The sequence below is a fragment of the Actimicrobium sp. CCI2.3 genome (genome assembly GCF_035019065.1).
Lineage (GTDB): Bacteria > Pseudomonadota > Gammaproteobacteria > Burkholderiales > Burkholderiaceae_D > Actimicrobium.
In genome coordinates this window covers 1-57,671 of the sequence record NZ_JASJWR010000011.1, presented here as the reverse complement: position 1 = coordinate 57,671, position 57,671 = coordinate 1, and the positions used below count along the sequence as shown (strand labels likewise).

General features: G+C 55.1%; 48 protein-coding genes and 1 pseudogene (1 of these 49 running past the window's edge). 15 read left to right on the top strand and 34 right to left on the bottom strand.

Features of this window, described 5'->3' with window-relative positions:
- From mlaD to ssb, 15 genes and pseudogenes are all read right to left on the bottom strand, one after another.
- Positions 1–354: the 5' portion of an outer membrane lipid asymmetry maintenance protein MlaD gene (gene mlaD, locus QN370_RS08190; RefSeq protein WP_322126101.1), read on the bottom strand. 120 nt of this gene lie to the left of the window's left edge; 354 of the gene's 474 nt are visible here — the first part of the coding sequence; it begins with the start codon at positions 352–354; its stop codon lies beyond the left edge, outside the window.
- 79 nt (positions 355–433) lie between these two features.
- Positions 434–1,210: a lipid asymmetry maintenance ABC transporter permease subunit MlaE gene (gene mlaE / locus QN370_RS08185; protein WP_416172127.1), complete on the bottom strand. Its 777-nt coding sequence runs from the start codon at positions 1,208–1,210 to the stop codon at positions 434–436.
- Positions 1,210–2,010, bottom strand: coding sequence for an ABC transporter ATP-binding protein (locus QN370_RS08180; RefSeq protein ID WP_322126099.1), 801 nt, complete (start codon positions 2,008–2,010; stop codon positions 1,210–1,212). The genes mlaE and QN370_RS08180 overlap by 1 nt, the downstream gene beginning before the upstream one ends.
- Positions 2,011–2,147: 137 nt before the next feature.
- Positions 2,148–3,611, bottom strand: a complete 1,464-nt coding sequence (locus tag QN370_RS08175; protein ID WP_322126098.1) for a glutamate synthase subunit beta — start codon at positions 3,609–3,611, stop codon at positions 2,148–2,150.
- 121 nt (positions 3,612–3,732) lie between these two features.
- A complete protein-coding gene (locus QN370_RS08170; protein WP_322126097.1) occupies positions 3,733–8,421 on the bottom strand; it encodes a glutamate synthase-related protein in 4,689 nt (1,562 codons plus the stop codon).
- Positions 8,422–8,599: 178 nt separating this feature from the next.
- A complete protein-coding gene (locus tag QN370_RS08165) occupies positions 8,600–9,316 on the bottom strand; it encodes a transposase (RefSeq protein WP_322126096.1) in 717 nt (238 codons plus the stop codon).
- Positions 9,317–9,433: 117 nt separating this feature from the next.
- Entirely contained in the window at positions 9,434–10,438 is a 1,005-nt protein-coding gene (locus QN370_RS08160) for a glycosyltransferase (protein ID WP_322126095.1), read from the bottom strand.
- The gene (locus QN370_RS08155) at positions 10,426–10,974 is read right to left on the bottom strand and encodes a GNAT family protein (RefSeq protein ID WP_322126094.1); all 549 of its coding nucleotides are present in this window, start codon (positions 10,972–10,974) and stop codon (positions 10,426–10,428) included. Before QN370_RS08155 ends, QN370_RS08160 begins: the two co-directional genes overlap by 13 nt.
- Before the next feature lie 72 nt (positions 10,975–11,046).
- Positions 11,047–12,561, bottom strand: coding sequence for an HDOD domain-containing protein (locus QN370_RS08150; RefSeq protein WP_322126093.1), 1,515 nt, complete (start codon positions 12,559–12,561; stop codon positions 11,047–11,049).
- Entirely contained in the window at positions 12,558–14,225 is a 1,668-nt protein-coding gene (locus tag QN370_RS08145) for a putative bifunctional diguanylate cyclase/phosphodiesterase (protein ID WP_322126092.1), read from the bottom strand. Before QN370_RS08145 ends, QN370_RS08150 begins: the two co-directional genes overlap by 4 nt.
- Positions 14,226–14,823: 598 nt before the next feature.
- Positions 14,824–15,511: pseudogene (locus QN370_RS08140) on the bottom strand (type I restriction-modification enzyme R subunit C-terminal domain-containing protein); the annotation flags it as partial.
- Positions 15,480–15,725, bottom strand: a complete 246-nt coding sequence (locus QN370_RS08135) for a hypothetical protein (RefSeq protein WP_322126091.1) — start codon at positions 15,723–15,725, stop codon at positions 15,480–15,482. The gene QN370_RS08135 and the pseudogene QN370_RS08140, both read right to left, overlap by 32 nt.
- A gap of 164 nt (positions 15,726–15,889) precedes the next feature.
- A complete protein-coding gene (locus tag QN370_RS08130) occupies positions 15,890–16,180 on the bottom strand; it encodes a nucleotidyltransferase family protein (RefSeq protein WP_322126090.1) in 291 nt (96 codons plus the stop codon).
- Between the two features lie 147 nt (positions 16,181–16,327).
- Positions 16,328–16,597, bottom strand: a complete 270-nt coding sequence (locus QN370_RS08125; protein WP_322126089.1) for a hypothetical protein — start codon at positions 16,595–16,597, stop codon at positions 16,328–16,330.
- 160 nt (positions 16,598–16,757) lie between these two features.
- Positions 16,758–17,258 carry a single-stranded DNA-binding protein gene (gene ssb, locus QN370_RS08120; RefSeq protein ID WP_322126088.1) on the bottom strand — a complete coding sequence of 167 codons (501 nt, stop codon included), beginning with the start codon at positions 17,256–17,258 and terminating at the stop codon, positions 16,758–16,760.
- A 317-nt stretch (positions 17,259–17,575) separates the two neighbouring features.
- Here ssb and uvrA point away from each other — a divergent pair, with 317 nt between their 5' ends.
- Complete coding sequence (uvrA, locus tag QN370_RS08115) at positions 17,576–20,434, top strand: excinuclease ABC subunit UvrA (protein ID WP_322126087.1); 2,859 nt, start codon at positions 17,576–17,578, stop codon at positions 20,432–20,434.
- 36 nt (positions 20,435–20,470) lie between these two features.
- Here the strand turns inward: uvrA and QN370_RS08110 are convergent, their stop codons facing one another.
- Positions 20,471–21,364: an alpha/beta hydrolase gene (locus tag QN370_RS08110; protein WP_322126086.1), complete on the bottom strand. Its 894-nt coding sequence runs from the start codon at positions 21,362–21,364 to the stop codon at positions 20,471–20,473.
- 91 nt (positions 21,365–21,455) lie between these two features.
- Complete coding sequence (locus tag QN370_RS08105) at positions 21,456–23,444, bottom strand: cation:proton antiporter (protein ID WP_323581707.1); 1,989 nt, start codon at positions 23,442–23,444, stop codon at positions 21,456–21,458.
- A gap of 93 nt (positions 23,445–23,537) precedes the next feature.
- Between QN370_RS08105 and QN370_RS08100 the strand changes: the two genes are divergently transcribed.
- The 8 genes from QN370_RS08100 (at position 23,538) to QN370_RS08065 (ending at position 30,266) form a co-directional block, all read left to right on the top strand.
- Positions 23,538–24,575: a KpsF/GutQ family sugar-phosphate isomerase gene (locus QN370_RS08100; RefSeq protein ID WP_322126085.1), complete on the top strand. Its 1,038-nt coding sequence runs from the start codon at positions 23,538–23,540 to the stop codon at positions 24,573–24,575.
- A complete protein-coding gene (locus tag QN370_RS08095) occupies positions 24,575–25,111 on the top strand; it encodes an HAD family hydrolase (RefSeq protein ID WP_322126084.1) in 537 nt (178 codons plus the stop codon). The genes QN370_RS08100 and QN370_RS08095 overlap by 1 nt, the downstream gene beginning before the upstream one ends.
- Positions 25,108–25,704, top strand: a complete 597-nt coding sequence (lptC, locus tag QN370_RS08090) for an LPS export ABC transporter periplasmic protein LptC (RefSeq protein WP_322126083.1) — start codon at positions 25,108–25,110, stop codon at positions 25,702–25,704. The genes QN370_RS08095 and lptC overlap by 4 nt, the downstream gene beginning before the upstream one ends.
- Before the next feature lie 43 nt (positions 25,705–25,747).
- The gene (gene lptA, locus QN370_RS08085; RefSeq protein ID WP_322126082.1) at positions 25,748–26,311 is read left to right on the top strand and encodes a lipopolysaccharide transport periplasmic protein LptA; all 564 of its coding nucleotides are present in this window, start codon (positions 25,748–25,750) and stop codon (positions 26,309–26,311) included.
- Complete coding sequence (gene lptB, locus QN370_RS08080) at positions 26,308–27,093, top strand: LPS export ABC transporter ATP-binding protein (protein WP_322126081.1); 786 nt, start codon at positions 26,308–26,310, stop codon at positions 27,091–27,093. Before lptA ends, lptB begins: the two co-directional genes overlap by 4 nt.
- A gap of 12 nt (positions 27,094–27,105) precedes the next feature.
- Entirely contained in the window at positions 27,106–28,587 is a 1,482-nt protein-coding gene (locus tag QN370_RS08075) for an RNA polymerase factor sigma-54 (RefSeq protein WP_322126080.1), read from the top strand.
- Positions 28,588–28,703: 116 nt separating this feature from the next.
- A complete protein-coding gene (gene hpf, locus QN370_RS08070; protein WP_322126079.1) occupies positions 28,704–29,060 on the top strand; it encodes a ribosome hibernation-promoting factor, HPF/YfiA family in 357 nt (118 codons plus the stop codon).
- Positions 29,061–29,168: 108 nt separating this feature from the next.
- A complete protein-coding gene (locus QN370_RS08065) occupies positions 29,169–30,266 on the top strand; it encodes an enoyl-CoA hydratase/isomerase family protein (protein WP_322126078.1) in 1,098 nt (365 codons plus the stop codon).
- A gap of 27 nt (positions 30,267–30,293) precedes the next feature.
- Here the strand turns inward: QN370_RS08065 and QN370_RS08060 are convergent, their stop codons facing one another.
- Genes QN370_RS08060 through QN370_RS08025 form a run of 8 tightly spaced genes read right to left on the bottom strand, consistent with a single transcriptional unit; the run spans position 30,294 to position 40,439 of the window.
- On the bottom strand, positions 30,294–31,430 hold the full coding sequence (locus tag QN370_RS08060) for a deoxyguanosinetriphosphate triphosphohydrolase (protein WP_322126077.1): 1,137 nt from the start codon (positions 31,428–31,430) through the stop codon (positions 30,294–30,296).
- A gap of 19 nt (positions 31,431–31,449) precedes the next feature.
- Entirely contained in the window at positions 31,450–33,120 is a 1,671-nt protein-coding gene (gene aroKB, locus QN370_RS08055) for a bifunctional shikimate kinase/3-dehydroquinate synthase AroKB (RefSeq protein ID WP_416172126.1), read from the bottom strand.
- A 29-nt stretch (positions 33,121–33,149) separates the two neighbouring features.
- Positions 33,150–35,282, bottom strand: coding sequence for an Ig-like domain-containing protein (locus tag QN370_RS08050; RefSeq protein WP_322126075.1), 2,133 nt, complete (start codon positions 35,280–35,282; stop codon positions 33,150–33,152).
- 58 nt (positions 35,283–35,340) lie between these two features.
- A complete protein-coding gene (pilQ, locus tag QN370_RS08045) occupies positions 35,341–37,515 on the bottom strand; it encodes a type IV pilus secretin PilQ (RefSeq protein ID WP_322126074.1) in 2,175 nt (724 codons plus the stop codon).
- Complete coding sequence (locus QN370_RS08040; protein ID WP_322126073.1) at positions 37,512–38,054, bottom strand: pilus assembly protein PilP; 543 nt, start codon at positions 38,052–38,054, stop codon at positions 37,512–37,514. Before QN370_RS08040 ends, pilQ begins: the two co-directional genes overlap by 4 nt.
- The gene (locus tag QN370_RS08035; protein WP_322126072.1) at positions 38,051–38,707 is read right to left on the bottom strand and encodes a type 4a pilus biogenesis protein PilO; all 657 of its coding nucleotides are present in this window, start codon (positions 38,705–38,707) and stop codon (positions 38,051–38,053) included. Before QN370_RS08035 ends, QN370_RS08040 begins: the two co-directional genes overlap by 4 nt.
- Positions 38,708–38,721: 14 nt before the next feature.
- Positions 38,722–39,360 (bottom strand): PilN domain-containing protein, encoded by a 639-nt coding sequence (locus tag QN370_RS08030; protein ID WP_322126071.1) that lies wholly within the window; start codon positions 39,358–39,360, stop codon positions 38,722–38,724.
- Positions 39,360–40,439 (bottom strand): pilus assembly protein PilM, encoded by a 1,080-nt coding sequence (locus QN370_RS08025; protein WP_416172105.1) that lies wholly within the window; start codon positions 40,437–40,439, stop codon positions 39,360–39,362. Before QN370_RS08025 ends, QN370_RS08030 begins: the two co-directional genes overlap by 1 nt.
- A 317-nt stretch (positions 40,440–40,756) precedes the next feature.
- On the opposite strand from QN370_RS08025, the gene QN370_RS08020 reads away from it, so the two are divergent.
- Positions 40,757–43,117 (top strand): penicillin-binding protein 1A, encoded by a 2,361-nt coding sequence (locus QN370_RS08020; protein WP_322126070.1) that lies wholly within the window; start codon positions 40,757–40,759, stop codon positions 43,115–43,117.
- Here the strand turns inward: QN370_RS08020 and cyaY are convergent.
- Entirely contained in the window at positions 43,114–43,455 is a 342-nt protein-coding gene (gene cyaY, locus QN370_RS08015; protein ID WP_322126069.1) for an iron donor protein CyaY, read from the bottom strand. The genes QN370_RS08020 and cyaY overlap by 4 nt on opposite strands.
- A 38-nt stretch (positions 43,456–43,493) precedes the next feature.
- On the opposite strand from cyaY, the gene lptM reads away from it, so the two are divergent.
- Both lptM and lysA read left to right on the top strand, forming a co-directional pair.
- Positions 43,494–43,688 (top strand): LPS translocon maturation chaperone LptM, encoded by a 195-nt coding sequence (gene lptM / locus QN370_RS08010; RefSeq protein ID WP_322126068.1) that lies wholly within the window; start codon positions 43,494–43,496, stop codon positions 43,686–43,688.
- An 11-nt stretch (positions 43,689–43,699) separates the two neighbouring features.
- Positions 43,700–44,983 (top strand): diaminopimelate decarboxylase, encoded by a 1,284-nt coding sequence (gene lysA / locus QN370_RS08005; protein WP_322126067.1) that lies wholly within the window; start codon positions 43,700–43,702, stop codon positions 44,981–44,983.
- A gap of 44 nt (positions 44,984–45,027) precedes the next feature.
- On the opposite strand, the gene QN370_RS08000 is transcribed toward lysA, so the two are convergent.
- From QN370_RS08000 to QN370_RS07980, 5 genes are all read right to left on the bottom strand, one after another.
- Complete coding sequence (locus tag QN370_RS08000; RefSeq protein WP_416172104.1) at positions 45,028–45,639, bottom strand: sulfite oxidase heme-binding subunit YedZ; 612 nt, start codon at positions 45,637–45,639, stop codon at positions 45,028–45,030.
- Positions 45,640–45,641: 2 nt separating this feature from the next.
- Complete coding sequence (msrP, locus tag QN370_RS07995; RefSeq protein WP_322126065.1) at positions 45,642–46,622, bottom strand: protein-methionine-sulfoxide reductase catalytic subunit MsrP; 981 nt, start codon at positions 46,620–46,622, stop codon at positions 45,642–45,644.
- Between the two features lie 76 nt (positions 46,623–46,698).
- Positions 46,699–47,850, bottom strand: coding sequence for a c-type cytochrome biogenesis protein CcsB (gene ccsB / locus QN370_RS07990; RefSeq protein WP_322126064.1), 1,152 nt, complete (start codon positions 47,848–47,850; stop codon positions 46,699–46,701).
- Positions 47,851–47,899: 49 nt separating this feature from the next.
- On the bottom strand, positions 47,900–49,993 hold the full coding sequence (locus QN370_RS07985) for a cytochrome c biogenesis protein ResB (RefSeq protein ID WP_322126063.1): 2,094 nt from the start codon (positions 49,991–49,993) through the stop codon (positions 47,900–47,902).
- 69 nt (positions 49,994–50,062) lie between these two features.
- Positions 50,063–50,722 (bottom strand): c-type cytochrome, encoded by a 660-nt coding sequence (locus tag QN370_RS07980; protein ID WP_322126062.1) that lies wholly within the window; start codon positions 50,720–50,722, stop codon positions 50,063–50,065.
- Between the two features lie 163 nt (positions 50,723–50,885).
- Between QN370_RS07980 and yihA the strand changes: the two genes are divergently transcribed.
- The 3 genes from yihA (at position 50,886) to QN370_RS07965 (ending at position 53,940) form a co-directional block, all read left to right on the top strand.
- Positions 50,886–51,605, top strand: a complete 720-nt coding sequence (gene yihA / locus QN370_RS07975; RefSeq protein WP_322126061.1) for a ribosome biogenesis GTP-binding protein YihA/YsxC — start codon at positions 50,886–50,888, stop codon at positions 51,603–51,605.
- Between the two features lie 220 nt (positions 51,606–51,825).
- Positions 51,826–52,839, top strand: a complete 1,014-nt coding sequence (gene hemB, locus QN370_RS07970; protein ID WP_322127185.1) for a porphobilinogen synthase — start codon at positions 51,826–51,828, stop codon at positions 52,837–52,839.
- 9 nt (positions 52,840–52,848) lie between these two features.
- Positions 52,849–53,940 carry a magnesium transporter CorA family protein gene (locus tag QN370_RS07965; protein ID WP_322126060.1) on the top strand — a complete coding sequence of 364 codons (1,092 nt, stop codon included), beginning with the start codon at positions 52,849–52,851 and terminating at the stop codon, positions 53,938–53,940.
- 25 nt (positions 53,941–53,965) lie between these two features.
- On the opposite strand, the gene QN370_RS07960 is transcribed toward QN370_RS07965, so the two are convergent.
- From QN370_RS07960 to QN370_RS07950, 3 genes are all read right to left on the bottom strand, one after another.
- Positions 53,966–54,604, bottom strand: coding sequence for a peroxiredoxin (locus QN370_RS07960; RefSeq protein ID WP_322126059.1), 639 nt, complete (start codon positions 54,602–54,604; stop codon positions 53,966–53,968).
- A gap of 99 nt (positions 54,605–54,703) precedes the next feature.
- Positions 54,704–56,485, bottom strand: a complete 1,782-nt coding sequence (dsbD, locus tag QN370_RS07955) for a protein-disulfide reductase DsbD (protein WP_322126058.1) — start codon at positions 56,483–56,485, stop codon at positions 54,704–54,706.
- Positions 56,486–56,691: 206 nt separating this feature from the next.
- Complete coding sequence (locus QN370_RS07950; RefSeq protein WP_322126057.1) at positions 56,692–56,961, bottom strand: IS66 family transposase zinc-finger binding domain-containing protein; 270 nt, start codon at positions 56,959–56,961, stop codon at positions 56,692–56,694.
- Between the last annotated feature and the right edge of the window lie 710 nt (positions 56,962–57,671).

Here is a 57,671-nt window from a genome sequence, read left to right as displayed (position 1 = left end):
ATCGCCGCCTGGTTCAAGGCCTATGTACTGCTCTCCCAGCAAACCCGAAGTCAGGATTTTTGCCGAGCTATCTTTTGGAAATTTGTACCGTGCTTCCATGTCAATACTGACCGATGCCTGGAAACGATTATCGTCAAACGAAATATTGGCAACACGACCCACCACCACACCGGCACTCTTGACAGGCGCACGCGCCTTGAGCCCGCCGATATTATCGAAGCGCATCGTGACCGGATACGTTTGTGCGAACGACAGCGAGCTCAGGTTGCCAGCCTTCATCGCCAAAAAAAACAACGCTGCCGCACCCAGCAGCACAAACAGGCCTACCCATAGATCCAGTGATTTTCGTTGCATGAGCCTGTACCTTAACTAGTGATTAATTGCGCGTTGCATTGCGCGTGATTTAATTGTGCGTCCATTTATCGACCAGCCCTCAGTTGAACATCAAAGCCGTCATCAGGAAATCCAGCCACAACACCGTCAGTGAACCAATGACCACCGTGCGCGTGGTGGCGCGCGCTACCCCTTCGGGTGTCGGCTGCGCTTCATAGCCCTGAAACAGCGCGATGAATGTGACAGCAATACCGAACACGAAACTCTTCAGCACGCCATTGGCAATATCCTGCCAGACATCCACGCCACCCTGCATCTGCGACCAGAACGCACCTTCGTCGATACCAATCATCTTCACACCGACCACGTAACCGCCGATGATACCGACCGCACTGAATATCGCCGCCAGCACCGGCATCGCAATCACGCCCGCCCAGAAACGCGGTGCCAGTACCCGCTGAATCGGATCGACCGCCATCATCTCCATCGCCGACAATTGCTCGCCGGCTTTCATCAGGCCAATTTCCGCCGTCAACGAGGTACCGGCCCGACCGGCAAACAGCAATGCGGTCACGACTGGCCCGAGTTCACGCACCAGCGACAAGGCCACCAGCAAACCCAGCGCCTGTTCGGAACCGTAGCGATTGAGCGTGTAATAGCCCTGCAGCCCGAGCACAAAACCGACAAACAAACCGGAGACGGCGATGATGACCAGCGAATAATTACCGACGAAATGAATCTGGTCGGTGATCAGTCGTGGCCTGCGCCAGAGCCCCGCAGAAGCTCGCAGAATTGCCATGAAAGCGCGTGCCGCATAGCCAATTTGCAGCAGGAAACCGGTGACCCAACCACCCAGCGCCGTGATCCAGTCCAGCATCATGCGCCCTCCAGACCGAGGTCCGCTGCCAGCGACTTGCCAGGATAATGAAACGGCACAGGACCGTCGGCTTGCGCATGAACGAACTGCCGGACATACGGGTCATCCGACTCGCGCATCTCCGCAGGCGTTCCTTCGGCGACGATCTTGCCCGCCGAGAGGAAATAAACGTAATCGGCAATCAGGAAGGATTCATTGACATCATGCGACACCAGAATCGAGGTCGAACCGAGCACGTCATTGAGCTGACGAATCAGATTGGCGGTGACGCCCATCGATATCGGATCGAGACCCGCGAACGGCTCGTCGTACATGATCAATTCCGGGTCCAGCGCAATGGCGCGGGCCAGCGCGACGCGCCTGGCCATACCGCCAGAGACTTCGGATGGCTTGAGTTGCGCCGCGTTGCGCAACCCCACCGCCTGCAATTTCAGCAGCACCAGGTCCCGCAGCAGCGTTTCCGGCAAATCGGTGTGCTCGCGCAGCGGGAAGGCGACATTCTCAAAAACAGTCAGGTCCGTGAACAGCGCGCCGTGTTGAAACAGCATGCCCATTTTGCGACGCAGCGCCATCAGTGCAGGACCGGGCAAATCGTGTACCACCGCACCGTTGACGGTCACCGAACCCGCACGCGGCACCAGTTGGCCGCCAATCAAACGCAATACCGTGGTTTTTCCGGAGCCGGATCCGCCCATGACAGCGATAACCTTGCCACGTGGAAAATCCATCTGGACACCCGATAGAATCGGACGTTCTCCATAGGCAAAATGCAGATCGCGAATTTGAACTAGATTGGGCACGGCATGGCCAGATGATTGCAAAGGCGTGATTGTAATTCAGATCGGCACGATGCTATGTGCGCTGCACAACAAACTACGGAATGGCTACGTCAAAAAAGCCATTCCGTTGCTTGCCAATTGAAAATTAACGAGGAAAGTTAGCGAGGCAGGACCGACTCGCCCATCAGGAATTCGTCGACGGCGCGTGCGCACTGACGACCTTCACGAATCGCCCAGACGACCAGCGACTGACCGCGTCGCATATCACCGGCAGCAAACACCTTGGGTACCGAGGTTTGATAACAACCGGCACCGTCGGTAGTCGCCTTGACGTTACCGCGACTGTCTTTTTCGACACCGAAGGCTTCCAGGACTTGGGCTACTGGCGAAACGAAACCCATGGCCAGGAAGACCAGGTCGGCTTTCAGTTCAAACTCCGAGTTCGGCACTTCCTGCATGCGGCCGTCTTTCCATTCGACGCGTGCGGCGATGAGCTTGTCGACCTTGCCGTTCTTGCCCTCGAGACGCTTGGTCGCGACAGCCCAATCGCGATCACAACCTTCTTCGTGCGACGACGAGGTACGCAGCTTGGTCGGCCAGTACGGCCACACCATCGGCTTGTTTTCTTCTTCCGGCGGCTGCGGCATCAGCTCGAACTGGGCGACCGACGTCGCGCCCTGACGGTTGGACGTACCAACGCAATCCGAACCGGTATCACCGCCACCGATGACGATGACGTGCTTGCCGCTGGCGAGAATCTGATCCTTGACCTTGTCGCCGGCATAGCTCTTGTTTTGCAGCGGCAGGAAATCCATGGCGAAGTGCACGCCCTTGAGCTCGCGCCCGGGGACGGGCAAATCACGTGGTTGCTCTGCGCCACCGGCGACGATGATGGCGTCAAAATCTTTTTCGAGCTGCTCGGGGAAGATGGTTTCCTTGGCCCAGTTATTGACGTTCGACGGGAAGTCCTTGCCGATCAGAACACTCGTACGGAAGGTCACGCCTTCGGCCTGCATTTGCTCGACGCGTCGGTCAATGTGGATTTTTTCCATCTTGAAGTCCGGGATACCGTAGCGCAGCAAGCCGCCAACACGGTCACTTTTTTCAAACACGGTGACGTCATGGCCGACCCGCGCCAATTGCTGTGCAGCAGCCATGCCGGCAGGACCGGAACCAACAATGGCGATCTTCTTGCCGGTTTTTGTGGCTGACGGTTGTGGTGTGACCCAGCCATTTTCCCAGCCCTTGTCGATGATGAAATGCTCGATCGATTTGATGCCGACGGCGTCGCTGTTGATACCCAGCGTGCACGCGCTCTCGCACGGTGCCGGACAAATGCGGCCAGTGAACTCGGGGAAGTTGTTGGTCGAGTGCAGGGTCTCCAGGGCTTCGCGATAACTGCCGCGATACACCATGTCATTCCAGTCAGGAATGATGTTGTTGACCGGGCAGCCGGTATTACAAAACGGGATACCGCAGTCCATGCAGCGCGCGCCTTGTATTTTGGCTTCCGCGTCAGTCAGGTGCAGCGTGAATTCCTTGTAATGCTTGGTACGTAGTTGTGGTGCTTCGCTCGCCTCTTTCAGGCGCTGAAACTCCATGAAGCCGGTTGCTTTTCCCATGATCTATCCAGGTTGTAAAACTTTTTTTGTTGATGCGGGTGGGGGGCTATCGCGCCGCGGCACGTGTTGTGCGACGGTCACGCGTGGACACGAACCAGCCGTGCCCACCCTACCGGTTAATTTATGCAGGCGTCTTTTCCTTGTCGGTCCTGGCTTTGCGGGTCGCGTCCATCTCACCCAGTGCACGCTTGTACTCGGTCGGGAAGACCTTGACGAACTTGCCGCGCGCGGTGCTCCAGTCATCGAGCAAATTACGCGCACGCGTACTGCCGGTGTATTTGAAGTGACGCTCAATCAGGCTCTTGAGAATCGCTTCGTCGGTCTCGCCATCACCGTTGCGTTGCAGGCTATGCCAGCACGCTTTGTCGCCAATGGCTTCCTGCTCGGCGCGGGGCACGACTGCATCGAGAGCAACCATCGCCATGTTGCAGCGTGTTTCGAAGTCTCCTTCCGGATCGTAGACATAAGCGATCCCGCCTGACATGCCGGCCGCAAAGTTACGTCCGGTTTCGCCGAGCACGACCACGGTACCGCCGGTCATGTACTCGCAGCCATGGTCACCCGTGCCTTCGACCACTGCCGTCGCACCGGAATTGCGTACCGCAAAACGCTCGCCGACCACGCCATTGAGGAACGCCTCACCGGCGATGGCACCGTACAACACGGTATTGCCAGCAATGATGTTGTCGACTGCGCGACCGCGGAACTCGATGTTTGGCCGCACGACGATGCGTCCGCCCGACAAACCCTTGCCAACGTAGTCGTTGCCTTCGCCAACCAGATCGATGGTGATGCCATGCGCCAGGAAGGCGGCAGCCGACTGGCCTGCCGTGCCTTGCAGCTGAATGTGGATGGTGTCATCCGGCAAGCCTTCATGGCCATACTTCTTGGCCACTTCGCCTGACAGCATGGTGCCGACAGTACGATTACGGTTGCGCACCGGTGAGATGAACGACACCCGCTCGCCTTTTTCGAGCGCTGCCTTGGCTTGGGCAATGAGCTTGTGATCGAGCGCATTGGCCAGGCCATGATCCTGCTCTTCGACGTGATAGCGCGCTTCGTCGGCAGGCATGTCCGGCAGATGGAAAATCCGGCTGAAGTCCAGACCCTTGGCTTTCCAGTGGGTCACGGCTTTCGACTTGTCGAGCAGGTCGGCACGACCGATCAGTTCGTTGAACGTTGCGATACCGAGCTGGGCCATGATCTGACGCGCTTCTTCGGCAACAAAGAAAAAGAAGTTGACGACATGTTCCGGCTTGCCCGAAAACTTTTCGCGCAGCACAGGATCTTGTGTCGCGACGCCAACCGGGCAGGTATTCAAATGACATTTGCGCATCATGATGCAGCCTTCGACCACCAGCGGCGCGGTTGCGAAACCGACTTCGTCGGCGCCCAGCAAAGCGGCAATGACAACGTCGCGACCAGTCTTGATCTGGCCATCGGCCTGCACGCGGATACGGCTGCGCAACCGGTTCAGCACCAGCGTTTGCTGCGTCTCGGCCAGACCCAGCTCCCACGGCGAACCCGCATGCTTGATCGATGACAGCGGCGACGCGCCGGTACCGCCGTCATGACCGGCGATGACGATGTGATCCGACTTGGCCTTGGCGACACCGGCAGCAATCGTGCCGACACCTACTTCGGACACCAGCTTGACCGAGATCGAGGCCTTTGGATTGACGTTCTTGAGATCGTGAATCAACTGCGCCAGATCTTCGATCGAGTAAATATCGTGATGCGGCGGTGGTGAAATCAGACCCACGCCAGGCACCGAGAAGCGCAGCTTGGCGATGTATTCCGAGACTTTATGACCGGGCAACTGACCGCCCTCGCCCGGCTTCGCGCCCTGCGCCATCTTGATCTGGATCTGTTCGGCCGAGCACAGGTATTCGGCGGTGACACCAAAGCGTCCGGAGGCGACCTGCTTGATCTTCGAGCGCAATGAATCGCCAGCCATCAGCGGGATATCGACGACGACGTTTTCGGCACCAATGATCGAGGCCATCGAATCGCCCTGCTTGATCGGAATACCCTTCAGTTCTTGACGATACCGTTGCGCATCTTCTCCACCTTCGCCGGTATTGGATTTGCCGCCGATGCGGTTCATCGCAATGGCCAGCGTGGCATGGGCTTCGGTCGAAATCGACCCGAGCGACATGGCGCCGGTCGCGAAACGCTTGACGATTTCCTTGGCTGGTTCCACCTGGTCGAGCGGGATGGCCTTGCTCGGATCGATCTTGAACTCGAACAGGCCGCGCAAGGTCATGTGGCGTTGCGACTGATCATTGATGATCTGCGCGTATTCCTTGTACGTATTGAAGTTGTTGGCACGGGTCGAGTGCTGCAATTTCGCAATCGCATCCGGCGTCCACATGTGGTCTTCGCCACGCACGCGGAACGCGTATTCGCCACCGGCTTCGAGTGCATTGGTCAGTACCGGGTCCTTGCTAAACGCTGCGCGATGCAGACGCAAGGCTTCTTCGGCCACTTCAAACACGCCAATGCCTTCGACGTTCGACGCGGTGCCCTTGAAGTACTTGTTGACCAAGCCCTTGTTCAGACCGATCGCCTCGAAAATCTGCGCGCCGCAGTACGACATGTAAGTTGAGATACCCATCTTCGACATGACTTTCAGCAAGCCCTTGCCGATGGCTTTCTGATAGTTGTAAATGGCTTTTTCCGGCGACAACTCGCCCGGCAAACCAGCGGCCATGTCGGCCAGCGTATCCATTGCGAGATACGGATGGATGGCTTCGGCACCGTATCCTGCCAGCAAGGCAAAGTGATGGGTCTCACGCGCCGAGCCGGTTTCGACGACGATACCGGTCGACGTGCGCAAGCCCTTGCTCACCAGATGCAAGTGGATGGCCGATGTCGCCAGCAAGGCTGGAATCGCGACCTGCTCATCATCGACCTTGCGGTCTGAAATGATCAGGATGTTGTGACCCGAGTGCACGGCATCGACGGCCTTCGCACACAGCGATGCCAGACGTGCCTCGATGCCTTCCTTGCCCCAGGCGACCGGGTAGCAGATGTTGAGTTCATGCGACTTGAACTTGCCGCCGGTATGCGCGCTGATATTGCGCAGCTTGACGATGTCGCTGTAATCGAGCACCGGCTGCGTGACTTCGAGGCGCATCGGCGGGTTGATGTTGTTGGTATCGAGCAGGTTTGGCTTCGGACCAATGAACGAGACCAGTGACATCACCATCGCTTCACGGATCGGATCGATCGGCGGGTTGGTCACTTGCGCGAACAATTGCTTGAAGTAGTGATACAGCGTCTTGTTCTTGTTGGACATGACGGCCAGCGGTGAGTCATTGCCCATCGAGCCGGTCGGCTCTTCGCCATTGGCAGCCATCGGCGACATCAGGAACTTCAGATCTTCCTGGGTGTAGCCGAACAGTTGCTGGCGGTCGATCAGCGGCAGCATCGAGGCTGGCTCGACTGGCTCGGCCTTGAGTGCATTGAGACGGATACGCACCGACGCAATCCATTGCTTGTACGGCTTGGCATTGGCGTAGGTATCTTTCAATTCCTTGTCGCCAATGATGCGACCGGCATCCAGGTCGATCAGGAACATCTTGCCCGGCTGCAAACGCCATTTCTGGATGATCTTTGACTCGGGGATCGGCAACACGCCGGACTCCGACGCCATCACCACCAGGTCGTCATCGGTGACGATGTAGCGCGCAGGACGCAAACCATTGCGGTCCAGCGTACCGCCGATGTGACGACCATCGGTGAAGGCCATCGCGGCCGGACCGTCCCATGGCTCCATCATTGCGGCGTGATATTCGTAGAAGGCACGACGATTGTCGTCCATCGTGGCGTGGTTTTCCCAGGCTTCCGGGATCATCATCATCATCGCTTGCGCGATCGGATAACCGGCCATGATCAGCAGTTCGAGCGCATTGTCAAAGCTGGCGGTATCGGACTGGCCTTCGTAAATCAGCGGGAACAATTTCTTGAGGTCATCGCCCAGCACGGAGGACTTCATCACGCCTTCGCGGGCGCGCATCCAGTTGAAGTTACCCTTGACGGTATTGATCTCACCATTGTGTGCGATCAGGCGATACGGATGGGCCAGCGGCCATTCCGGGAAGGTGTTGGTCGAGAAACGCTGATGCACCAGCGCCAGCGCAGACACGCAGCGCGGGTCTTGCAAGTCCTTGTAATAGACACCGACCTGGTCTGCCAGCAGCAAACCCTTGTAGACCACGGTCCGGGCCGACATCGACGGCACGAAAAACTCCTGGCCATGCAGCAGGTTCAGCGCACGGATCGCGTGACCCGACGACTTGCGGATCACGTACAGTTTGCGTTCAAGCGCATCGGTAACCATGATGTCCGGACCGCGTCCGATGAAAATCTGGCGAATTACCGGTTCCTTGTCACGCACTGTCGGCGACATCGGCATCGTGATATCAACCGGCACATCGCGCCAGCCGAGGACGACCTGCCCTTCGGCAATGGCCGAGCGCTCGATTTCCTGCTCGCAGGCGATACGCGACGCATTTTCTTTCGGCAAAAACACCATGCCGACGCCGTACTCACCGGGAGGCGGCAACTCGACACCGAGCAACGCCATTTCTTCACGGTAGTACTGGTCCGGCACCTGAATCAGGATACCCGCGCCATCGCCCATCAACTTGTCGGCCCCGACCGCACCCCGGTGATCCAGATTCTTCAGGATCAGCAGGCCTTGCTCGACGATCGAGTGACTCTTGTTACCCTTGATATGGGCGATAAAGCCGACGCCACAGGCATCGTGCTCATTGGATGGGTCGTACAGACCTTGCGCTTGCATAATGATTCTCCCTACCCGACGAAATTGATCGCCAAGCATAGTGCAGCGCAAAACGGTTGGCAACACCTTTAATTAGGGTCAGAGTCAATTAAAATTCGGCACCTGCTCTTATTTTTTTAAATGGGGACAGAGTCAATGCATGCTCTGCACCTCATTAGCGCAGCACGCTCTGTTCCGGTCATGAATCCGGCACGGAATCGGCAACGGGAACGGGCTTGAACGGCCGCCCGCGCCGCGCCGGCCCGACGCGGCGCTGGACGGTTTTTTCCAGCGATGCGCGAAACTGGTTCGAGCCGAGCGCCCATCCCTTTAATGTGGAATCGGTCAGCGTCGTCACTTCCTCTGAACTCAGCCCTTGCCGCACCAGTTCCCGATAAGCGATTTCACGCTCAAAAGGCGTATTGCCCAGCGACCAGTACAACGCATGATCGCTGATCAGCGGGTTGGGCAAGGTGCCAACATGGTGGTTATAGCTTGACCAGGGGAAATCAGCCGGATCTGCCACGAGTGCCGCGCGCACCGGATTGAGTTCGATATAGCGGCAACACGTCATCAGATAGCGCTCGGAGTCAATCACGGTAGCCTTGAAGCGCCCCTGATACAGCGTACCGACGCGCTCGTACTTGCGATTGAAATACGGTACGTAATGCCGACCTACCCATTGCATCATGCGGCTCAAGCCGTCCTTGTCGGCCGGTGAGGCCAGCAGGTGCAGGTGATTTGGCATCAACACGTAGGCGTGGATGGCGACCGTGAACTGGCGGGCAGCATCGGCCAGCCACGCTAGAAAAATGCGGCGATCATCATCGTCGCAAAAGATCACCCGCCTATCGTTACCGCGCTGAATGATGTGATGTGGCTGGTCGGGGACGACGAGACGGGGAAGTCGAGCCATGGCAAATAAGAAAAGTGATCGGAGTAGCGATTTTAAGGGCATTCAAACGAATTAATTCAACTCTGACCCTAATTAAAAGCATGCTTGATGCAGATTAAATTGACTCTGACCCTAATTTCAACGGCGAAAGAATGTCATGCGCGCCTGGAGTGCTTGCGGGCTGAACAAGTCTTCCACCGTGCGCCGGGCATGGGTGCCGATGCGCGAACGCAGCGCCGGATTCTGCTGGAGCTGGCGCAGGATGGTGGCGGCTTGTTCGGTGGTGTCGAACAGGAAGCCGTTTTCACCATGGCGGATGTGTTCGGCGTAACCACCGTGACGGTGGCAGACAACGGGCAAGCCGCACGCCATTGCTTCAAAAACCACGCGACCGAAGGTTTCGACATGCACACCGGTTCGGTAATAGAACACGTCTAGCCCTTGCAGGAAATCAACCGCATCGATGAGCCCTTCAGGGGTCAGTTGCAAGGCCGGGTCAACCGGCAAATGCGCCTGCAGGATGGTCGCGCCTTGCAGGCGAAGCTGCCAGCCATCGCTGAGCAAGGCGCGATACAAGTCGAGGTCTTGCGGGGCATGCTTGTCTGCCGTGTCGCGACTGAGTCGACCGACTACCAGCGCACGGCCCGCGTCTGTCGAACGGTCAGAGGATGAGGTACGCGGTCGAAAGCGCGAAATATCGATCGGCGATGGCTGGACCTCGCCCTCGATACCCAGCAGTTTTTTCTGGAATGCGGAGATCAGGACGTACTCGGTAGCGGGCCAGCGACGCCAGGCCGGACCGCGTGCGGTCAGCGCCAGCACTTTCGGGTGAAAGGTGTTGAAGACGTAGATCAACCGGCGCGGCGGCGTCACCAGCGATGGCCACAGCCGGTTGCGCCAGTGCGCCCCGAAAAAGACATAGTTACCGCCATCCGGCACCTGCCCCCGCCAAGGCGCGATGCGGGTAATCGGATAGCGTGCCAGCAGTGCCGGCGCGGCTCTGGACGAGGTTGCCCATAACTTGACGGGGCCACTTTGCGAGAGCAGTTCAAAGACGGCCAGCGTTTCCAGTTCGCTGCCACCAAACGGATTGCCAAAGCCGTTGAACAGGTGAATCGGGACGACGCCGGTCATGTCTGCCATTCGTGCTGCAGCAAGGAATAGCAATTGAGATCATGGAACTGGCCCGCCCAGTGTGCTTGCTGACGATGCACGCCTTCAAAGCTGAATCCAAGACGGGTGAGTAAGCCGATCGAGGCGGCGTTGTCGGCATGACTTTCGGCCTGGATGCGGTGCAGGTTCATGTGGGTAAATCCGTAATCGAGGATGGCACTGACGGCTTCGCGCATGTAACCGTGGCGCTGCATCGCTGCCGATAATTCAAAACCCAGCATGCAGTTATGCCAGCTTTTGTTCCAGCGAAATAATCCGCCAGTGCCGATCAAGGTATCGTCCTCGTTGCGCACGATGCCCCAGCGCACACCGGTACCGGCCAGAAACCAGCCGGCAAACATGGCTGCCATCTGGTTGGCCTGGCTGCGCTCGGTTAGCGCATCAATGCCGAACCAGCGCATCGTCTGGGCATCCGAGTGAATCAGGAACAAGGCGTCCGCATCACCCGGTACGATCTCGCGCAGGGTCAGTCGCTCTGTCTGCAGGATGGGGAAAATGGGCGGCATGGGACGGAGATCTGTCTTTCGGTTGTCGGGAATTCACGATAGCGGAATCGGCGTAATCGATCAATGCCAGGACTATTTACGATTCCAGGTCGGATCAGCTGGACGCTGCGGCTGCAATACGCTGACCAGCAAGGCCCGCAATTCATTCATTGGCACCACCTCAGCCGCCTCGACTTTCGATGGGGTGACGCTGAGGTCCCAGTCGCCATACAGAAACCCGATCGGCGAGCGGTTGATGGTCAGCGGCATGACGACGAAGCTGCGGGTGGTCGGCAGCGCATCTTTCCACCAGCGCGGCAACTTGTTGATAAACGCCGGATCGCGCGCATTTTCGACAAAAATCATCTTGTCGTTCGCCAACGCGGCGTGAAAGACATCCGGCTGATACGCATCCTCAAAAGTTAGCCGCGACGCCATGTCTTGCAATTTACCGCCAAGACACATGCGTGCCTGGTAACGACCGTCTTTCGGTATGCGCTGGAAGAGCGCGCCGTGACTGAAACCAAGGCTCTTGAACAGTACTTCCAGCGCCAGGATCATCAATTGTGCGTTGGTCGACGTCAGGCTCAGTTCGCGCAGTTCGGCCACTCCCCGCGCCAGCAATTGCGCCGCATCAACTGGCTTGCCGGTGGCAGCCGCCGCAGCAAGGACCGGCACCGGAGTGGCACCTCGCTTCACAAGTCTGACCACCGACCCCTCTTCATAGGCGCCGAGCCGGGCGGTTTCTATCGCTACTAGCAACTGACTCGCATCGACCCCGAGCATGCCGGCGTAGCCATCCGCAATGTTCGATAGTGCGACCGCCACCTCCGCACTATCGAATGTCTCTGCTAACAGGACGTCGGCACAGCTTAACGACATCGTTGCTACAGCGGCGAGCCAGCCGTTGTGATCCAGTGGTTCATCAAGTGTGCTCGGGTGCAAGTCCTTCAAGGTATCGACCAGCGTATTCGGCAAGCCCCACTGTAGCGCCACCATTCGGCCGATCTGGTCAAGCCCGAGCCCGAGCACCTGGCGCGCACGCTGATCTTGTCGACGCTCTTTTGGCACATCGCCGACGTCATGGTCAGCGATGATCTGCTGCCACATTTCGGGCAGATAAAACGCCACCATCATCCGGCCCAGAGCGTGCAGCATGGAACACACCACTGCCTCTTCGGCATCGCGGGTGCTGGCACCAGCGGCGATCTGGCGCCCTATATGGCCGGACAAGATGGCTTTTTCCATTTCGCAGCGGGTCAATGCCGAATCGGTTGAGGCAACCGACAAACCATCAATGAGCTTCACCCCCAGCGCCAGATGTCCGATTGCATCAGTGCCCAGCACCACGACGGCTTTCGAGACGGTATTAATATCGCGACCGAACACGGCGTACATCGGACTGTTTGCCAGACGCAATACTTTTTGCGTCAGCCCCGGGTCCGACAGTACCGTCCGGGCCATGTTGAAATCGCGATCATCTTCGCCGCGCATGGCGGCAAGAATGGAACTGACCACCTTTGAAAATCCCGGCAGGTCGCCGCGCTGGCGCACGCGCGTCCACAGCAATTGCAGCGTCTGTTCGGAATCGGCCACCTTGTCACTCATGATGAAGGCACCTGTTTCAGAGGTGGCGAGGCCGCTGCGGCGGCTTGCAAAAGCGCTATCGCCGCATCAGGCAACATGGGTCGCCCTGTGAAGTAACCTTGAATCAGTGTGCATCCCTGGCGGGCAAGGAATTCCAGCTGCGCCGCATTTTCGACGCCTTCGGCGACGGTCGATAAATTCAGATGGCTGGCCAGACTCAGTACGACGTTGCAGATCGCCGCATCCTTGACCGATTCGGGCAAGTCCATCACGAAGGCTCTGTCGATCTTCAATGTCGAAATCGGAAAGCGCTTCAGATAAGCCAGTGACGAATAGCCGGTACCAAAGTCATCAATGGCGATTTTCACGCCACGCGCGCTGATCTGGTTGAGCATCGCTTCGGCATGTTCGGGATCCGACATCAGGATACCTTCGGTAATTTCAAGCAGCAGCTCCGAGCCGGCCAGGCCGGCCATGCTCAGTGCGTTATCCATGGCACCGAGAAACTGGTCGTTGCGGAACTGGCGCGGACTGACGTTGACCGATACATACAGGGGCCGACCGGCAACCTCCTGAAAGCGCTTGATCTGCATGCAGGCCGACCGCAAGGCCCACGCTCCCAGCAAATTGATCAGGCCATTACTTTCTGCCATCGGGATGAATTGCGAGGGCGATACCGGACCCGACTCGGGACGCATCCAGCGCATCAGCGCTTCGTAGCCCATCACCTGACAGGTAACGGCATCGACGATGGGCTGGTAGTGCAAGCTGAATTCGCCATTGCGTACCGCGTCGAACATCGCGGCTTCCATCGAGACGTCGTATTCCTGCTGATTGAATTTTTGCGGATTGTAGACCACGCAGCGTGCCTTGCCGGTTTCCTTGGCATGGCACATGGCGGTGTCGGCATGACTGAGCAACTTCACGTCATCGTCGCCATGATCCGGATATGTGGCCGCACCAATCGAGGCACCGACGTAGAGCGTGTGACCCTGTATTTCAAAGGGGACTTGCATGTTTGAAATCATGCGCCGCGCGACAGTCTGTATCTCGGCTTCGGTGACAGCACCCGGCAAAACGGCCACGAACTCATCTCCACCAACGCGCGACAGCGTATCAACATTGCGCAAGGTTTCACGCAAGCGTTCGCCGGCCACCCGCAGCAGGGTGTCACCGACCACGTGTCCGAGCGCATCGTTGACTTTCTTGAAGCGATCAAGGTCCAGTGCCAGCACCGAAAACCCGCGACCGGTGCGCTTGGCCTGAGCAATCGCCATCTGTAGCCGGTCCGACAGCAACGAGCGATTCGGCAAACCGGTGAGCGCGTCATGGGTCGCCATGTGACGCAGGCGTTCCTCGGTGTCTTGCTGGATCGAGATATCGCGCCCCACCACCAACAGGGCGGTTGCGCCGTCAGGCGTCGCGTAATTAGTCAGTTGCAACTCGAACCACATGGCCGACTTGCGTGTATTGATGCGGGTATTGATCTTGCCCGAGCGGCCAGATTCGAGTGCCTGGGTAACGGCCAGGCTGATGATCAGTCGGTCACTCAGCGGTGCCAGTTCGGATAGAAACCAGCCGACAATGCTCCCGCCCGTGCCGACAAATTCAAGCGCGCGCTGACTGGCATACAGAATCTTGCCTTTTCCATCCAGGCAAAACACCGCATCACCTGCAGCCTCCATGAGGCTGCTCAACGTTCCGTCAGCACCGGCATCCAAGAATTTTTTTCCTGCTAAGGTTGGTGTGACGATGTTTGTCAGTATTCTATGCACGACAAAGCTCAGGATAGCAGTTATGTGGAAGCAGACTGGTACCCAACAGAGCCAAATAGACGTGCATTACAAAATAGCGTTTCACTGAAGCCTTCCTGATCCCCGGCAAGGTGCCCTGCTGCTGCGATGCGTTCTCGCTGTTAATGTGACTTCTTAAGTTTCTTTACAAATACAACCGTGGAAGTTATCAAGAAAATCACCAGAAGTACATCCAAAGAGGAAAATATAAGGAACATTGGCCCGGGCAAGGCCAATTACCGGTAAAAATTCCTGATTCTCTCCTACCGTTGAGCCTCCTGGCCTTCCCACAGGCAAACAAACCAGGACGCTGCCAACTCGGACCGACCGGTTGGAATGGCCAGCAGACAGGTGGGAAAACCGGCGATATATCTCGACACGCTAGCGCAATCTGGAGGTGGCAAAGCCGTGCAACCCGTCACGGCACGATGCCGCCACTGCGATATGCAGCCCTTGTTGCCCAGAGCCAGCGCCAGGTTAGCGACCGGCGTCACCCGACTGCACGCAGCCGGATTTCCGACAGTACCCGGATAATCTGATCCACCCGCGCCGACGGAAAAATGCCATCGGGTCCCTGCGGGCTGAGGTCGATGAACGGCGTCTGGTACAACCGGTCGGCCTCCATCACCCCGTTCTGGGTCAGCTCCTGCACGACAAGGTCGATGAACTCGATCTGGTTCGGTGTCGCCGTACTGCCATTGATGAAGTCATTGAAGGCCAATAGTGCGGCTTCGCGCTCTAGCCCGACCAGCGACCAGATTCTGGCAATAGTCGAAGACATTGAAAAACTGCTTGTCCTGCCCCGGTCGATACAAGTCCTGGCACAGCCGCGTGCCGCGACCGATCATTTGCCAGAACTTGGTCTTGGAGCGGATGACCTTGAAGAACACGAGGTTGACCACCTCCGGCACGTCGATCCCGGTCTCGAGCATGTCGACCGAAATGGCGATATACGGCATGCCCTCCTTGATCGAAAACTCATCGATCAGACTTTGCGCGTACTCGGTTTTGTAGGTCACGACGCGCGCGAAAGCACCCTTGTAATGCGGGTAGTTACGATTGAAACGCTCCGCAATGTAGTCGGCATGGGCATTGTTCTTGGCAAAGATAATGGTCTTGCCGAGGCGATCATCTGCGGCCACTTTCTCACCCTGGGTCATCAGGTAACCCAGCACCCTGTACGGAGCGGAAATTAAAGACTATCAAGACGATGGTTTTGTTACCCTCATCAATGAGGGTAACATCCACTAATCCCCTGAATTCTTTTAGCTTTTTCCCTCGCAACAGCTTATGGCCGTTTGCCTTGAGTTCGTCATCATGACTGGCGATGTAGCGCTCTACCGCCGCATCACTGAAATCAATGAGGGCTGTCACTTGCTGCTTGGTGAACACCGTTTCATCTTGATAGACTACCCCGCCAAGCCCAAGATGCTGATCCGCAGTTTGTAAGGCGCAGCGGTTGTTCAGGATGTTTTGCCGCTAATGCGGCGACGTGGTCAGGTCATTCCTTCAAAGTTCTCCTCGGGAGGCTTGGCGTTGGAAGAGAGAGAAATTACTTATACAGTCTGCGCCTCAGCAATCACCCGTCCGCGAAATCTGACAGGAAGACTATTGGGCGTCAGCACATCCACCGCAACTGGTAGCAGTTGCGAAAGCACCAGCTGAATTCTTGCAATGTCCATCATCGTGGTGTCCTCGGTGGGATCGACCAACAGGTCCAGATCACTACCCTCCTTGTCATCGCCATGCACGACCGAGCCGAACACGCGCACGTTGGTAACGCGGTTGCTGAGCGCGATGCGACGTATTGCTTCGCGGTGGGTTTGTAGGGCGATGGATGGCAACATTCAAAGTTCTCCTGAAAAGGCACGGTGTTAAAGGTGAGCAAAGAGGCTATCCAACTCGGCCGCCGCGTCAATACCAGCCGATTTAGTTTTTTGCAGCGCTCCTAAACGTGCTGCAAATTCATCGGCACCACAGGCACCGGCATTGCCTTAATGATCCTCATATTCAGGCCGCCCATGACCGCACCTTTTTCCGTTTGCGCCAACTACTTGCAAGCCATCGGGTGCAGTAAAAAATACCTGTGCAAAAAGCTGGGCAGGCACTTCCGGTGCATCAAGCGTAATGCAACAAAGATGTTTGGTATTGATGGCGACAGAAATATCAGCCAGAACGATACCTTTTTCGTAAGTCCCGATCATGGTTATTCGAACATCACCAGGTAGGACTGTATAACGCTTTAATTCCTGATATTTTTGCAATGAGATGAATCTGCGTTCCCCCCATCGAAATTCATTGCAGACAGCGTTATCTATTCCCGATCTAGTGGGCCATCAATAAAAACGCAAAAATGCCAGACAAATCGGAGACTTGCCTGGCATCGTTCAAGGATTCAACCTGCCGGGAATCACAAGGTATCGATCAAAATGGAATATCGTCATCCATGTCCGAAAAATTCGGTGCCGGACGCGATGCCGGTGCCTGGCGAGGGGCACTCGCCGCCTGGGCCGGTTGCGCGCTCTGGCGCGGTGCCGGGGCGCTGCCGTAGTCATCGTCCATTCCGCCGCCCGCACCGCCACCCATGCCTTGCCGGCTGCCCAGCATTTGCATCGTGTCGGCAATGATTTCGGTCGTGAAGCGTTCGACGTTTTCCTTGTCGGTCCATTTACGGGTTTGCAGCTTGCCTTCAATGTAGACCTGCGAGCCTTTTTTCAGGTACTGGCCGGCGATCTCGGCGAGCTTGCGATAAAACGTGATGCGATGCCATTCGGTCAGTTCTTTTTTCTCACCGCTGGTCTTGTCTTTCCAGCTTTCGGTGGTGGCTACGGCGATGTTGGTGACGGCGTCGCCGTTGGTCATGTAACGGGTTTCAGGATCGCGGCCGAGGTTGCCGATGATGATGACTTTATTGATCGATGCCATGGTATTTTCTCCTGAATGGTCTGAGTCGGGGCAGTCGACTGCGCTGCGGCTGGTTCGTCGAATTGGCCACAATTATAAGCTAGCTGGCGTGCGTCTCCGACGCAAAGACAGGCTGCGCCATTGCCGGTCGCCACGGCAGACCAAACTGTGTGCACGCTGTCGTACGGCGCCGACAACCGGCACCGCCACGCCATTTCCGGCGTCGTGCCGGCCCGCGGCTCCTGCCGGCGAAACCCGTTATAGTGTCGGGTTGATTCGTACCACGGTCGCCGGCCCATCGTTTTCAGGGCAGCGCCACACCACGCAGAAAGCAGTTCATGGAACAGATACGCATCCGCGGCGCCCGCACGCACAACCTCAAGAATATCAATCTGGACTTACCTCGCAACCAGCTCATCGTCATCACCGGCTTGTCCGGTTCCGGCAAATCATCGCTGGCTTTCGATACGCTGTATGCGGAAGGCCAGCGTCGCTATGTCGAATCGCTGTCGTCGTACGCCCGCCAGTTCCTGCAACTGATGGAAAAGCCGGACGTCGATTTGATTGAAGGCTTGTCGCCCGCCATTTCGATCGAGCAAAAAGCCACCTCGCACAATCCGCGTTCGACCGTCGGCACGGTCACCGAAATCCATGATTACCTGCGTCTGCTGTATGCCCGTGTCGGCACGCCGTATTGTCCCGACCATCCCGAAAATCCGCTCGCGGCGCAATCGGTGTCACAGATGGTGGATGCCGTCCTGGCCATGCCGGAAGACACCAAGCTGATGATCATGGCACCGGTGGTATCGAACCGCAAAGGCGAGCATGTCGACCTGTTCGAGCAGATGCAGGCGCAAGGCTTCGTGCGCTTCCGGGTCCAGAGCGGCGTCCATCCGGCGAAGATTGTTGAAGTCGACGACCTGCCGAAACTGAAGAAAACCGAGAAGCACACGATCGATGTCGTAATCGACCGGATCAAGGTCAAGGCCGACATCAAACAGCGTCTGGCCGAGAGTTTCGAGACCGCCTTGCGGCTCGCCGATGGCCGGGCTCTGGTGCTCGACATGGATAGCGCAGTCGAGCATATCTACTCGAACAAATTCGCCTGCCCGGCATGTGGGTACTCGCTGCAGGAACTCGAACCACGGCTGTTCTCGTTCAACAATCCGATGGGTGCCTGCCCGGAATGCGATGGTCTCGGCCACATCGAGTTTTTCGATCCGAAGCGCATTGTCGCGTTCCCCAATCTGTCGCTGGCCAGCGGGGCGGTCAAGGGCTGGGACCGCCGCAACCAGTTCTATTTCCAGATGTTGACGAACCTGGCCGAGTTCTATGAATTCGACCTCGATACGCCATTTGAAAAACTGGCCGGTACAGCGCAGCAAGCCGTGCTGTACGGCTCCGGCAAGCAGGTCATTCCTTTCACGTACATCAACGAGCGCGGTCGTGCGGTGGTACGCGAGCATGCGTTCGAGGGCGTGGTCAACAACCTGCAGCGGCGCTATCGCGAAACCGACTCGAATGCGGTCAAGGAAGAACTGGCCAAGTTCATCAACGGCAAGCAATGTCCGTCGTGCCAAGGTGCCCGCCTGCGCGTCGAAGCGCGCTTCGTGAAGGTCGGCAATGGCAGCCAGCAACGCGCAATTTATGAAGTCGCTGCCACACCGTTGCGCGAGACGCTGGAGTTTTTCGAGACGCTGGTGCTGACCGGCGCGAAGAAGGAAATCGCCGATCGCATTACGAAGGAAATCATTTCGCGCCTGCGTTTTCTGAACAATGTCGGGCTTGATTACCTGTCACTGGAACGCAGTGCCGACACGCTGTCGGGCGGTGAAGCGCAACGCATCCGGCTGGCCTCGCAAATCGGTTCCGGCCTGACCGGCGTGATGTATGTGCTCGATGAGCCATCAATCGGTTTGCACCAGCGCGACAACGACCGGCTCATTGCAACGCTGCGTCATTTGCGGGATATCGGCAACAGCGTGCTGGTCGTCGAGCATGACGAAGACGCGATCCGCTGCGCCGATTACGTGGTTGACATGGGTCCGGGTGCAGGCGTACACGGCGGCGAAATCATTGCCGAAGGCACGCTGGAAGAGATCCTCAAGAACACCAATTCGCTCACCGCCAAATACCTCAACGGCACGCTCGAAATCGCCGTGCCGGAGAAGCGTCGTGCGCCGGATCCGAAGCGCCAGTTTGTCATCACCGGCGCATCCGGTAACAACCTCAAGAACGTCACGCTGGAATTGCCGGTCGGCTTGCTGACCTGCGTGACGGGCGTTTCGGGTTCGGGCAAATCAACGCTGATTAACGAAACCCTGTACCACGCTGCCTCGCGCCATTTGTACGGTTCGCAAGCGGAACCGGCCGAGCATGAAAGCATTAGTGGCTTTGAACATTTCGACAAGGTGATCTCGGTCGACCAGGGTCCGATCGGGCGCACGCCGCGCTCGAATCCGGCCACGTACACCGGCCTGTTCACGCCGATCCGCGACCTGTTCGCGACCGTCAATGCGGCCAAGGAGCGCGGCTACAGCGCCGGTCGTTTTTCCTTCAACGTCAAGGGTGGTCGCTGCGAAGCCTGTCAGGGCGATGGCGTCATCAAGGTCGAGATGCACTTCCTGCCGGACGTCTACGTGCCGTGCGATGTCTGCCACGGCAAGCGCTACAACCGCGAAACCCTTGAGGTGCTGTACAAGGGCAAAAACATCACCGAGGTGCTCGGCATGACGGTCGAGGAAGCCCATGTGTTCTTCCTGCCGGTGCCGGTGATCGCGCGCAAATTGCATACGCTACTTGATGTCGGCCTTGGCTATATCCGGCTCGGCCAAAGCGCCACGACCCTGTCGGGCGGTGAAGCGCAACGCGTCAAACTGTCACTCGAACTGTCCAAACGCGATACCGGGCGCACGCTGTACATCCTTGATGAGCCGACCACCGGTCTGCATTTCCATGACATTGATTTGCTGCTGAAGGTGATCCATCGCCTGCGGGACCAGGGCAATACGCTGGTCATCATCGAGCACAATCTTGACGTGATCAAAACAGCCGACTGGGTCATCGACCTCGGCCCCGAAGGTGGCGCGGGCGGCGGCCAGATCATTGCGACGGGGACACCGGAACAAGTGGCAATGAATCCGGCCAGCTTTACGGGTCACTATCTCGGACCGCTACTGAAGAAAAAAAAGGCCTGACACGCACCCAGTCAGACCCCGGATAGCGCGCTGTTTTTAGCGCGCTATTTTTACGTCACGTCCGCCGTCGCTGTCGACAAACTCCACGACCTTGTCGAGTACCGGAGCCAACCCGCGCAGCGGCCATGCAAACGCACCGATCAGACTGGCGTGGCTGGTGCTGTCGAAATACACTTCTTCGACAGGCACCTTCGCGGCGCGCAGGCTATCGGCCAGGCCGCCGGTATTGCGCGTGGCATTGACGATCTTGTCGGCGTGCGAGGCAACCAGCAGTGCCGGCGACGCAGCCGGCGTGACGTGTCGGGCGGGCTGTGACTGCGGCGGTGAATCGGGATAAAAAAATACCGGCCGCACATCCGGATTCTCGATCGGTAGAAAATCGTACGGGCCGGCCAGTCCGATCCAGCCGCGCAAAGCGGTCGGCGACGCACCCTGCGCGATCAGCCAGCGTCCGTCCAATGCCACCATCGCGGCGTTGTAGGCACCGGCACTATGCCCCATCACAAAGACTTTTTTCTGGTCGCCACCAAAGCGCTGGATATTTTTGAAGGTCCAGGCGACTGCCTCGGCAGAATCCTCGACAAAGGCCGGATAACGGACTTGCGGGTACAGCCGGTAATCGGCCAGCACCGCGACGATGCCGCGCTGCGCCAAGGCCTCGCCCACGAAGGCGTAATCCTCACGCGAGCCCGAATTCCAGCTACCGCCATAAAAAAACACCACGACTGGTGCCGCGCCGTTGCCATCGCGTGGCCGGTAAATATCAAGCCGGTTGCGCGGATCGTTGCCGTAGCTGATGTCGTGCGTTTTTTCAGAAGTGCTGCCGGGTGTCACGGCATTGATGACGCGCAGCGGTGAGCATGCGCTCAACGCACCTGCCAGCAGCAATGTCACGACACTACCCAGCAGGATTTTGGTTGCCATGGCCATCAGTAACCTGTCATAAAAATAGAGTGGAAAAAGTCCGTTCTGTTCGTCCTGTTCGTCCTGTAAATACGCAGAAGCGGCACGGAGGGATGCGTCAGGCTTTGAGCAAGCGTTTCTCGGCCCGCGCCACGCTCTCGGCGGTACCGCGCAGCACAATGATATCGCCGCCTTGCAGGATGGTCGCCGGCGTCACGTCGATGCGGCTTTTACTGCGCCGTATCGCGGTAATGTCTGCGGCAAATTCCTGCAGGCCGAGTTCCGCCAGACTCTTGCCGACCGCCTTCGCGTAGCGGTCCAGCGTAACCGAATGGAGTCGTACGTGCAGGTGCTCGGCATCTTCCTCGACATCGCTGTCGCCATGAAAAAACCCCCTCAGTGACGCGTAGCGCTCATCGCGCGCACTCTGCACCCGATGCACGACACGGTGCAGCGGTACTCCGAGCATCACCAGCGCATGCGAGGCCAGCATCAGGCTCCCTTCGAGTGCTTCCGGCACCACTTCGGCGGCACCGGCCGCGCGCAACTGATCGAGGTCGGTATCGTCGTGACTGCGGACGATGACCGGCAAGGCCGGTACCAGTTCCTGCGCCAGATGCAGCAGTTTCAGCGCGGATGGCGTGCTGGCATACGTGATCACCAGCGCCGACGCCCGATGGATACCTGCCGCCACCAGCGACTCGCGCCGCGCCGCATCGCCGTACGAGACATTCGCGCCCGAGACCTGCGCTTCATGGACCCGGTCGGGATCGAGATCGAGCGCGTGATACTGAATTTTTTCTTCTTCGAGCAGGCGTGCCAGACTCTGCCCGCTGCGTCCGAAGCCTGCAATAATCACGTGCTTTTGCGTCGTCATCGTGCGGCTGGCAATGTGGGTCAGCGCGACCGATTGCATCATCCATTCATTGGCCGACAGCTTCATGACGATAGCGTCTGCATTGGCCAGGATGAACGGCGCGATCAGCATTGACAGCACCATCGACGCAAGAATCAGTTGCACGATGAACGGGTCGATCAGCTGCAAGCCACCGACCTGGTTGAGCAGCACGAATCCGAATTCGCCAGCCTGTGCCAGCGCCAGGCCGGTGCGCAACGCGACCCCGGTTGTGGCACCGAACAGGCGTGCCAGCGCGGTGATCAGGACAAACTTCAGCAGCACCGGCGCGGCCAGCAGCAACAGCACCAGCCACCAGTTTTCGATGACCAGCCGGATATTGAGCAACATGCCGATGGTGATGAAAAACAGTCCGAGCAACACATCGCGAAACGGCTTGATGTCTTCCTCGACCTGATGCTTGTATTCGGTTTCCGAAATCAGCATGCCGGCGACGAAGGCACCCAGCGCCAGCGACAGGCCAGCCTGTTCGGTAATCCACGCGGCACCGAGTGTAATGAGCAGCAGGTTGAGCATGAATAATTCCTGCGAGCGCCGCTTGATCACAATCCGGAACCAGCTGCGCATCAACTTCTGGCCGATCACCAGCAAGAGCAGCAGCACGCCAACCGCTTTCAGCGCGGCCCAGCCAAGCGTCACCGCAATGTCTTTCGGTGCCTCCGCCAGCGCCGGTACCAGGATCAGCAAAGGCACCAGCGCCAGATCCTGGAACAGCAGAATGCTGATGATGCGACGGCCATGTTCGCTTTCCAGCTCGAGCCGTTCGGTCAGCATTTTCGAGACAATCGCGGTCGACGACATCGCCAGCGCACCACCCAGCGCAAAGGCGGCGCCCCAGCTGATGTCGGCTACTTGCGGCAGCAAGCGCGCGGTGCCCCAGCCGCACAACATGGTGGCCAGGATGGTGAGCAGCACCTGTGCCATGCCGAGGCCAAAGACGGTACGTCGCATCGAAAAAAGTTTAGGCAGGGAGAATTCCAGGCCAATCGAAAACATCAGAAACACGACGCCGAATTCAGCCAGTGTATGCGTGGTGGCCGTGTCTTCGGCCCAACCGAGTCCGTGCGGACCAATGGCGATGCCGACGGCCAGATAGCCCAGCATCGGCGGCAAATGCATCATGCGAAAGGCAACCACGCCCAGTACGGCAGCGCCAAGTAACAGCAAGGTGAGTTCGAGCGCGGAGTGCATGAGCGGGGATCAGTCCTTTCATCTAGCGCGAGCCACTATTTTAGTTATCGCTGGCAGAATTTTTGCTTTGGTAATTCGTTTATACTTTCCGGCATGAGTGTACCCCAACAAAAACCCGTCCCCGACGCCTTCGATGCAGAGCGTGCTGCACGTGCGCTGGTGCTCGCCCGCGAGACCCTGCAAATCGAAGCCGATGCCTTGCTGACACTAAAAGCCCGTTTATCCGACAGTCATAGCAACACGGCTGCGTGCTTTGCACAAGCCGTTTGTCTGCTGCTAAATTGTACCGGTCGTGTCGTCGTGTCGGGCATCGGAAAATCCGGACACATCGCACGCAAGATCGCCGCGACACTGGCCTCGACGGGCACTTCTGCGATGTTCGTACATCCGGCAGAAGCAGCCCACGGCGATCTGGGCATGGTCAGTCAGCATGACGTGTTCGTGGCAATTTCCAATTCCGGTGAAACGGCCGAATTGATGGCCATCGTGCCGAGCATCAAACGCATGGGCGCGACACTGGTCGCCATGACCGGTGATGATGCATCAAGCCTGGCGCTGCTCGCGACCGTGCATCTGAATGTCTCGGTCGACAAGGAAGCTTGTCCGCTCAATCTTGCACCGACGGCCAGCACGACCGCGGCACTCGCGCTGGGCGATGCGCTGGCGGTGGCACTGCTCGATGCGCGCGGTTTCCTTCCTGAAGATTTTGCCCGCTCACATCCTGGTGGCGCGCTCGGACGACGCTTGCTGACCCATGTGCGCGACGTGATGCGTAGCGGTGGTGGTATTCCGGCCGTGCTGGTCACGGCCTCCCTGTCGGACACGCTGGCTGAAATGACGAGCAAGGGCATGGCCATGACGGCCGTGGTGGACGAGTCGTTCCGCCCGATCGGGGTATTCACTGACGGCGACTTGCGCCGCCTGATCGAACATGTGCAGGACTTCACCCGCTTGACGGTGGCCGACGTGATGCATCGCGATCCACGCACGATCGGTCCCGACCAGTTGGCCGTCGATGCCGTCCAGCTCATGGAAGAACTGCGCATCAATCAGTTACTGGTCGCCGACACAACCGGCAAGCTGGTTGGTGCGTTGCACATCCACGACCTGACCCGCGCGAAGGTGATTTGATGACAGACCACCACGACGACGTGATGACACGCGCAGCCCGGATCCGGCTGATGATCTTCGATGTCGATGGCGTGCTCACGGATGGCAGCCTGCATTTCGGTGCCGCGGGCGAACTGATCAAGACTTTCAATGTGCTCGATGGCCAGGGCATCCGCCTGTTGCAGCAATCGGGTGTCGACACGGCGATCATCAGTGCGCGTCAGTCGCCACTGGTGCAGCGCCGTGCCAGCGACCTTGGCATCACGCATGTGTTTCAGGGCAGCCATGACAAGCGCGCCAGTTTCGAGCAGCTGTTGCAGCAGACCGGCTTTAGCGCCGACCAGTGCGGCTTCATTGGCGACGACGTCATCGATCTGCCAATCCTGTTGCGTGCGGGCTTTGCCGCCAGCGTGCCGAATGGGCATATCGAAGTGCGTCAGCGCGTCCATTACATCACCTCCGCACCAGGTGGCACCGGTGCCGTGCGTGAATTGTGCGACCTGATTCTGCGCGCCCAGGGCAACTATGAGGCGGCGCTGGCACCGTACCTGTCATGAGCGCAGAAAATTCTGCCAATCGCCTGCGGCTCTGGCTGCTGATCGCACTGGGCATCGTACTGGTGCTTGGCAGTTATTGGGTGCTCGAGGTGCTGCGCAAAACGGGGGGGCCGGATCTGCAAGACACGCCACGCAGCGCACCCGACTACTACGTGAAAAATTTCACCTTCGTCAAGATGGCGAAATCCCGCACTGCGCGCTACAACATTTCCGGCGATGTACTGACCCATCTGCCACGCGACGACTCGTATGAAATCACCAAGCCGGTGATCTATCACCTCGCCAACAACTTGCCACCGATGGTGATGCGCTCGGAGCGCGCGCTGGTCAATAGCGATAACACCGAAGTACAGATGATCGATAACGTCGATGTCGACCGACCGGCATCAGGCACCACCCAGAATTTTCATCTCACGTCGGAGTATCTTTTGCTACTGCCCAACGACGACGTGATGAAAACCGACAAGCCCGTCAAAATGCTGATGGGTAAAAACTTACTGAATGGCACGGGCATGGTCGCCAACAACGCCACCCGCCAGCTCGACCTGGCCAACCGGGTGCACGGCGTATTTCCACCTGCACCGGTGCGCTGATGTCTTGCCCGACTTTTTTTCGTACCCTCCACCAGGAATTTTCATGAAATCGCTTTTTTTCGTTTTTTTATTCATGTTCAATGCGGCCATCGTGCCAGCCGTGCATGCTGAAAAAGCCGACTCCACCAAACCCACTGTCGTCGATGCCGACCAGATGGCTTACGACGACGTCAAGCAAGTCAATACGTTCACCGGCGCGGTCGTAGTCACCCGCGGCACGCTGCTCATGAAAGCCGCACGCGTGGTGGTGGTACAGGACGCAGCGGGCTATCAGTTCGCCACCTTGTATGCCGCAGCCGGGAGCCTGGCCAGCTTTCGCCAGAAGCGCGATGGCGGCGCTGACCTGTGGATCGAAGGAGAAGCCGAGCGCATCGAATACGATGGCAAGACCGAACTGGTCAAATTGTTTTCAAGGGCGAAGATGCGCCGACTCAATGGCACGACGCCAACCGACGAAGTCGAAGGCGAATTCATTTCGTACGATAGTCGCAGCGAATTTTTCTCGGTCAATAACACGCCGGCAGGACAGGACAGCAAGGCCGGTGCCGGACGGATCAAGGCCGTGATCCAGCCGCGCGCACCCGCCACTCCGGACACCCAAAAATGATCAACGCCCTAGCGACGCCTGCTGATTCCTTCATCGATAACAGCAGCAAACTCATCGTCACCGGCCTGAAGAAAAGCTATGGCATCCGGCAAGTCGTCAGCGATGTCTCGCTCGATGTCGCCAGCGGCGAGGTGGTTGGCTTGCTCGGACCGAACGGTGCAGGCAAGACCACCTCGTTCTACATGATCGTCGGCCTGGTGCCTTCGGATGCCGGTGAAATCCGCCTTGATGGTGTCGATATCTCGCGTCTGCCGATCCACCAGCGGGCAGTGCTGGGACTGTCTTACCTGCCGCAGGAAGCGTCGGTCTTTCGCAAGCTGACCGTCGAAGAAAATATCCGTGCCGTGCTGGAACTGCAGGTTGACGAGCAGCGCAAGTCATTGACCAAGAAGGTCATCAATGAGCGCCTCGACACCTTGCTGCAAGATCTGCAGATCGAGAAGCTGCGCGACAACCAGGCGTTGTCGTTGTCCGGCGGCGAGCGCCGACGCGTGGAAATTGCCCGCGCGCTAGCCAGCAACCCGCGCTTCGTGCTGCTCGATGAACCGTTCGCCGGTGTCGATCCGATTGCCGTCATCGAAATCCAGCGCATCGTGCGCTTCCTGAAAGAGCGCGGCATTGGCGTCCTGATCACCGACCATAACGTGCGTGAAACACTGGGCATCTGCGATCGCGCCTACATCATCAACCAGGGAGCGGTACTGGCCAGCGGAAGACCGGATGCCATCATCGCCGATGAATCGGTGCGACGGGTCTATCTGGGCGAACACTTCCGGATGTAGGCACAGTCAACGATGAAACAATCCCTCCAGCTCCGTACCTCCCAGCATCTTGCGCTCACCCCGCAACTGCAGCAATCGATTCGTCTGCTGCAACTATCCACACTGGAACTGCATCAGGAGCTCGAGCAAATGCTGACCGACAATCCGCTGCTGGAGCGACTCGACGATCCGCTCGATCACTCGGTGCGCCTGTTGGCCGATGGCGCACTCGGGGCCGATGGCATTCGCCAGCAAGGTGCCAGCGAAGACGCCAACGCCGCACCGTCGCCATCCGAATCGGACGCTCCGGCATCGGACCAGGTCGATGCCGGCGACGCCACGCCAAGTACCGATTCTGACTGGAGTTTCGACGATGTCGCGCGCACTTCCAAAGCCCCGGAAGACGACGATGCGCGACCCCAGCTTGAGGCGCACGAATCGACGCTACGTGAATTTTTGCTCGAGCAGATGCGCGTCACGGTAAGCAATCAACGCGACCGTGCACTGGTCGAATTGATGATCGATGCACTCAATGAAAATGGCTACCTCGAAGACACGCTAGACGCCATCTTCGAGCGCTTGCCAGCTGAACTGGAGATCGAGCCTGAAGAGCTGACTATCGCTTTGAAACTGCTACAGAGTTTCGATCCACCCGGCGTTGGCGCACGCAATGCGTCCGAATGTCTGGCACTGCAAATCAAGCGCTTCCCCGACATCGCCATGGTCACCCGACGCATGGCGTTAGCCATCGTCGACAACCATCTGACACTGTTTGCGCAGCGTGATTTCAGCAAGCTCAAAAAAGCCCTCGACTGCGATGATGAAGACCTGCGCGAAGCCCAAAGTGTGATCCGCCAGTGCAACCCGCATCCGGGCGCGATCTTCGGCGGCGGTACGTCCGATTACGTGGTGCCGGACGTGATCGTCAAGCGCACCAAGGGCGGCTGGCAGGTCATGCTGAACCATGATGTGATGCCGCGACTGCGGGTCAATGCGATGTACGCCAACATTCTCAAGCAAAGCAAAGGGGATGGATCGCTCACGTCACAGCTGCAGGAAGCCAAGTGGCTGATCAAAAATATGCGCCAGCGATTCGACACCATCCTGCGCGTCGCGCAGGCCATCGTGGAGCGACAGCGGAACTTTTTTTCGCATGGAGCGGTCGCCATGCGCCCCCTTGTTTTGCGCGAAATTGCTGATACACTCGGTCTGCACGAGAGCACTATCTCCCGTGTGACCACCCAGAAATACATGCTGACTCCACATGGCATGTTCGAGCTAAAGTATTTTTTTGGCAGCCACGTTGCCACTGAAACAGGCGGTGAAGCCTCTTCAACGGCAATACGGGCACTCATCAAACAATTGATAGGAGCCGAAGACCCGAAGATTCCATTTTCTGACAGTAAAATCGCAGACATGCTGGGAGAACAGGGTATGGTGGTAGCAAGGCGTACGGTCGCAAAGTATCGCGAAGCCCTGAAAATTCCCCCCGTCAACCTGCGCAAGGCCCTGTAGTTTCTGTAGTTTCTGTAGTTTCATTTGTCGTGTTGTACTGTCGCTGTGTTCGAAGCACCCCATCCGTAGCGGGTCCGGCTCCGAACCTCCATCGGCATTATTCAAAGGAGCGCTGTATGAATCTCACAATCAGTGGACATCATCTCGAAGTGACCCCTGCCATTCGTGAATATGTGCAAAGCAAGCTTGAGCGTATCAAGCGCCATTTCGACCATGTCATTGATATTGCCGTCATCCTGACGGTAGAAAAACTCCCGGAAAAAGAAAAGCGGCAGCGAGCAGAAATCAACCTGCATCTGCGCGGCAAAGACTTGCACGCCGAGAGTATTGCGGAGGACTTATATGCCGCAATTGATGCGCTGATCGACAAGCTCGATCGCCAGGTCATCAAGTACAAAACCAAATTGCAGGATCATCAGCACGACGCCATCAAGCACATCCCTGAACCGGTTGTTGCCATCGTTTCCTCCTGATCGAACCCGCTGCCGGGCAAACTGGCACATTCCACTTAGGGCGCATTGATTGCGCCCTTTTTGATTTCATGCAATTGACTTGTGCACAACCGAATACGAATCCCGACCATGACCGCACTCATCGACACCCAGATCAAGAACACGACCGGCCAGATCACACTGGATCGCCCCAAGGCCCTCAACTCGTTATCGCTCGCGATGGTGCGCGACCTGACGCGTATCCTGCTGGACTGGCGCGACAGTGCGACGGTGCACGCCGTGCTGATCAGGGGCAGCAGCGAAAAAGCATTTTGTGCCGGTGGCGATATCCGCTTTTTCCATCAGGCCGGTACGTCCACCCCGCAAGGCGGCAGTGCTGCGCTGGAAGATTTTTTCACCGAAGAATATGCCCTCAACCATCTGATCCATTTTTATCCGAAACCCTGGATCGCCGTACTGGACGGCATCGTCATGGGCGGTGGCATGGGGCTGGCGCAAAGCGGTGTGCAGAACCGGCTTCGCATCGTTACCGAACGAACAAAAATGGCGATGCCAGAAGTCAATATCGGCTTGTTCCCGGATGTTGGCGGCAGCTATTTCCTGTCGCGCACGGCAGGACAACTTGGCACCTACCTCGGGGTCTCCGGCGAGATGATTGGGGCTGCCGATGCACTCCATGCGGGACTGGCTGACCTGTTCCTTCCGTCCAGTGCCTTGGCGGGCCTGCAGGAATTAGTCGATCAGTTTTCCGGTGGTGACCTGCGTGCAGCGATCCGTGCCTATGCCGAACCGTTCGCCATCGCTTGCGATCCGGCGGGCAGCAAACTGGCGCAGAATCAATCGCGCATTGCGCAGCATTTCGGATTCGATTCGGTCACGCAGATCGCCGACTCACTGGCCGGTGACGAGTGTGCGTTCGCACAAGCGACCCTGGCGACGATGCAGAAACGCTCACCGCTGATGATGGCCGTGACCTTGCGGCAGTTGCGATTGGGTGCCGCACTGGATCTGGCAGGCTGTCTGCGCATGGAGCGCACGATGGTGCGGCATGCATTTACGCGAGGCGAAGTCATCGAAGGCATTCGTGCGGTAGTCATCGACAAGGACAACCAGCCGCGCTGGCAACCGGCCGACCTGACGCACGTCACTGAGGCGATGGTGGAGGACTTCTTTACACCAGCCTGGCCTGCTCACGCGCACCCGCTGCGTGAACTCATCGATCAGTGACAGCCGCGCTCTTGCAGGTCTGTCGATTCAGAGTTCGTCCATCATGAACAGTCGCCGGTGCTCACGGATCGCATAGCGGTCTGTCATGCCGGCGATATAGTCCGCCACCTTGCGCACCTGACTGGTGGTATCGCCTTCACGAAACTCGTAATCCGGTGACAGCAGGCCGGGCTCGGCCATGAAGGCGGTGAACAGATCGGTGACGATGCGGCGTGCCTTGCTGGTCATGCGATTGACCAGATAATGGCGATACAAGTTCTCCCGAAGGAATTGCTTGAGCAGCGTCGCCTGGGCGTGCATCTCCGGTGAAAAGGCGATCAGAGGCGGTGCATTGCGCACATCATCGACGCTGTCCAGCCGGACTTCCCGGATGCGCTCGCGCGAGGTATCAATCAGGTCAACCACCAGCGCATTAATCATGCGGCGTATCGTTTCACTGATCGCGCGGCGACCGCTGATACCCGGATAAGCCTGTTCGACTTGATGCCGATGACGCGCATACAAGTCGATCTGATCGAGTTGTGCTTCGCTGATCAAACCGGACCGCAGCCCATCATCAATGTCGTGGTTGTTATAGGCAATTTCATCGGCCAGGTTAGCCAGTTGCGCCTCCAGCGTCGGCTGCTTCTTGTCGAGAAAGCGCTGGCCGATCGCACCGAGCGTGCGGGCATTGACGGCGGAACAGTGCTTGAGGATCCCCTCGCGCGTTTCAAACATCAGATTGAGACCGTCGAAGGCGCCGTAACGCTCTTCCAGCACATCGACCACCCGCAAGCTTTGCAGGTTGTGTTCAAAGCCACCGTAGTCGGCCATGCAGGCATTGAGCGCATCCTGACCCGCATGCCCGAATGGCGTATGACCGAGATCGTGCGCCAGCGAGATCGCTTCGATCAAGTCTTCATTGAGCCGCAAATTGCGCGCCACCGAGCGGGCGATTTGTGCCACCTCGATCGTGTGCGTCAGGCGCGTTCGGAACAGGTCACCTTCGTGATTCACGAACACCTGTGTTTTGTACTCAAGCCGACGAAAAGCAGCGCAATGGATGATGCGGTCGCGATCACGCTGAAATTCGGAGCGCGAGGTCGGTGCCGCTTCGGCAAACTTGCGGCCGGTCGATCCGGCGGACCGGGCGGCATACGGTGCGAGCACCAATTCCTCATTCATCAATTATTCTCCTTGTTGGTCAGCAGGCACGCTGCACGCAGGCGTGCAGTGTCTGGGCCAGGATTGAATCAGGCACGTTGCGGATCAATGCCTTGCCCAGTGGTTGCAACAGGATAAATTTGATCGCCCCGCCTTCGTTTTTTTTGTCCACCTGCATCAGCTCCAGCCAGGTAGCTAACCCGAGGTCAGGCGCGATGACCGGCAAACCGGCGGCACCGACAATGCGTGTCAGGCGGTCTTTTGCGACCACGTCAATGAGTCCGAGACGACATGACAGGTCGGCTGCCATCACCATTCCGCAACCAACTGCTTCGCCATGCAGCCAGGTGCCATAGCCGAGTCCGGCTTCAATCGCATGCGCGAAGGTGTGACCAAAATTAAGGATCGCGCGCAGTCCGGCTTCGCGCTCATCCTGACGCACGATATCGGCCTTGATTTCGCATGACCGTCGGATCGCATGCGTCAGCGCGACCGGGTCCTTGGCCAATAAGGCACCCATATTGGCCTCGATCCAGTCAAGAAAAACGGTATCGATAATCGCGCCGTGCTTGATCACTTCTGCCAGGCCAGCCGACAACTCACGTGCTGGCAAGGTATCGAGCGTTGCGGTATCGGCGATCACGGTTTGCGGCTGGTAGAACGCGCCGATCATGTTCTTGCCGAGCGGATGGTTGATGCCGGTCTTGCCGCCTACCGATGAATCGACCTGGGACAACAACGTGGTCGGAATCTGGATCAGTGGGACGCCGCGCATATAGCTCGCCGCCGCAAAGCCGGTCATGTCACCGACGACGCCCCCGCCGAGGGCGATCAATGTCGTCTTGCGGTCGCATTTGTCGGTCAGCAGGCCGTCAAAGATTTTCATCAGGTTAGGCCAGGTCTTTTCTTCTTCTCCATCCGGCAGCACGATCGTGGTCACCTGCTTGCCGGCGGCCACAAGACTGCGAGTCAGACGCTCGAGATATAACGGTGCGACAACGGTGTTCGTCACCACCGCTGCACGCTCTCCCTGCACGTGCTGTCGCAGCAGCTCAACATCATCAAGCAGACCGGTTCCTATCGTGATCGGATAACTTCGGGCACCGAGGTCGACCTGCAAGCGCACGGACGCAAAATGGGCATGGGAAACGCCGGGGGCGACAGACATCAAAGGTAATACTGGAATGGACATGGGCTCGGGATTCATGACGGTGTCTGCGCAGCGGGCCGGCGATAACCCAAGTTGCGTCAGAATAGTGTTGACCAAAAATTGTACGTTGGGGCGTCCGGTATCAATCACGATATCCGCAATCGCGGCGTACATCGGCTCACGTTGACGGGACAGTTCTTCGAGGCGGCGACGCGGATCGGGTCCCTGCAACAAAGGCCGATTCTTGTCATGGCTGGTGCGATGGAGAATGCTGTTGATACTGGCACGCAGGTAGATGACGGTACCGCGCTCGGCGAGCATGGCGCGACTGGCTTCGTTGAGGATCGCTCCACCGCCGGTAGCGAGCACGATATCGTCGAGTGCGGTGAGATCACTGATGACTTCGGCTTCGCGCTGACGAAACGCAGCTTCGCCTTCGACTTCAAAAATCACCGGAATCGACGCACCTGTGCGCGCCTCGATTTCGTGATCCGAATCAATGAACCGCTTGTTGAGCTTTCTTGCCAGGGCACGGCCAACTGTCGTTTTGCCGGAGCCCATCAACCCGATAAGAAAAATGTTTTTTTTTGTCAATTTGAACTGAAGCCGAACACGGATCCGTTAAGTTTAGGCGTAGTTGCAACAATGTTGACTGAACCAGAGGCGCAGGCTGCATCGGGCTTGATCGTGACCTGATGGAAAGTACCCCCCACTGCATTAGTCGAGGGAACAAGCGCAGGATAGAAAGTACCCGCCGAGATTTTATTTGCATCTGCAGCCGCTAACGTAGTCGCTGAAGGCATTGGATTGTTATTAATGTCAGTCAGTCGGAACACCAGCGTCTGTGCACTGCATCCGGCTCCGGCAAGTCCGGCTATTACCGAAGCGGCACTTCCATCGACGGCCGCATCCCAATCGCGGCAAGTCGTCGCATCACAAAACTGGCGGATCAGGATTGCGTGCGACCCGCTGAAAATAAACTCTCGCGACTGGCGTATGTAGTTAATGCCCCAGCGACCATCGCCCACCGCGCTGTACGATGACTTGTTATAGGGTACCGGCAAGTCAGCATTGGCGGCATCATAATGGCCATCGAGGCCACCCGTGCCTGTCACACCATTGATTTTTGTCAGTATACCGGCATCGAGGAATGCATCCCCCAAGTCCGTAAATGGCTCGCCACCGCTAACACAGGTATCAACGAGCGGCCGAAAAGCCGACGGAGTTGTATTGTCGCCGCTAGTAAAATTTGTGCACGAGTATTGCCCGTCACCATTCAAATCAACGAAGTCTTCAATCCCCTGCGCATAAGCAAGGACTGTAACGCGCCCGTTCGCCGGGCGGAAAGACTGGCTCGACAACGATACGGAACAAAGGCCGGACGAGTCCGTCTGGCAAGCGCCTTGCGCGGATGAACCCACTGCCCCACCTTCCGTGATGAAGTTGACGACAGTGCCAGAGGCGATTGGATTTCCGTACTGATCGGCCATGCGTACCGTGATGTTGGCGAGTATTCCGTCGTATTCCAAACCTTCGATATTGTACTTATCGGCGCTGACCGACATCGCTTTTTGAATTGGCAGCCCGGTCGAAACCGTCAAACTATCCGACAAGCCACTAACCGTGCTCCCATTACTCGTGCTCGCCTGAGCGATCACCTTCACCGGAGTCGGGATTTTTCCCGACTGTACGCTGGTGGTGACGTTCCCCTGAGCATCCGTCGTGCCTTGCTTTGGTAACACCTCGAGACCGCCAGTGGTCGTCGTGGGCGTGAACGATACGCTGATGCCCGGTATGCCTGCACCCGTCTGATCGACCACCTTGAAAGTCAATTGCGCAGACTCGCTTCTACCCAGGCCGCCGCTACCCTTAAGAACAAGTGAGGAAAGCGCCGAACTGGAGCTGATGAAATTAATTGCCCCCACACTGGCAACATTCACGCCAATGGATATGTTTTTCGATGAATTACCAATCGATGCAGTAATCACGTCGGTACCGCGTGTACATCCCTTGTTCAGATACGTCGACGTTGCGACCCCGTTGACGACGCTGCCCAGTGTCAGGACTGCAGTGCCATCGCCGCTACATAGCGATGAGAGACTCAAGCCTGGCACAATTGAAACAGGCTGCCCATTATTAGTTACCGGGATATTGAGCGTAGTAGTACTCAGCGAGGAGAGAGGACCAGTCGGAACCGGCGTGAATGACAGCGTTCCGACGACAAGATTGGCGGCACCAATCGAGACATTTGTTGTGCCCGACGCTGTTTTAGTCCCAAGTACGGCTTGTGCACTAATCGTTGTTGCGCCTGCGGACGAAAAATCTACCGGCTTGACGTTGATGACAGCAGTACCCGTGCTGTCGGTTAGTGCTGACCCCGACGTGGGGGTAAATCCCAGCAGTGTTGTGCTCCCGACACTGAACTGAACGACCGCACCGGCCAATGCAGCACCGACCGCATCGGTGAATTTTGCACGAACGGTTCCAATATCTCCTCCCGATAATGCAGAGATGGTCGCGCCAGTGCCGTCCAAGACTGACAATGTCAGAACCGACCCGGTAATTGCGCTCGTCGTCGTTCCGGAACTGGTCGTAGTACCCGAACCGGTTCCGGTAGTTGATCCCGGTGATCCTCCACCGCCACCGCAAGCTGTCAAACTTGCTACCATCAAGACATTTATCCCGGTTTTAGCAATAGAGATACCGTTCAATTTACTGATCATTTTTCAGTCCTGATTTTTTATAGTTAGCACTGTATTGGCCAAAATTATCGTCTCGAACTCATCGCGACGACAACCTTTCCGCTACAATTTTCGGCGTAATAAAGATCAGCAATTCCGTCTTGTCATTGGTCCGACCTGTCGTCTTGAACAAGTTGCCGAGCACAGGTATGTCACCAAAAAACGGGATCTTGGTCACCGAGTCCAGTTCACGCTGCGTAAAAATACCACCCAGCACCACTGTCCCGCCATTCTCGACCTGCACGTTAGTTTTCACATGCTTGGTATTGATCGCAAACCCGCCTGGAGCAGGGGCTCCACGGCTATCCTTATTCACATCCACGGACAGGATGATATTGCCATCCGGCGTGATCTGGGGAGTTACTTCCAACTTTAAATTCGCTTTTTTGAACTCTACCGAGGTCGCCCCGCTGCTGGTTGCTTTCTGGTACGGAATCTCCTCGCCTTGCTCGATCAAAGCTTGCTGCTGATCGGCAGTAACAACACGCGGACTGGAAATAACCTTGCCGCGACCATCGGCTTCAAGCGCTGACAGCTCGAGGTTCAAAAACCGGTTAGCGGCAGCCGAGAAGAGGCTAACAGCCAAGCTACCCGCATTCAGACCATTGATGCCCGCAGCGGGCAAACTGACAAATTGCGAGTTTGGAATGAAGCTGCCATCGGTCACTGTGGCTTGTCCGGTTTGCTCGCCAACACCGAGGTAGTTGCCAGTCAGACCGACACGCGTGTTGCCATTGAGCTGATAGCCGCTCTCGCCACCACGTGCAGTGCGCAGGTCAGTGAACCCCAGCTTGGCTCCAAGATTCTTGCTAAAGGTGTCGTCAGCCTCCACGATGCGTGCTTCGATCAAAACCTGGCGCGTTGCCACGTCGGTTATCAGTATCAGCTTACGCACTTCTTCCAGTTTGGAAGGGATGTCTGTGACGATCAGCTTGTTGGTGCGCGGATCGATCGCGGCACTACCGCGCTTGGAAAGAATGCGGTTCTTGCCATCACCGGAACCGCTATCGAGACCGAACACCATTTTGAACGCATCCGCTTTTTGATAATTGAGTTGGAAGGTTTCTGTCTTCAGTGGCTCCAGTTCGGCGATTTGCGCACGCTGTTCGAGTTCGAGTTTTTCTTTGGTCAGTAATTCGTCTTTCGGGGCAATCCAGATTACCGTGCCATTCTTGCGCATGTCCAGGCCCTTGGCTTGCATGACAATGTCCAGTGCCTGGTCCCAAGGCACATCTTTGAGGCGCAAGGTCAAATTACCAGATACGGTGTCGCTGGTAATGATGTTGAGGCCAGTGAAGTCGGCGATGACTTGCAGTAAAGAGCGCACTTCGACATTCTGGAAGTTGAGTGAGAGCTTTTCGCCACGATAACCTTGTGTACCCTGAGAAAGCTTGTTCGGCTCTTCCTTGACCGGACGCACCTCGATCACCAACTGGGTATCACTCTGGTAAGCGCTGTGCTCCCACAAACCCTTGGGCTCAATGACCATGTGGACATTGTCGCCCTGTGGTGCGGTCGTGATGAACCGCACTGGCGTGCCGAAATCACCGACATCCATGCGTCGGCGCAGGACGTCCGGCAAGCCGGACTTCAGAAAATCGACAACAATGGTTTGGCCCTGCTGACGTACATCGACACCAACCTGGCTTGAAGGAAGGTCAACAACGATTCGGCCCTCGCCTGCAACACCGCGACGGAAATCGATGTCACGGATTTGCAGCTTGCCTGGCGGTGCTTTATTCACAGGCACGACTGCTTCGCCAGCTGCATTGACCGGCGTAGCCAGTCCGCCGGAGCTATCGATAGTAACAATGACCGCCTTGCCTTCCACCACCGTTGCATAGTTAAGTGGGCGCGTGAGATTGAATACCAGACGCGAACGCTCGCCCGCCTGCACGACATTGACATTGCGCACGTCACCCAGGCCGATTTCCTTTGCCGATTCGCCGGTCGCATTGGTCGTCCCGGCAAAATCGATCACGATACGCGCAGGACTGTTGATCAGAAAACCGATTGGCGGCTTGGCAACAGGATTTTTCATCAATATCTTGACGATGACGTTGACGCCTTGTTGATTGGCACTGACTGACTCGATCGCATTTTCTTGCGCTTGCGCCGCGCCTGCAGCGCCTATCAGACCGATGAGGGCGCACAAGGCCAGTAGATGTTGCGCGATCGTGCTTAATTTGCCGAACTGCTGTTTTAACACGGTCATTTCTTGGCCTCCTGCAGCTCTAACTTCGCTTTGCGTTCGACCCACTCGCCGGACGCGTCCTGAACAATTTCTTTCAGCTCAACGGCTGTTTCGGTAATACCCGATACCATGCCGAAATTCTGCCCTATGTAATTCCCTGCTCTGACCTGGAACAAAGTCTTGTCAGCGAGTATCAGTGCGTAGTTCAAGCCCGGCTTCTGAAGGGTACCCACCATTTTCAGCACGTCAATCGGATAAGCTTCAAGTGGTTCACGCCGGCGCTCCATATCTGGCTTTAGCCCCGAACTGTTGGCTTGGAGTTTTGCAAACGCAATGGCCAGCTTGCTCGGGCTATAAGGATCGACCAGATTTTTCGCCTCGTAGGAAAACGGAGTGAATTTCTTCGGCGGCGACAAGGTCGGGATAGACACCCTGGTTTGCTGACGGACACCATCCATCCATGACTTAATTTCCGGCACACCATTGTCGCCACATCCGGCCAAACTGAAAATCAACATCAGCGAACACGCGCCCGCTCCCAGGCGATACCAGGTGGTCATGGCTTGCTCCCCTTCTTCTCGTTAGCCAATTTACGCTGAGCGAGAATTTCGTCTTGATCAAGGTAGCGAAACGTCTTTGCGATGGCTTGCAGTGTCAGGGAACCTGCTTGGCCAGCCACCAAATTCATGTTGTTGAGCGTGACAATACGAGGCAGATTGGCAATGTCACTGGTGAAGGCACCGACATCGTGATAATTTCCAGACACTTTGATATCAATCGGCAATTCGGCGTAGTAGTCACGCACAATCACTTGACCGGGTTTGAACAGCTCAAATTGCAAGCCGCGCCCCACACCGGCCTGGTTGATGTCCGACAGAAGCGCATCCATTTCTGCCTTGCTCGGCAACTGTTTTTCCAATGTCGCTACATACTCTCGGACTTGTATTTTCTGTTTGCGCAAGCCATCGAGGTTGATGGATTGCTGAACTTTTACTTTGTAGTCGTTCTTCAGAGCGAGTTCGGCAGCCTCGCCCGCATCGAGCTCTTCGACTTGCCCGCTCCAATAAAGAAACCAACCCAGCACCAACGCAAGGACCAGTACACCCATCCCGCACAACAAGCGCGGCGCAAGTGGCCAAAGACCAGGATGTCTTCCGTTCAAGCCTTGAAACTGGTCGGCCAGCGACGCTCCGATGTTCTTTAAATCTGCCATCTCGGGTCTTTCATTTATTGAGGTTGGACCGGTACTGCTGGCGCAGGACCAGCTGCCTTTTCCGTCGATTTAGTGCCGGCAAGTTGATCGTTGTCACGCGGTCGTTTAATGCCAACGTTCACGGTGAAATCAAATACGCGCTTCGCGTCCTTGCCTTGACCAATATTTGCTGCCCTGATTTCGATCAGATCAGGACGCTCCAGCCAGGCTGAGTTATTGCCAAGATTTCGTAAAAGCTCCGATACCCGCTCATTCGACTGCGCATAGCCATTCAAGACAACACGCTGCCCTTCCTGTTTGAATGCACGCAAGTAGACGCCTTCCGGCACTTGCTTTACGAGCTCATCCATCAAATAGACAGGCTGATTACGGTCCCCCTGCAAGTCTTCAACTGCTTGCTGGCGGGCCTTCAACGACTCGATTTCGGCTTTCAAGGTCGCGATCTCCTTGATTTCCTCATCAAGCTTTTTATTTTCTGCTTTGATATAGTCGTTTCGTTGAGTTTGAGCTGAAATTTTATTGGCAATAACAGCTCCTACCAACAGGACCACGAGCGCACCGACGAGCGCTGTCATTCCCATCATCGCGATAAATGCACTGATACGTTGTTTACGTCGCTCTTCGCGATGCGGTAGCAGATTGATCCGGATCATTAGTCAAACCTCCGCAGTGCCAACCCGCAGGCAACCAGATAGGCTGGTGCCTCGTTGCGCAATTGATTGCCCCTGACACTCGTGCCGAGCTGCATACCGTCGAATGGGCTAACAATAGAAGTCGATATTTTGGTGCGACTGGCCACTTTTTCGGTCAGGCCAGCAATAATTGCACAGCCGCCGGCGAGGAAAATCTCGTCGATACGGGTATAAGGCGTGGAGGTAAAAAAGAATTGTATGGCGCGGGTCACTTCCAGCGCTGCATTGTCGAGAAAGGGCTCAAGCAGTTCGGCATCGTACCCTTCCGGGAGGTCGCCGGATTTTTTCTTGGACTCGGCATCTTCATAGGAAAGGCCGTAAGTACGCACGATATCCTGGGTCAATTGATGGCCACCAAAAGGTTGCTCGCGCTCATAAATTGGCTGGCCATCGAGAAGCACTGAAATATGCGTTACCTGGGTGCCTATTTGAAACAGTGCAACGATTTGACCGCGACCACCCTGTGACGAGCGGTTAACCAATCGATCCAGTGCAGCACGGGCAGAATACGACTCGATATCCATCACTATTGGCTTTAGTCCCGCAGCCTCGGCAACCGCAACACGGTCTTCCACTTTTTCCTTGCGCGTGGCGGCGATCAGGACTTCAACATCTTCGGGAGAGTGCGCAGCAGGACCAATGACATCAAAATCGAGACTTACTTCGTCAAGCGCAAACGGAATGTACTGACTAGCTTCTGTCTCAACCTGAAACTCCAAGTCTTCTTCGGACAGGCCGCCGGGAAGTACTATTTTTTTGGTGATGACAGAGGCAGGTGGCATACCTAGCGCAACCAGTTTTGCGCGCGTACCGCTTTTTTTCCAGACCCGACGAATGGCTTCAGCAACTTGTTCGATATTTTCAATATTGCCGTCTACAACTGCTCCGCGAGGCAAGGACTCTGAAGCGTAATGCTCAAGTCTCAGCTCATTTTTGCCGACCTCTGTTAATTCCACCAGTTTGACGCCGGATGTGCTGATATCGAGGCCTATCATTGGCGCATTTTTGCTGCCTAATAGTGATCCGAGATCAAGAGCCAAAACTACCCCCCTTGCAAACGCTTTTTTTGTGGACTAGGTTCGCTGAATGCAAGTCAAAACCGCAAGCAAGCCTAATTAATCTGTGACTGAAATCTTATTTATAACCCGATGTTTTTTGCGATTTCCGAAGGTACATGAAATCGTAGCAATAACATCGGAAAAGTAAAAGTAATTTCCACATGGTAATTTGCAATGTCGTTGTCAAAAGCCGACGAGCATTGTCGACGGGACAATATCAATGACGGTATCCAATACCAGCTAATGTGCTTGAAAGCTGCCGTTATAATGTCGCAGACCAAGATCACCCTCTATCCAGAATGACCACCAAAAAATCGCCTGCAACCGCCCTAATAAAAGACGCGCCTGTACGGCCTGCTTCCGGCCTCCTTAAGAAAATACTGATTATTCTGGTCGGGACAGGAGCAGGATTAGCTGTCGCGGCAGCGCTGATTGTCGGATTCACGCTGACGCTTGCCTATCCGAAATTGCCTCCTCTCGATTCGCTGACTGACTATCGCCCAAAAATTCCGTTGAGAATTTTTTCTTCCGACAATGTGTTGCTTGGTGAGTTTGGCGAAGAACGCCGCAATCTGGTTCGCATCAAAGATATCCCGGAAATAATGAAAAAAGCCGTCTTGGCGATCGAGGATGATCGATTCTACGAACACGGAGGCGTCGATTATCTCGGCATTTTAAGGGCGACCCTGCACAACCTGATGGGAGGAACCCGACAAGGCGCTTCCACTATCACGCAACAAGTCGCTCGCAATTTTTTCCTGTCGAGCGAGCAAACGCTCAAGCGCAAGGCCTATGAAGTTTTATTAGCCTGGAAAATTGAACAAAACCTGACCAAGGACCAGATTCTCGAGGTGTATCTTAACCAGATTTATCTAGGGCAACGAGCCTACGGATTTTCTTCGGCAGCACAAATTTATTTCGGGAAAAAATTGCAGGACCTCTCGATTGCCGAATCAGCGATGCTTGCCGGGCTACCAAAGGCACCCTCCGCTTACAACCCGGTCGTCAACCCGAAGCGGGCCAAAGCACGCCAGCAATACATTCTTTTTCGCATGCATCAACTGGGCTACATCACCGAAACCCAGTTCAAGGAAGCGCAACGGGAAGGGCTAAAAATCAAGACCGACACGACAGAATTCGGGCTGCATGCCGAATACGTTGCCGAGATGACCCGGCAGCTGGTCTACGAACAATTTAAGGAAGAAACCTACACGCGTGGCCTGAGCGTTTTCACGACGATCACGAAAGCAGATCAGGATGCCGCCTACATTGCCTTAAGACGTGGCGTAATGGATTATGAAAAACGACATGGCTACCGAGGGCCGGAAGGCTTTATGAACATCCCGGATACCAAGGACGAATCGGAAGACGCCATTGAAGTCGAACTGGCCGACCATCCGGATAGCGATGACATTATCGCGGCGGTCGTGCTGGATGCGTCATCAAAAAGTGTCCGCGCCGTGCTCGCGTCGGGTGAAGAAATTGTCATTACCGGCACCGGACTTTCATTCGCAACGAATCTACTGAGCGACAAGGCACCACCCAATCGCCGCGTCAAACGTGGTGCCATCATCCGTATCGTCCAGGAGGGTCAGTCGTGGAGCATTACACAGATGCCAGAGGTGCAATCGGCGTTTGTGTCAGCCAGTACTGAAGACGGAGCAATACGCGCACTGGTCGGCGGCTTTGACTTTAACCGCAACAAGTTCAATCACGTCACCCAGGCATGGCGTCAGCCTGGCTCGTCATTCAAACCGTTCATTTATTCTGCCTCGCTGGAAAAAGGTTTGTCACCCTCCACCATCATCAATGATGCACCCATTAGCTTCGGTGCCGGCCAGACTGGCGGACAAGCTTGGGAGCCAAAAAACTACGATGGGAAATATGAAGGTCCCATGACGATGCGACGGGGGCTGACCAAATCGAAAAACATGATTTCGATCCGCATCCTCAGCAAGATTGGTGCGAAATATGGCCAGGAATATACGACCCGTTTTGGGTTCGACGCAGAAAAAAATCCCCCTTATCTGACGCTCGCGCTTGGTGCCGGCGCAGTGACCCCACTACAAATGGCCGGCGCTTACGCGGTCTTTGCTAACGGCGGCTACAAGATCAGTCCCTATCTGATTTCGAAAATTGTCGACAGTGACGGCAAGGTACTTTCGCAGGTCGAGCCGGACAAGGCGGGCAATGAAGCGAATCGGGTCATCGATGTCCGCAATGCGTTCCTTATGGACAGTATGCTCAAGGATGTTGTCAAAGTCGGCACTGCCACAAAGGCACTGATACTGAACCGCAGCGATATCGGTGGCAAAACCGGGACAACCAATGATTCTTTCGATGCCTGGTTTGCTGGCTATCAGCAAAAACTGGTCGGTATCGCCTGGATTGGTTTTGACCAGCCGAAAAACTTGGGCAATCGCGAAACGGGAGGTGGGCTCGCGCTGCCAATCTGGATCAACTACATGCAGAAAATCCTGAAGGATGTACCGATTGACGAGCGTGAAGTGCCATCCGGCCTCATTCAAGCTAATGGTGATTACTTCTATGCAGAAAACCCTCCCGGCATGGGCGTCGGAAGTCTGGGGATTAACGACCAACCGGGTCCTGGAGCGGAACCCGGAAAAGTCCGTGACGAGGTCAAGAACGAACTGTTTTAACTTTCTTGTGCAGAGAGCGTAATCTCAGCGCCGCCTTGTTGGCTAATCATTGCCGACAAAGCGGTGAACAATTCGGAGTCGTCACGTGTATTGCGCCATTGCTGTCCGTCATGCTTGTAATGAAAACCACCAGATTTGGCAGCGACCCACATTTCACGCATCGGTGCCTGGCTGTTGACAATGATCTTCGAACCGTTTTCAACGAATTCGATTTCCAGCACGTTGCCGCTACGACTGCATTCGACATCGACAGCATCAACAATGTCAGGCAGTTCCAGCGCTGTCTCTATCGACCGCAATGCGGCATCTGCCAAGGTCAGGAATTCGGATTCCGTCATGATAAACTCCAGTTGATAATTCGAACCGAGATTCTAACGTGAAGCACTCTTCCCTTCTGCACCACCTGTTTTTTTCAGCCCTCATCCTGACCGGCGGGATTGTTCTCGGCGGCTGTGGCCAGCGCGGCCCATTGACACTTCCGGTCAGGCCAACAGCAATCTCCACTACTCCAACGCCTCCGGCACCATCGATTAAGCCACCGGCTCCCGCGACTGAACCTTCTTCTAAATAGTCTTCCGCACCATGTCCCATTTTTCTATCAAGAACGGCGCACTATGCGCCGAAGACCACCCACTGACACACATTGCTACCGAGTTCGGCACACCGACCTACGTCTACTCGAAAGCCGCGATCAGCCGCAATTATCTGTCGTATGCCAATGCCTGTCTCGAGAATGGCCGCACCTCACAAACAGCATTGGTGTGTTATTCGGTCAAATCGAATTCCAATCTGGCCGTATTGCATTTATTAAGTCAGTTGGGATCAGGCTTTGACATCGTCTCAAGCGGTGAATTGTTGCGTGTGATCGCTGCTGGCGGTGACCCTAAAAAAGTCATTTTTTCCGGAGTAGGAAAAACCGGTGACGAAATGCGCCTGGCCCTGTCGCATGGCATTGCCTGCTTTAATGTCGAGTCGATATCCGAACTGCATCGCCTCTCTGAAGTTGCGAGCGAGATGAATGCAACCGCATCGATTTCGTTGCGGGTCAATCCAAATGTCGATGCCAAGACTCATCCGTATATTTCTACTGGCCTCAAGGAAAACAAATTTGGCGTCGCCATCGAGGATGCGTTAGACATCTATCGAATCGCCGCCAATTTGCCGGGTATCAGTATCGTTGGAATAGACTGCCACATCGGTTCGCAGCTGCTTGACGATGCGCCGTTGCTGGAGTCACTTGACAAGCTCATTGAGCTTATCGATGTGCTTGCCGTGGAAGGTATCGTGATCCATCACCTCGATATTGGCGGCGGCATAGGGATAGATTACGAAGCCGAGGTGCCCGTCACTGTGAGTGATTATTTGAATCGACTCTTTCGCAAGATCGATGCCTGGCGTGCTGAAAAATATCAGGGTGCGCCAATCAAGGTGCTGTTCGAGCCGGGCCGCTCGATTGTCGGGAATGCGGGCGTGCTACTCACGCGAGTCGAATACCTGAAACCTGGGAGCGAAAAGAACTTTGCAATCGTCGACGCTGCAATGAACGATCTGATGCGTCCAGCCATGTATCAGGCCTGGCATGGTGTCGAGCCGGTCGTGCTGCGCGATGGCGAGGAGACAATCTGGGATATCGTCGGACCGGTGTGCGAATCGGGTGACTGGTTGGCTCGCGCTCGCGCCTTGTGCATCGAAGAAGGCGACTTGCTGGCAATCCGCTCCGCAGGTGCCTACGGCATGACCATGTCGTCGAATTACAATACCCGCGGCCGGGCTGCCGAAGTCATGGTTGATGGCAACGAAAGCCATCTCGTTCGCCAACGCGAAACACCGGAGCAATTATTCGCACTGGAAAAAATTCTTCCGTAAAAAAAAGTGCCATCTGACCAGGAGCCTGGCGGATGGCATTTTCATTATGTTGATTTGCGGCGCCACAACAGACGCATCCCCAGCAACACCCCTACCAGCACGGCAAACAATAGAGGCTGGAACAGATTATTCTTCGCTGCTTTCATCCACCAAAAGTGCAATACCCCCAGCGGCACAATTATATAAATCAATCGGTGCAGCCATTGCCAGCGCTTTCCGCCAAGTCGCTTCACCATCGCGTTCGTGCTCGTGACCGCAAGGGGAATGAGCAATACGAATGCTGCAAAGCCGACGGTAATGAATGGGCGTTTGACGACATCCTTGAACATCGCTGCCACATCAAAAGCATGGTCGAACCATAGGAACGTGGTGAAGTGCAAGGCTACGTAAAAGAACGCGAACAAGCCCGTCATACGTCGCAACTTGATCAGCCAGTTCCAACCTGTGAGCTTGCGCAGCGGTGTAATGGCAAGCGTGAGACACAACAGATAGAGAGTCCAGTCACCCGTATTGCGCGTGATGAACTCGACTGGATTTGCACCCAACTGATCGGTGAATATGGCCGCCACCAGCCTGACAAACGGTGCCAGGCCAAGCATGAACAACCCGCCTTTTAACCACGACATTTGTCTGGTTGACAGTGACTTAAGAACCATGATCAGAAAAACTTTTTCAAATCCATGCCCTTGTACAGCGAAGCTACGTCGCTGTAGCCGTTGAACATCAGCGTTTTACGCTTTTTCGTGAACAAGCCATCTTCTCCGATGCGACGCTCGCTGGCCTGAGACCAGCGTGGATGATCGACTTCCGGATTGACGTTCGAATAGAAACCGTACTCTTGCGATGCAGCGACGTTCCAGGCGGTACGTGGCTCATCTTTGGTGAAGCGAATCTTGACAATCGATTTCGGTGATTTGAAACCGTATTTCCATGGCACGATGATACGAACCGGTGCGCCATTCTGGTTTGGCAAAACCTCCCCATACATGCCTAACCCCAATAATGCCAGCGGGTGATTTGCCTCATCCAACCGCAGTCCTTCGACATAGGGCCATTCCAGGACAGGACTTCCTAAACCGGGCATCCGTGCCTTGTCCGCCAATGAAATAAATTCGATATATTTGGCATTGCCGTTAGGCTCCACCTTTTTGATTAATTCGGACAGCGAGTAGCCGACCCAAGGTATCACCATTGACCATCCCTCGACGCAGCGCAGACGATAGACCCGCTCTTCAAGCGGTGCCAGTTTCATCAGACTGTCGAGATCAAGCGTCATTGGTTTTTTGACTTCGCCTTCGATGGAGATAGTCCAGGGACGCGGCTTGAGCGTTCCGGCATATTTCGCCGGATCGGTCTTGTCAGTACCGAACTCATAAAAATTATTGTAGGTCGTGGCGTCCTTGTACGAGGTGGCTTTATCCATCAGCACGTAAGCAGGATTTGTTTTTCCAGCCAGTTTTGTCGCCGATGGCGACTGAGCAAATGCTTCCCTGCCAGCCATTTCAAGCAACGCACCGCTGGCGATTGAGCCGACGGCCAGTTGCTTGATGAAGCTGCGGCGTGCCTCGAAAATTGCACGCGGTGTGATTTCGGAAGAGTAAGGTAAATCGATCCCGTTGGGACTGCGTTTAATCAGCATCGTAACTCCGTGATTTGAACTGTTAGATAGGACTTGGTCTGCTTTACCGAGTCCACCTTACACGACATTCAAAAAATCAGAGTTCGCCGTAACTATGCAGGCCTGACAGGAACATATTTACGCCAAGGAATGCAAACGTCGTAATGAGTAACCCGATCAACGCCCACCAGGCAGCAAAACGTCCGCGCAAACCTTTCATCAAGCGCATGTGCAACCAGGCTGCATAATTCAGCCAGACGATTAGTGCCCAAGTTTCCTTTGGATCCCATGACCAGTAGCCACCCCACGCTTCGGCTGCCCACAAACCACCAAGAATAGTGGCAATAGTAAAAAATGTGAAACCGACCGCGATCGATTTGTACATCACATCGTCGAGCACTTCCAGGGCCGGCAAACGGTCGGCTAAATAGCCATTTGACTTGAGCAGATAGGCGACAGCGACCATTGCTGCCAGCGAGAATGTCCCGTAACCGACGAAATTAGCTGGCACGTGGATTTTCATCCACCAGCTTTGCAAAGCAGGAACCAGAGGCTGGATCTGCGCGGCATCACGGCTGATTGTGTACCACAGCAGAAATCCGACTGCGGCAGAAATGACCAGCAGCACGAACGGGCCCATCTGGCGAGTCTTGTAATGTTGTTCGTAATACAGATAAAACAGTGCCGTAATCATGCAGAACAGCACGAATACTTCATATAAGTTCGACACGGGAATGTGGCCAACATCCACGCCGATCAAGTAAGACTCATACCAGCGAACCAGCATACCCGTAAATCCGAATACGACAGCCGCCCAGCACAGCTTGCTCCCTATGGCGCTACCGAAGTCCGAGCGTGCGACCAACCCGCCCCAATAAAACAAGGTCGACAGAAAGAAGAGCACACTCATCCAGAGAATGGCCGACTGGCTAGACAACAAGTATTTAAGAAAAAATTTCTTGTTAGCCATGTCAAGCACGCCACCGTACATTGCCATCGCCGACAGCGACAGCACTGCCAGGCCCAGCATTAACGGACGGATCGGTTTCCATTGCCAACCAAGCCACGCGAAGACCGGCGCGGCCAGAACGAGAATCAATTTTTCGTAATAATCCATGAAAGCGCCAAACCGGTTCAGCGCGTAGAAAGAACTCGCGACCAGTACCAGCGCAAATAACCAGTCCACGGGTCCGAGCCGCTTGAAAAACCCTACCGGCGCAGCATAAGGTCGTTGTTGAGTAAGTTGCATAATTTTCTCCGGTGCCGCACTCACCTGGGTGGTGATGACTGCGACGGGTTCAGGAATTTTGTGGCAGTTGTTGTTTCAATGTGGCGAATTCATTTTCGAAATCGAGAGTGATCCGTTGTGAACTCATTGCCATTAACGCATGGGCTTGATTATCAGTTGTCGAAGTAATCCACACCCATAGTCGTCGTTCGCGAATGTACAACATCGAGAAAATACCCAGCACTAAAAACAGACATCCAAGATAAACCACGTTTTGGCCAGGTGCACGAGTAACCTGCAACACCGAAGCTTTGACTTCGTCAAACTCCTTGAGTTGCAAGTAGGTTGGCGCTCCGTAAAAGAATGTATCGGCGTAGGCGTTGGTCGCTAACTGCAAAAACCGGGCATGCTTTCCGTCGGCAGGGAGAACAGGCAAACCATCCTCCTGCCGCGCAATTTGCCATAGATCCCATAAACTGCCATTCAGGATCTTCATAAAAATATCGGCCGCTTTTTCTTGCTCGGCCTGGGGAACACGTTCCAGGAAACGGGATACGGCAACATATCCTGATTGCTTGGTGTCCCCGGCAAAAATTGCCATGCCGCGCGCGGCCGATTGTGCCAACTGTTTGCGAAGTGCCTGCGAGTCATCGCTTGACTGAGGTAATGCCCGCTGCGCGTACCTTTCTGCTGCCTGTTCACGCATCGGTGGATTCTGGATTGCTGCGCGTAATCGCATCCATTCATTGACCGTATCATTATCATCTGCTGGAATCCGCAGATAGCGAAATGGTTCGGACGGTGAGTTCCTTACTCCCGCAAGGAAGACATACCCGTCATCGGACTTTACCGACATCATGTAATTTTGGTATTCCCGCGCCTGCCCCGTCTTGTCGCGCAGCTTGTATTGAACGCTCGGCCCTACATTTTTCAAATCTTTGGAAATAGCACTTTTTGCACCCGAGCCGAGATGCTTGCCAAGCCCCTCTGCAAAGCTTTGCGGGGCCTTGACGGACCGCAAATCTTCTCCGTTTTGTGCCATGTTTTCTACGTTAAAGGGTCTGAAGCCGGACCACTCAACTGAATACGCTACGTCATTGTTTTTCAGCGGCGTGGTGTTTCCAACTACGCCAGACAACGGAAATACCGTATCACTCCCCCCCGACATGGGATGTCCGATCAATTTCATCTTGGTGCCACCATCTTCAAAACTGGACTGAAAAACCGACAGTCCCTTATAAAGCAGCGGCTGATTGACTTTGATGGTTGCTGGAAATTTTTTGCCCGTTTCATGGTCGGTAATCTCCACTTCACTGGCGAACAACTTCGGCATGCCCGTCGAGTAAAAGTCGACGATGAAGCGATTGAGAGTAATGGTAAAGGGCAAGTCCTGGATATATACGCCGTTTTTTTGCGTAATGATCGCCGTATTGCTACTAGCACCTTCAGGAATGAGCGTATTCCCACGAAAAGTGGGATTTCCAAGTCCAAGCCGATGCTCTACTGGAATATCTGCAATGACCCCGTTACCGATAAACGGCGTTTTATTATGAAACCAGCCTTGAAAACGGATAGGCAAATCGGAATCCAGCAAACCACCGATGCAGATAATAACGATCGCACTATGCGCAAAAATATATCCCCATTTATTTGCTGCGCCCTGCTTGGCTGATAAGAGTATGGCCTGATCTTTTTCGATCAACTTGACCTTGTAGCCCCGCGCAACGATCCTCTCCGTCAACTGCGTCGCCAGTTCCGCGCGCGTTCCTGAAAATCCCCACTCTGCCTTATGACGAAAATTTCGCAGCGATTGTTCTCGCACGTTTTCTCGCCAGCTACGCATGTCCTTCAGCATTTTGGGCGCGTTCCGTGTGATGCAGAACGATGTCGAAGCCACCAGGAATGCGAGTATCAGCAAAAACCACCAGGAGGAATAGACCGAGTACAAGCCAATCTTGCTGAATACTTCGAACCAGAATGGACCAAACTGGTTCACGTAATTTGGCATCGGCTCATTTTGCTTCATGACCGTGCCGATAATCGAGGCGATCGCAAGCAACGATAGCAAACTGATCGCAAAGCGCATGGACGAGATAAGCTCGACCGAAGTGGCGAGCCAACGCCTATTTGTTTTTAGTTGTACACCTGTCGTGCTTGTGGTCATGGTCACTCAGCATAAAAAAGGGGCGGCCTCAGCCACCCCTCTGGTCGTTTGTTAATCAGATTTTCTGAGTTATTGGAGCCCGGCAATATAGTCGGCAACCGATTGCATCTCATCGTCAGACAGACGCTTGGCGATGGCTGTCATCTGCGTACTATTTTTACGAGTACCTGATCTAAAATTCGTCAGTTGCGCCACTGTGTATTCTTGATGCTGTGCGCCAAGGCGAGCAAACTGGTCTGGTATTCCGGCACCATTTGGCCCGTGACAGGATGCGCAAGCCGGCACGTTCTTTTCTGCGATTCCGCCGCGGTAAATCTTCTTACCCGCTTCAATCGTGTCTTTGTTTTTTGCGGCACCGGGTTTGATTACTTGCGCCCCCAAATAAGCGGAGATATTTTTCATCTCGTCTTCAGTCAGCGCTTTTGCAGTCATGGACATGATCGCATTGTTGCGGTCGGGTCCTTTGAAATTCATTAACTGCTTATACAAATAAGCTTCATGCTGCCCTGCAAGCTTTGGGTTCTGTGCAATGGTTGAGTTCCCTGCAGCACCGTGGCATGCAACGCAAGCGGGGATATTCCGAGTTGCATCACCGTTGGTGTAGATGGCTTCGCCTTTGGCAGCATCGGCCTTGCCTACTTTTTTTTCTTCTGCAGCATGCGCGAAAGAAGATAGTGCCAGAACGGCGATGCACAATGATTTCACAGCGGGATAAAAAACTCGGTTCATTCAAACACCCTGAGACTTGATATTAAAATTCTGACCTGATAGCGACGGACTTGCTACTATTGCGCTGCTCACTGTACGCCAGTGGCGGCTTGATGCGTAGCCGCTTATTGTACAATAGCTTACTGGCATTTTCGCCTCCCTCACCGTATTTTCTGTTCACTCTATGTCCCAACTCTGGCAAGCCCGTTTTTTCACTACGGTGAATCATCTCCGTGATTTGCCGACTACACAAGTTCCTGAAATTGCCTTTGCTGGCCGTTCCAATGCAGGAAAATCCACAGCGATCAATATTCTCTGCAATCAAAAGAAGCTTGCTTTCGCTTCAAAGACACCAGGCCGAACGCAGCATATCAACTATTTCTCCATTGGTGGTGCGCAAATTAATCAGCACCGCAAGGATGTAACAAAGGTCGATGAGATACGGGCCCTGCTTGTTGACCTGCCTGGTTACGGATACGCTGAGGTATCCGGATCCGCGAAGTTGCACTGGCAAGAACTTTTGGGTGATTATGTGCAGCGCCGAGACCAATTGGCCGCGCTGGTGCTCATCATTGATGTTCGGCGTCCTTTTACCGACCTCGACATCCAAATGCTGGAATGGTTTGCGCCGACAGGCAAACCTATTCATTGCATATTGACCAAAGCGGACAAACTCAATCGCAACGACGCGGCCTCGGCCTTGCGTGTCGCTCGCAGTGTCTTGTCGAGTTACCTGGATACGGATGGCAAGCCATTTCCGTTCACTGCACAATTATTTTCAGCATTGAAAAGAACCGGACTTGAAGAGGCTGACGCAAGGATCTGCGCTCTCGTCGGGCTAACGCCAGTGGTAGAGGCCGTGGGGTCTGCTACTTCAATTGCGACAAAAGACGTCAACAGCTAATCTGTAGAGACGAAAAAAAACCCTGGAGAAAGGGGAGTAACTCCAGGGAAGGAATGCCTTATCGCGAATATCGATTCGGCCCCGCTCAGGGAGGAGAAGCGGGAGGCGAAATACATCACCTGCTTCTATGAGACACCACGCAATAAAAAGTTCCGACCCGCGGTCAAACTTGCTCTGCAAATTGGACACCCTCATTTCCCAACCTTGGAACCCCTTGATCATGTTGAACCTCTCAAATAACGCCCAGTTTCCAGCCCTTCGTATGCGTCGCATGCGCAAGGATGCCTTTTCGCGTGCGATGATGCGCGAGAATGTATTGACGCCCTCCGACCTGATCTATCCGGTGTTCATTCAGGAAGGCAGTAACCAGCGCGAAAAAATTAGCTCCATGCCTGGCGTGGAACGCCTTTCAATCGACGAACTGTTAAGCGTGGCAGAGGAATGCGTCGCACTGAGCATTCCGGTAATGGCCTTGTTCCCGGTAATTAGCAATGCGCTCAAGACACCCGACGGCATCGAGGCCACGAACCCTGATGGCCTTATCCCGCGTGCGGTGCGCGAACTGAAAAAACGCTTCCCGGAATTAGGCATCATGACGGACGCCGCGCTGGACCCCTATACAAGTCATGGACAGGATGGCGTAATCAATGCCGCAGGCTATGTACTGAACGACGAAACCTGTCACTTGCTCGTAAGACAGGCACTCACGCAAGCAGCAGCTGGTGTCGACATCGTCGCGCCATCAGACATGATGGACGGACGTATTGGTGCAATTCGCAATGCCCTTGAAACCCATCATTTCATTCACACCCGGATCATGGCCTACTCAGCGAAATATGCATCGGCTTTTTACGGTCCGTTTCGCGATGCGGTTGGATCGGCCGTTAATCTTGGTAAAAGCGACAAGGCAACTTATCAAATCGACCCCGCCAACAGTGATGAAGCATTACGAGAAGTGGGGCTCGATCTTGCAGAAGGTGCCGATATGGTCATGGTTAAACCGGGAATGCCATATCTGGACATCGTCAGACGCGTCAAGGACGAATTCAAGGTTCCGACCTTTGCCTACCAGGTCAGCGGCGAGTACGCGATGCTTAAAGCTGCGGCTCAAAATGGCTGGCTCGACCATGACAAAGTCATGATGGAGTCGATGATAGCGTTCAAGCGTGCCGGTGCGGACGGTGTACTGACTTACTTTGCGCTCGATATTGCACGGCGACTACAACTGGGCTAACAAAGTCAAATGGACATATTCCACATTACTGACCAACAAGCCATGGAGTACCACGAGGTGTCCTGTGGCTTGCCTACAGAGGGATTTTTGTGGATAGATGTCACTCGAGACGAAATAGCCGTTGATGTCGAAGCATGGCGGGATGAAATCGCGCACATTACCGGTGTGGCGATTTATGACCTGCATTTGACCGACATCATGAACTTGACGCACCCATCCTATTTTGACTCTACCAATGATTATGAAATGGTGGTGTTTCGCAAATTGGAAATGTCCGCTAAAACGCCGGAGAGCGACAGCGTAAACGCGGCGAACACTTTAAAGAAAATTCCCACAGCACTAAGCAAATTACTGACTCAGCCCGTAACCTTTGTGGTGATGGATCGCGCTGTCATTACGGTCCACGTAGCCGGCTCGAAAACCATCCAGACAGCACGCGTTAAACTTCTCGAACATCGCGGAAAAGCAGGCAGTAACAGTCGACACGGGCGGTTGCCGACATCGCCTCAGGACTGGATGCTTAGGCTTCTCAATGCAATGGTTGATCAATATCTCGATCTAAGACAACCATTAACCCACCAGATCGATCGATGGCAACGCGCATTGCTCAATCCAAGCAGACCTTTCAAAGACTGGATCGTACTACTGGATGCCCGCATTGCATTACGCAAACTCGATCATTTATGTGACGAGCAGCATGATGCGTTACAAGAACTCAGGGACCACATTATCGATACGTATCAGACAAAAGAAGACAGCCGTGACAAGGATTTGCTGTTGGTACGCATCAATGATGTCATCGAGCATATAGGCCGAGTACTCAACAATGCTCGCAGACTTGAGTCCTCGCTAGAATCGGCAGTTCAGATTCATTTTTCAGCAATGTCTCATCGGACAAGCGAAATCATGCGGACATTAACAGTCATTACCGCCCTATTCATGCCGTTGACTTTAATCACTGGAATCTTCGGCATGAATTTCGATGCGATGCCTTTACTAAAGGAAAAGACTGGTTTCTGGTTAACGATGGGCTTTATGGCAGTAATCGTCATCGGATTACTTGCATTTTTTCGCCGCAAACGTTACCTGGAAGACCAATAAACCTTCAGCAAAATCTGCGGCTTTTTTATTTGTTCGGCTGTGGCGTCATGCGCAAGTAGGGCTTGGACGCGGTATATCCTTTTGGGTATTTTTCCTTGATGACATTTTCATCCTGAATCGACAAGGGAATAATTACATCGTCACCGTCACGCCAGTTGCCGGGTGTCGCGACCGCATATCCATCGGTCAACTGCAGAGCATCAATGACACGCAAAACTTCATCGAAATTGCGGCCTGTACTCATCGGATAAGTAATCATCAACCGGACTTTTTTCTTCGGATCAATTACAAACAGGGATCGTACCGTCATCGTGTCGGATTGATTCGGATGAATCATGTCGTACAGCCCGGCTACTGACTTGTCCAAATCGGCAAGAATCGGGAACCCCACCACCGTATTTTGTGTTTGCTCGATGTCCTTGATCCACTGAACATGTTTATCAGCCGCATCGACAGATAGCGCTATGGCTTTGACATTACGCTTCTCAAACTCTGGCTTGAGCTTCGCTGTCAGGCCGAGTTCCGTTGTACAAACGGGGGTGAAGTCTGCGGGGTGAGAAAATAATACGACCCAAGAATCCCCAGCCCATTCGTAAAACTTGATTTTCCCTAACGAACTATCCTGTTCAAAATCTGGTGCAATATCGCCTAAACGTAAAGTCATCTCACTCTCCAAAAGTAAAAACTTACTATACCCCCGCCAGCTTAATCCTGTGGCGACAGTTAAGGTATATGCAAATAACGGTCAACAGCAATGTCGATTTCACCTTGGCGCTGTTACCTCAAGGGATGCCGCAAAACGTTCAGTATTCTGATAGCCAATAACCCGGGTTCCGGATAACTCTGCTCCATCACGAAAAAAAATGATGCCAGGTGGTCCGAACAAGTTAAAGCGTTTCAATAATGCCTTGTCGTCTCCATTATTGGCGGTGACATCGGCTTGTACCAAAATCATGGTCTCAAGTATCGGGCGAATACGTGGGTCTGGAAATGTCAATCGCTCCATTTCTTTGCAAGAAACACACCAGTCGGCGTAAAAATCCAACATCACTGTTTTGTTTTTGTACTTCTTGAGAACATCATCCAGTGCAGCGACTGACTTTACTTGCTCAAAGTGCAGGCCGGGTGCTTGCGCGCCACGTAAGTGTTCCAGCGGTGCGAACGCATCGCGACCACCACTTGCCAAGCCCAACAATTGCATCGAACCCAGAGCAATGAAACTGATACCGATGGCTTTTGCGATCCAACCATGTGGTTTGGCCGACAAGACATATGCCCCATAACCAATCCCGATCGCGCTCCATCCGAGCATCTGTATCAGTGGCAAAAGAAATGGCGACACCATCCACAAAGCAACTCCGAGCATCAAGACACCAAAAAACTTTTTCACGTCCTCCATCCACGCACCGGTGCGCGGCAAAAGAATGCCTGCAGATAGACCAAGTATCAGTAGCGGGACGCTCATACCGATCGCCATTGCAAACAACGCACTGCCGCCAACAACAACGTCACGCGACTGACTGATATATACCAGCGCACCAGCTAAAGGTGCAGCAACACAAGGGCCAACGATCAATGCCGAGATTGCCCCCATGACGAAAACTCCCAATAATTTGCCAGAGGAGCGATTTCCCGATAACCGAATCAGCTTCTGTTGAATGACCGGAGGAACTTGTAGTTGATAGACGCCAAACATAGACAACGCAAACCCCACCATCAACAAGGCGAACAAGGAGAGTACCCAGGGATTTTGCAATGTTGCCGAAAGTCCCTCACCAATTAGCCCTGCCGCAATGCCAAGTAGTGTGTAGACGAGGGCCATACCAAGCGAATAGGTCAGCGCCAACAAAAACCCTCTTCGTCGACTGACGCCGCCACCCTCGCCCACAATAATTGAAGAGAGTATTGGCACCATCGGTAAAACGCAGGGTGTGAGCGAGAGTCCGAGACCCAAGATAAAAAAGATGGGTAAGATTAAAAATAGCTGGCCACTTTTTAGAACGGAAGCTATGCGTCCCGTTTCAGTTTGTGTACCACGCGTTAGCGCTCCATCATTGTCAGTTGTAAAGCCTACGGCGGGCGGACGGCTTGAACCCGATGGTGAACTAGTTGAGAGCTTTATTATGCTGTCCATTGGCGCATAACAAAGACCTGCATCTGCACAGCCTTGGCCCGTTACTATTAAATCGAACCCGCCATCAGCAAAAACCGGGATATTGAATCGTAGTTTTTTACGGTAAGTCTCTACATTTTTTTGAAAAGTTTCATCGAACTTAACTTTTCCCGCTGGAAATACCGCCTCTCCCAAGCTTCCATTGCTCGACTTGAACCGAAAATTATCTCGGTACATATAGTAGCCATCTGCGATATCGTAGGTAACTGTTACCGTTCCTGGCGACGATATCTCTGCAGAAAAACGAAATGCTTGTTCTGGCTCGAGGTAATTATCTGCAGCATTTGCCTGCAGCGAAGAAGACAAGAGCAATAAGCTCAGCAGAAATGGAAGCACTTTAAAAAAATTAAAACCAACAAAGAACGAGCTCATTCAAAAATTCCGAAAAAAGGGACGCGCCGTCACAACAGAACAGTGTTTTAAGAGTTTGGCACAACCTGTCAGTTTATGCTTACTGCTATCAGGTCATTGATCGCATCATTTCAAACGTAAACGCTTACACAGCAAGTCAGCATCCAAGCAAGAAGTGTCGAGCACTCAAGCCCGACGCCTTCGCGTGCATAGATCTGACTTTCCCGTTAGAACGGCAAATGGTCGCGGTACATGGAGACCAGGACATCTGCCAGAAATCCCTTGCCGGCGATACCACGTGCGATCGGACGGGATGGCGCTGGTGGTTGCACCAGCGTGTCGCAAAGTGCGCAGCTCAATTTCGTCCGACCATGACGAATGCCGCGAACGCCCGCTGGAATGAATTCGAGCTGCCAGGCGACGTCCTCGCCGACCGCTTGCCGTGCGCTGCCACAGTTCGGGCAGTCACAGGCTGACGCGGGATAGGTGATGGTCACGCGCGGCAGATGGTCCGGCTAGGGTTTGCGAACGCGTGAGACCCGTGCGGCCTTGATCGCTTCGCACGCTGGGGCCGAATGCGCGTACTGGCAGGAAGGCCGATCATCACGACGATCTGAGGTCGCACTGCGTTAACTCGCCCAAAAATACGCCGATGACGACCGGATCCGATACGTCACGAATAAAAACGGTCTTGTCGCCACGTCGGAGTTCAATCTCGCTGTCACAGTATTCGAGGGCTGTCCGCGTTAGAGCCAATGACGGGCCTGGCGGACAATCCACGACAGGCACCGAAATTCGCGCCAGCATAGAGATGGCGAATTGGGCAATAAGGAAGTTGCGGTGCCGGCGTGCTAACAAATTGGTGTTGGGAACATTGGCAAGCGCACAACCGGCAACAGATACATCGGGCCGGAATGTCTGCTAAACCAACTCTCGCTTTAAGAGGCCAGCAAAACTGCGTCGCCTGCCAGAAAACGGAGGTCTTGCAACGATCGATTTCTCGTGATTTCCTAAGCTTGTGTGCCCCTGATCAGAAATACGCGATGATGCCGCGTTGTGCTATCAGGTGGAAGATAGAGTGGCTTGACGCTTATGGTAGAAGCCCTGTGACACCGCTTCAACGCTCTTTGGTAAGCGCCTCATCAAGGACGTCTGTACAGCACACCAATGACCCGCCAAAGTGGTGCCCACCAAATAGTAGTGGGGA

Excerpts from the sequence above, each read along its gene's own strand:
- QN370_RS08000 (WP_416172104.1), bottom strand. The coding sequence starts at position 45,639 with ATGGTTCTTAAGTCACTGTCAACCAGACAAATGTCGTGGTTAAAAGGC.
- uvrA (WP_322126087.1), top strand. The coding sequence starts at position 17,576 with ATGGAACAGATACGCATCCGCGGCGCCCGCACGCACAACCTCAAGAAT.
- QN370_RS08040 (WP_322126073.1), bottom strand. The coding sequence starts at position 38,054 with ATGACCACCTGGTATCGCCTGGGAGCGGGCGCGTGTTCGCTGATGTTG.
- QN370_RS08105 (WP_323581707.1), bottom strand. The coding sequence starts at position 23,444 with ATGCACTCCGCGCTCGAACTCACCTTGCTGTTACTTGGCGCTGCCGTA.
- hemB (WP_322127185.1), top strand. The coding sequence starts at position 51,826 with ATGTTGAACCTCTCAAATAACGCCCAGTTTCCAGCCCTTCGTATGCGT.
- QN370_RS08165 (WP_322126096.1), bottom strand. The coding sequence starts at position 9,316 with ATGGCTCGACTTCCCCGTCTCGTCGTCCCCGACCAGCCACATCACATC.
- QN370_RS08065 (WP_322126078.1), top strand. The coding sequence starts at position 29,169 with ATGACCGCACTCATCGACACCCAGATCAAGAACACGACCGGCCAGATC.
- QN370_RS08030 (WP_322126071.1), bottom strand. The coding sequence starts at position 39,360 with ATGATCCGGATCAATCTGCTACCGCATCGCGAAGAGCGACGTAAACAA.
- lysA (WP_322126067.1), top strand. The coding sequence starts at position 43,700 with ATGTCCCATTTTTCTATCAAGAACGGCGCACTATGCGCCGAAGACCAC.
- QN370_RS08160 (WP_322126095.1), bottom strand. The coding sequence starts at position 10,438 with ATGGCAGACATGACCGGCGTCGTCCCGATTCACCTGTTCAACGGCTTT.
- lptB (WP_322126081.1), top strand. The coding sequence starts at position 26,308 with ATGATCAACGCCCTAGCGACGCCTGCTGATTCCTTCATCGATAACAGC.
- QN370_RS07985 (WP_322126063.1), bottom strand. The coding sequence starts at position 49,993 with ATGACCACAAGCACGACAGGTGTACAACTAAAAACAAATAGGCGTTGG.
- mlaE (WP_416172127.1), bottom strand. The coding sequence starts at position 1,210 with ATGCTGGACTGGATCACGGCGCTGGGTGGTTGGGTCACCGGTTTCCTG.
- QN370_RS08095 (WP_322126084.1), top strand. The coding sequence starts at position 24,575 with ATGACAGACCACCACGACGACGTGATGACACGCGCAGCCCGGATCCGG.
- QN370_RS07960 (WP_322126059.1), bottom strand. The coding sequence starts at position 54,604 with ATGACTTTACGTTTAGGCGATATTGCACCAGATTTTGAACAGGATAGT.
- lptC (WP_322126083.1), top strand. The coding sequence starts at position 25,108 with ATGAGCGCAGAAAATTCTGCCAATCGCCTGCGGCTCTGGCTGCTGATC.
- QN370_RS08150 (WP_322126093.1), bottom strand. The coding sequence starts at position 12,561 with ATGAGTGACAAGGTGGCCGATTCCGAACAGACGCTGCAATTGCTGTGG.
- yihA (WP_322126061.1), top strand. The coding sequence starts at position 50,886 with ATGTCCCAACTCTGGCAAGCCCGTTTTTTCACTACGGTGAATCATCTC.
- QN370_RS07980 (WP_322126062.1), bottom strand. The coding sequence starts at position 50,722 with ATGAACCGAGTTTTTTATCCCGCTGTGAAATCATTGTGCATCGCCGTT.
- QN370_RS08050 (WP_322126075.1), bottom strand. The coding sequence starts at position 35,282 with ATGATCAGTAAATTGAACGGTATCTCTATTGCTAAAACCGGGATAAAT.
- QN370_RS07965 (WP_322126060.1), top strand. The coding sequence starts at position 52,849 with ATGGACATATTCCACATTACTGACCAACAAGCCATGGAGTACCACGAG.
- hpf (WP_322126079.1), top strand. The coding sequence starts at position 28,704 with ATGAATCTCACAATCAGTGGACATCATCTCGAAGTGACCCCTGCCATT.
- ccsB (WP_322126064.1), bottom strand. The coding sequence starts at position 47,850 with ATGCAACTTACTCAACAACGACCTTATGCTGCGCCGGTAGGGTTTTTC.
- QN370_RS08145 (WP_322126092.1), bottom strand. The coding sequence starts at position 14,225 with ATGGAGGCTGCAGGTGATGCGGTGTTTTGCCTGGATGGAAAAGGCAAG.
- QN370_RS08020 (WP_322126070.1), top strand. The coding sequence starts at position 40,757 with ATGACCACCAAAAAATCGCCTGCAACCGCCCTAATAAAAGACGCGCCT.
- aroKB (WP_416172126.1), bottom strand. The coding sequence starts at position 33,120 with ATGGGCTCCGGCAAAACGACAGTTGGCCGTGCCCTGGCAAGAAAGCTC.
- QN370_RS08035 (WP_322126072.1), bottom strand. The coding sequence starts at position 38,707 with ATGGCAGATTTAAAGAACATCGGAGCGTCGCTGGCCGACCAGTTTCAA.
- QN370_RS08075 (WP_322126080.1), top strand. The coding sequence starts at position 27,106 with ATGAAACAATCCCTCCAGCTCCGTACCTCCCAGCATCTTGCGCTCACC.
- pilQ (WP_322126074.1), bottom strand. The coding sequence starts at position 37,515 with ATGACCGTGTTAAAACAGCAGTTCGGCAAATTAAGCACGATCGCGCAA.
- ssb (WP_322126088.1), bottom strand. The coding sequence starts at position 17,258 with ATGGCATCGATCAATAAAGTCATCATCATCGGCAACCTCGGCCGCGAT.
- QN370_RS08110 (WP_322126086.1), bottom strand. The coding sequence starts at position 21,364 with ATGGCCATGGCAACCAAAATCCTGCTGGGTAGTGTCGTGACATTGCTG.
- QN370_RS08100 (WP_322126085.1), top strand. The coding sequence starts at position 23,538 with ATGAGTGTACCCCAACAAAAACCCGTCCCCGACGCCTTCGATGCAGAG.
- QN370_RS08175 (WP_322126098.1), bottom strand. The coding sequence starts at position 3,611 with ATGGGAAAAGCAACCGGCTTCATGGAGTTTCAGCGCCTGAAAGAGGCG.
- QN370_RS08155 (WP_322126094.1), bottom strand. The coding sequence starts at position 10,974 with ATGCCGCCCATTTTCCCCATCCTGCAGACAGAGCGACTGACCCTGCGC.
- QN370_RS08130 (WP_322126090.1), bottom strand. The coding sequence starts at position 16,180 with ATGTTGCCATCCATCGCCCTACAAACCCACCGCGAAGCAATACGTCGC.
- QN370_RS08170 (WP_322126097.1), bottom strand. The coding sequence starts at position 8,421 with ATGCAAGCGCAAGGTCTGTACGACCCATCCAATGAGCACGATGCCTGT.
- lptA (WP_322126082.1), top strand. The coding sequence starts at position 25,748 with ATGAAATCGCTTTTTTTCGTTTTTTTATTCATGTTCAATGCGGCCATC.
- QN370_RS08060 (WP_322126077.1), bottom strand. The coding sequence starts at position 31,430 with ATGAATGAGGAATTGGTGCTCGCACCGTATGCCGCCCGGTCCGCCGGA.
- dsbD (WP_322126058.1), bottom strand. The coding sequence starts at position 56,485 with ATGAGCTCGTTCTTTGTTGGTTTTAATTTTTTTAAAGTGCTTCCATTT.
- msrP (WP_322126065.1), bottom strand. The coding sequence starts at position 46,622 with ATGCTGATTAAACGCAGTCCCAACGGGATCGATTTACCTTACTCTTCC.
- cyaY (WP_322126069.1), bottom strand. The coding sequence starts at position 43,455 with ATGACGGAATCCGAATTCCTGACCTTGGCAGATGCCGCATTGCGGTCG.